54 protein-coding genes (1 of these 54 running past the window's edge) are annotated in these 56,508 nt (G+C 62.3%); 10 read left to right on the top strand and 44 right to left on the bottom strand.

Going from position 1 to position 56,508, the window contains the following annotated elements; all coding sequences use genetic code 11:
- Nucleotides 1-1,792: the 5' portion of a penicillin-binding protein 1C gene (pbpC, locus tag HAD_RS01905; RefSeq protein ID WP_035569074.1), read on the bottom strand. 269 nt of this gene lie to the left of the window's left edge; 1,792 of the gene's 2,061 nt are visible here — the first part of the coding sequence; the start codon lies at nt 1,790-1,792; its stop codon lies beyond the left edge, outside the window.
- Nucleotides 1,793-1,796: 4 nt separating this feature from the next.
- The gene (locus HAD_RS01910; RefSeq protein WP_051595840.1) at nt 1,797-6,773 is read right to left on the bottom strand and encodes an alpha-2-macroglobulin family protein; all 4,977 of its coding nucleotides are present in this window, start codon (nt 6,771-6,773) and stop codon (nt 1,797-1,799) included.
- A 102-nt stretch (nt 6,774-6,875) separates the two neighbouring features.
- Between HAD_RS01910 and HAD_RS01915 the strand changes: the two genes are divergently transcribed.
- A complete protein-coding gene (locus HAD_RS01915; RefSeq protein ID WP_051595841.1) occupies nt 6,876-7,298 on the top strand; it encodes a YbaN family protein in 423 nt (140 codons plus the stop codon).
- Nucleotides 7,299-7,308: 10 nt separating this feature from the next.
- On the opposite strand, the gene HAD_RS01920 is transcribed toward HAD_RS01915, so the two are convergent.
- From HAD_RS01920 to HAD_RS01960, 10 genes are all read right to left on the bottom strand, one after another.
- Complete coding sequence (locus tag HAD_RS01920) at nt 7,309-8,193, bottom strand: ion transporter (RefSeq protein ID WP_051595842.1); 885 nt, start codon at nt 8,191-8,193, stop codon at nt 7,309-7,311.
- A 28-nt stretch (nt 8,194-8,221) separates the two neighbouring features.
- The gene (gene pheT / locus HAD_RS01925; RefSeq protein ID WP_035569077.1) at nt 8,222-10,615 is read right to left on the bottom strand and encodes a phenylalanine--tRNA ligase subunit beta; all 2,394 of its coding nucleotides are present in this window, start codon (nt 10,613-10,615) and stop codon (nt 8,222-8,224) included.
- Nucleotides 10,615-11,691, bottom strand: a complete 1,077-nt coding sequence (gene pheS / locus HAD_RS01930) for a phenylalanine--tRNA ligase subunit alpha (protein ID WP_035569080.1) — start codon at nt 11,689-11,691, stop codon at nt 10,615-10,617. The genes pheT and pheS overlap by 1 nt, the downstream gene beginning before the upstream one ends.
- Before the next feature lie 160 nt (nt 11,692-11,851).
- Nucleotides 11,852-12,013 (bottom strand): hypothetical protein, encoded by a 162-nt coding sequence (locus HAD_RS18495; protein WP_156942125.1) that lies wholly within the window; start codon nt 12,011-12,013, stop codon nt 11,852-11,854.
- A gap of 34 nt (nt 12,014-12,047) precedes the next feature.
- Nucleotides 12,048-12,410 carry a 50S ribosomal protein L20 gene (gene rplT / locus HAD_RS01935; RefSeq protein ID WP_035569083.1) on the bottom strand — a complete coding sequence of 121 codons (363 nt, stop codon included), beginning with the start codon at nt 12,408-12,410 and terminating at the stop codon, nt 12,048-12,050.
- 46 nt (nt 12,411-12,456) lie between these two features.
- The gene (rpmI, locus tag HAD_RS01940) at nt 12,457-12,657 is read right to left on the bottom strand and encodes a 50S ribosomal protein L35 (RefSeq protein ID WP_034762490.1); all 201 of its coding nucleotides are present in this window, start codon (nt 12,655-12,657) and stop codon (nt 12,457-12,459) included.
- Nucleotides 12,658-12,930: 273 nt separating this feature from the next.
- Nucleotides 12,931-13,119, bottom strand: coding sequence for a hypothetical protein (locus HAD_RS18500; protein WP_156942126.1), 189 nt, complete (start codon nt 13,117-13,119; stop codon nt 12,931-12,933).
- Nucleotides 13,120-13,401: 282 nt separating this feature from the next.
- Entirely contained in the window at nt 13,402-13,926 is a 525-nt protein-coding gene (infC, locus tag HAD_RS01950; protein WP_035569089.1) for a translation initiation factor IF-3, read from the bottom strand.
- Nucleotides 13,927-14,038: 112 nt separating this feature from the next.
- Nucleotides 14,039-15,073: a glycosyltransferase family 9 protein gene (locus HAD_RS01955; protein ID WP_051595844.1), complete on the bottom strand. Its 1,035-nt coding sequence runs from the start codon at nt 15,071-15,073 to the stop codon at nt 14,039-14,041.
- An 18-nt stretch (nt 15,074-15,091) separates the two neighbouring features.
- On the bottom strand, nt 15,092-16,267 hold the full coding sequence (locus HAD_RS01960) for a glycosyltransferase family 4 protein (protein WP_241765281.1): 1,176 nt from the start codon (nt 16,265-16,267) through the stop codon (nt 15,092-15,094).
- 55 nt (nt 16,268-16,322) lie between these two features.
- Here HAD_RS01960 and HAD_RS01965 point away from each other — a divergent pair, with 55 nt between their 5' ends.
- Nucleotides 16,323-17,087: an alpha/beta fold hydrolase gene (locus HAD_RS01965; RefSeq protein WP_035569095.1), complete on the top strand. Its 765-nt coding sequence runs from the start codon at nt 16,323-16,325 to the stop codon at nt 17,085-17,087.
- Nucleotides 17,088-17,094: 7 nt separating this feature from the next.
- Here the strand turns inward: HAD_RS01965 and HAD_RS17710 are convergent, their stop codons facing one another.
- Together HAD_RS17710 and HAD_RS01975 are read right to left on the bottom strand one after the other, a co-directional pair.
- Nucleotides 17,095-18,210 carry an aromatic ring-hydroxylating oxygenase subunit alpha gene (locus HAD_RS17710; protein ID WP_051595845.1) on the bottom strand — a complete coding sequence of 372 codons (1,116 nt, stop codon included), beginning with the start codon at nt 18,208-18,210 and terminating at the stop codon, nt 17,095-17,097.
- Nucleotides 18,211-18,258: 48 nt separating this feature from the next.
- Nucleotides 18,259-18,465 (bottom strand): hypothetical protein, encoded by a 207-nt coding sequence (locus HAD_RS01975; RefSeq protein ID WP_035569098.1) that lies wholly within the window; start codon nt 18,463-18,465, stop codon nt 18,259-18,261.
- Nucleotides 18,466-18,538: 73 nt separating this feature from the next.
- Between HAD_RS01975 and HAD_RS01980 the strand changes: the two genes are divergently transcribed.
- Nucleotides 18,539-19,024, top strand: coding sequence for a flavodoxin family protein (locus tag HAD_RS01980; RefSeq protein WP_035571456.1), 486 nt, complete (start codon nt 18,539-18,541; stop codon nt 19,022-19,024).
- A gap of 10 nt (nt 19,025-19,034) precedes the next feature.
- Here the strand turns inward: HAD_RS01980 and HAD_RS01985 are convergent, their stop codons facing one another.
- On the bottom strand, nt 19,035-21,287 hold the full coding sequence (locus HAD_RS01985; RefSeq protein WP_156942127.1) for a TonB-dependent receptor family protein: 2,253 nt from the start codon (nt 21,285-21,287) through the stop codon (nt 19,035-19,037).
- Between the two features lie 213 nt (nt 21,288-21,500).
- Nucleotides 21,501-21,869 carry a nuclear transport factor 2 family protein gene (locus HAD_RS01990; RefSeq protein ID WP_035569104.1) on the bottom strand — a complete coding sequence of 123 codons (369 nt, stop codon included), beginning with the start codon at nt 21,867-21,869 and terminating at the stop codon, nt 21,501-21,503.
- 258 nt (nt 21,870-22,127) lie between these two features.
- Here HAD_RS01990 and HAD_RS17715 point away from each other — a divergent pair, with 258 nt between their 5' ends.
- Together HAD_RS17715 and HAD_RS18840 are read left to right on the top strand one after the other, a co-directional pair.
- On the top strand, nt 22,128-23,633 hold the full coding sequence (locus tag HAD_RS17715; protein ID WP_156942128.1) for a PDDEXK family nuclease: 1,506 nt from the start codon (nt 22,128-22,130) through the stop codon (nt 23,631-23,633).
- 51 nt (nt 23,634-23,684) lie between these two features.
- The gene (locus HAD_RS18840; protein WP_156942129.1) at nt 23,685-23,864 is read left to right on the top strand and encodes a nicotinamide mononucleotide transporter; all 180 of its coding nucleotides are present in this window, start codon (nt 23,685-23,687) and stop codon (nt 23,862-23,864) included.
- On the opposite strand, the gene HAD_RS02000 is transcribed toward HAD_RS18840, so the two are convergent.
- Nucleotides 23,807-24,715: an SDR family oxidoreductase gene (locus tag HAD_RS02000; protein WP_035569107.1), complete on the bottom strand. Its 909-nt coding sequence runs from the start codon at nt 24,713-24,715 to the stop codon at nt 23,807-23,809. The genes HAD_RS18840 and HAD_RS02000 overlap by 58 nt on opposite strands.
- Nucleotides 24,716-24,776: 61 nt before the next feature.
- Here HAD_RS02000 and HAD_RS02005 point away from each other — a divergent pair, with 61 nt between their 5' ends.
- The gene (locus HAD_RS02005; protein ID WP_051595847.1) at nt 24,777-25,460 is read left to right on the top strand and encodes a tetratricopeptide repeat protein; all 684 of its coding nucleotides are present in this window, start codon (nt 24,777-24,779) and stop codon (nt 25,458-25,460) included.
- A 3-nt stretch (nt 25,461-25,463) separates the two neighbouring features.
- Here the strand turns inward: HAD_RS02005 and arsC are convergent, their stop codons facing one another.
- From arsC to HAD_RS02030, 5 genes are all read right to left on the bottom strand, one after another.
- Nucleotides 25,464-25,883 carry an arsenate reductase (glutaredoxin) gene (arsC, locus tag HAD_RS02010; RefSeq protein WP_035569110.1) on the bottom strand — a complete coding sequence of 140 codons (420 nt, stop codon included), beginning with the start codon at nt 25,881-25,883 and terminating at the stop codon, nt 25,464-25,466.
- Nucleotides 25,880-26,923 (bottom strand): ACR3 family arsenite efflux transporter, encoded by a 1,044-nt coding sequence (gene arsB, locus HAD_RS02015; protein WP_035569113.1) that lies wholly within the window; start codon nt 26,921-26,923, stop codon nt 25,880-25,882. The genes arsC and arsB overlap by 4 nt, the downstream gene beginning before the upstream one ends.
- A gap of 4 nt (nt 26,924-26,927) precedes the next feature.
- Entirely contained in the window at nt 26,928-27,416 is a 489-nt protein-coding gene (locus tag HAD_RS02020; RefSeq protein ID WP_035569116.1) for an ArsI/CadI family heavy metal resistance metalloenzyme, read from the bottom strand.
- A gap of 22 nt (nt 27,417-27,438) precedes the next feature.
- Nucleotides 27,439-27,774 (bottom strand): ArsR/SmtB family transcription factor, encoded by a 336-nt coding sequence (locus HAD_RS02025; protein WP_035569118.1) that lies wholly within the window; start codon nt 27,772-27,774, stop codon nt 27,439-27,441.
- A gap of 67 nt (nt 27,775-27,841) precedes the next feature.
- Nucleotides 27,842-29,203 carry a leucyl aminopeptidase family protein gene (locus tag HAD_RS02030; RefSeq protein WP_035569121.1) on the bottom strand — a complete coding sequence of 454 codons (1,362 nt, stop codon included), beginning with the start codon at nt 29,201-29,203 and terminating at the stop codon, nt 27,842-27,844.
- Between the two features lie 118 nt (nt 29,204-29,321).
- Here HAD_RS02030 and HAD_RS17720 point away from each other — a divergent pair, with 118 nt between their 5' ends.
- On the top strand, nt 29,322-30,215 hold the full coding sequence (locus HAD_RS17720; protein WP_162177460.1) for a tetratricopeptide repeat protein: 894 nt from the start codon (nt 29,322-29,324) through the stop codon (nt 30,213-30,215).
- 29 nt (nt 30,216-30,244) lie between these two features.
- Here HAD_RS17720 and HAD_RS02040 read toward each other — a convergent pair whose 3' ends face one another.
- The 9 genes from HAD_RS02040 to HAD_RS18300 all read right to left on the bottom strand — a co-directional run bounded on the left by HAD_RS02040 (nt 30,245) and on the right by HAD_RS18300 (nt 39,372).
- Nucleotides 30,245-31,315, bottom strand: coding sequence for a type II secretion system F family protein (locus HAD_RS02040; protein WP_422119982.1), 1,071 nt, complete (start codon nt 31,313-31,315; stop codon nt 30,245-30,247).
- Nucleotides 31,316-31,333: 18 nt separating this feature from the next.
- Nucleotides 31,334-32,368, bottom strand: a complete 1,035-nt coding sequence (locus tag HAD_RS02045; RefSeq protein WP_035569124.1) for a type II secretion system F family protein — start codon at nt 32,366-32,368, stop codon at nt 31,334-31,336.
- 2 nt (nt 32,369-32,370) lie between these two features.
- Nucleotides 32,371-33,870 carry a TadA family conjugal transfer-associated ATPase gene (locus HAD_RS02050; protein ID WP_035569127.1) on the bottom strand — a complete coding sequence of 500 codons (1,500 nt, stop codon included), beginning with the start codon at nt 33,868-33,870 and terminating at the stop codon, nt 32,371-32,373.
- Between the two features lie 24 nt (nt 33,871-33,894).
- Nucleotides 33,895-35,298, bottom strand: a complete 1,404-nt coding sequence (locus HAD_RS02055) for a CpaE/TadZ family protein (protein WP_035569130.1) — start codon at nt 35,296-35,298, stop codon at nt 33,895-33,897.
- A gap of 26 nt (nt 35,299-35,324) precedes the next feature.
- Entirely contained in the window at nt 35,325-36,038 is a 714-nt protein-coding gene (locus tag HAD_RS02060; protein WP_051595850.1) for a CpaD family pilus assembly protein, read from the bottom strand.
- An 11-nt stretch (nt 36,039-36,049) separates the two neighbouring features.
- Nucleotides 36,050-37,606, bottom strand: coding sequence for a type II and III secretion system protein family protein (locus tag HAD_RS02065; protein ID WP_035569132.1), 1,557 nt, complete (start codon nt 37,604-37,606; stop codon nt 36,050-36,052).
- A 2-nt stretch (nt 37,607-37,608) separates the two neighbouring features.
- Entirely contained in the window at nt 37,609-38,448 is an 840-nt protein-coding gene (gene cpaB / locus HAD_RS02070) for a Flp pilus assembly protein CpaB (RefSeq protein WP_084331737.1), read from the bottom strand.
- A 99-nt stretch (nt 38,449-38,547) separates the two neighbouring features.
- Entirely contained in the window at nt 38,548-39,063 is a 516-nt protein-coding gene (locus tag HAD_RS02075; protein WP_035569134.1) for an A24 family peptidase, read from the bottom strand.
- A 147-nt stretch (nt 39,064-39,210) separates the two neighbouring features.
- The gene (locus HAD_RS18300; protein WP_084331738.1) at nt 39,211-39,372 is read right to left on the bottom strand and encodes a Flp family type IVb pilin; all 162 of its coding nucleotides are present in this window, start codon (nt 39,370-39,372) and stop codon (nt 39,211-39,213) included.
- Between the two features lie 293 nt (nt 39,373-39,665).
- On the opposite strand from HAD_RS18300, the gene HAD_RS02080 reads away from it, so the two are divergent.
- The 3 genes from HAD_RS02080 (at nt 39,666) to HAD_RS02090 (ending at nt 41,424) form a co-directional block, all read left to right on the top strand.
- Nucleotides 39,666-40,109 (top strand): pilus assembly protein N-terminal domain-containing protein, encoded by a 444-nt coding sequence (locus HAD_RS02080; protein ID WP_035569137.1) that lies wholly within the window; start codon nt 39,666-39,668, stop codon nt 40,107-40,109.
- A gap of 139 nt (nt 40,110-40,248) precedes the next feature.
- Nucleotides 40,249-40,809 (top strand): TadE/TadG family type IV pilus assembly protein, encoded by a 561-nt coding sequence (locus tag HAD_RS02085; protein ID WP_051595852.1) that lies wholly within the window; start codon nt 40,249-40,251, stop codon nt 40,807-40,809.
- 3 nt (nt 40,810-40,812) lie between these two features.
- Nucleotides 40,813-41,424, top strand: coding sequence for a TadE/TadG family type IV pilus assembly protein (locus HAD_RS02090; protein ID WP_051595853.1), 612 nt, complete (start codon nt 40,813-40,815; stop codon nt 41,422-41,424).
- A gap of 71 nt (nt 41,425-41,495) precedes the next feature.
- On the opposite strand, the gene HAD_RS02095 is transcribed toward HAD_RS02090, so the two are convergent.
- From HAD_RS02095 to HAD_RS18810, 13 genes are all read right to left on the bottom strand, one after another.
- The gene (locus tag HAD_RS02095) at nt 41,496-42,989 is read right to left on the bottom strand and encodes an MFS transporter (RefSeq protein ID WP_035569139.1); all 1,494 of its coding nucleotides are present in this window, start codon (nt 42,987-42,989) and stop codon (nt 41,496-41,498) included.
- Nucleotides 42,990-43,097: 108 nt separating this feature from the next.
- Complete coding sequence (gene murC / locus HAD_RS02100; protein WP_035569141.1) at nt 43,098-44,528, bottom strand: UDP-N-acetylmuramate--L-alanine ligase; 1,431 nt, start codon at nt 44,526-44,528, stop codon at nt 43,098-43,100.
- 65 nt (nt 44,529-44,593) lie between these two features.
- Nucleotides 44,594-45,706, bottom strand: a complete 1,113-nt coding sequence (murG, locus tag HAD_RS02105; RefSeq protein WP_035569143.1) for an undecaprenyldiphospho-muramoylpentapeptide beta-N-acetylglucosaminyltransferase — start codon at nt 45,704-45,706, stop codon at nt 44,594-44,596.
- The gene (locus HAD_RS02110) at nt 45,699-46,853 is read right to left on the bottom strand and encodes an FtsW/RodA/SpoVE family cell cycle protein (protein ID WP_035569144.1); all 1,155 of its coding nucleotides are present in this window, start codon (nt 46,851-46,853) and stop codon (nt 45,699-45,701) included. Before HAD_RS02110 ends, murG begins: the two co-directional genes overlap by 8 nt.
- A complete protein-coding gene (gene murD, locus HAD_RS02115; RefSeq protein WP_035569147.1) occupies nt 46,850-48,265 on the bottom strand; it encodes a UDP-N-acetylmuramoyl-L-alanine--D-glutamate ligase in 1,416 nt (471 codons plus the stop codon). Before murD ends, HAD_RS02110 begins: the two co-directional genes overlap by 4 nt.
- A gap of 10 nt (nt 48,266-48,275) precedes the next feature.
- Nucleotides 48,276-49,469: a phospho-N-acetylmuramoyl-pentapeptide-transferase gene (mraY, locus tag HAD_RS02120; RefSeq protein WP_035569149.1), complete on the bottom strand. Its 1,194-nt coding sequence runs from the start codon at nt 49,467-49,469 to the stop codon at nt 48,276-48,278.
- Nucleotides 49,469-50,905: a UDP-N-acetylmuramoyl-tripeptide--D-alanyl-D-alanine ligase gene (locus HAD_RS02125; protein WP_035569151.1), complete on the bottom strand. Its 1,437-nt coding sequence runs from the start codon at nt 50,903-50,905 to the stop codon at nt 49,469-49,471. The genes mraY and HAD_RS02125 overlap by 1 nt, the downstream gene beginning before the upstream one ends.
- Entirely contained in the window at nt 50,902-52,344 is a 1,443-nt protein-coding gene (locus HAD_RS02130) for a UDP-N-acetylmuramoyl-L-alanyl-D-glutamate--2,6-diaminopimelate ligase (protein WP_051595854.1), read from the bottom strand. Before HAD_RS02130 ends, HAD_RS02125 begins: the two co-directional genes overlap by 4 nt.
- Complete coding sequence (locus HAD_RS02135; protein ID WP_051595855.1) at nt 52,341-53,963, bottom strand: peptidoglycan D,D-transpeptidase FtsI family protein; 1,623 nt, start codon at nt 53,961-53,963, stop codon at nt 52,341-52,343. Before HAD_RS02135 ends, HAD_RS02130 begins: the two co-directional genes overlap by 4 nt.
- Nucleotides 53,960-54,295 (bottom strand): cell division protein FtsL, encoded by a 336-nt coding sequence (gene ftsL, locus HAD_RS02140; protein ID WP_051595856.1) that lies wholly within the window; start codon nt 54,293-54,295, stop codon nt 53,960-53,962. The genes HAD_RS02135 and ftsL overlap by 4 nt, the downstream gene beginning before the upstream one ends.
- Nucleotides 54,292-55,317: a 16S rRNA (cytosine(1402)-N(4))-methyltransferase RsmH gene (rsmH, locus tag HAD_RS02145; RefSeq protein ID WP_035571478.1), complete on the bottom strand. Its 1,026-nt coding sequence runs from the start codon at nt 55,315-55,317 to the stop codon at nt 54,292-54,294. The genes ftsL and rsmH overlap by 4 nt, the downstream gene beginning before the upstream one ends.
- Nucleotides 55,317-55,832, bottom strand: a complete 516-nt coding sequence (locus tag HAD_RS02150; protein WP_162177461.1) for a division/cell wall cluster transcriptional repressor MraZ — start codon at nt 55,830-55,832, stop codon at nt 55,317-55,319. The genes rsmH and HAD_RS02150 overlap by 1 nt, the downstream gene beginning before the upstream one ends.
- A gap of 279 nt (nt 55,833-56,111) precedes the next feature.
- The gene (locus HAD_RS18810; protein ID WP_277813270.1) at nt 56,112-56,234 is read right to left on the bottom strand and encodes a hypothetical protein; all 123 of its coding nucleotides are present in this window, start codon (nt 56,232-56,234) and stop codon (nt 56,112-56,114) included.
- Nucleotides 56,235-56,508: the final 274 nt, after the last annotated feature.

Raw genomic sequence — 56,508 nt, forward strand, 5'->3', positions numbered from 1 at the left:
CTTCCAGCGCCTTCATCGCGCCGTGGGATTTCAGGAGACGTTTCTCGCTGGTCAGCCGCATCGTCGCCTCGCCCTCGTCCTGAAGGTGCTGGGAGACACGGTCGGCCACTTCGAACAGGATCGGCAAGGCGGTGTCGTGCCCCGTCTTGCCCGCCCGCGGCGCCCCGTCGGCCCGCCCGACCCAGACGACAATCACGTGCTGGCCCGAGACGCCCGCCGCCCAGGCATCGCGGAAGCCATAGGAGGTGCCGGTCTTGAAGGCGATTTGCGGGGCATGCGCCGTGAGCGATCCCGGCATCCGGCCTTCGGGCGTGGGCGCCTTGCGCAGGATGTCGAGCACTTCGCCCGCGCTTTCCCCGCTGACAAGGCGTTTGCCTGCGGCCTCATAGCTGCCGGCTTCCTCGTCGGCGCGCCAGACCAGCGGCTTGGCAACGCCCTCATCGCCCAGCGCGGCGTACAGCACGGCCAGTTCGCGCGCTGTCAGCCCCGCCCCGCCAAGCGCGATGGCGAGCCCGGCCTCATGCTCTGCCCCGCCATAGATACGCGGGCGCGCGCCAGCCGACGCCAGCTGCGCCGCGAAGCGTTCCGGGCCGACCCGGTCCAGCATGGCCACGGCGGGAATGTTCAGCGAATGCTGCAAGGCATCCGACACGCGGACATCGCCGCGGAACATGCGGTCGAAGTTTTCCGGCTGGTAGGAGGCAAAACGCGTCGGCAGGTCTGCCACGCGGGTGTCCGGCGCGGCCGTGCCATCGTCGAACGCCATGGCGTAGATGAAAGGCTTCAGCGTGGACCCCGGTGACCGCGCCTGCGCCGTCAGGTCCAGCCAGCCGCCCGGCCGGTCACGCGAGGCAGAGCCCGCAATCGCCCGCACCGCCCGCGTCGGGACATGCACGACCAGAACCGAGACCTGCACATCCTCGCCTTCGGCTTCGGCGCGGGTCAGCGCGATACGCTCCACCTCTGCCTGCAGCCCGGCATCGAGCGTTGAGCGCACATCCTCGCGCGGGCCTTCTGCCAGTGCCTTGGCGGTGCCGTGCCAGGCCCGGTCCGGAAAGTCCCGCCGGCGTCCGGGTACGGACAGCGTGGCGACATCGTCGACATCACCGGCGGTGAAGACGTCATAGCGATGAAGTTTCTCGGCGACCCAGTTGCGGGCCCGCTCGGCTGTTTCCGGATGCCGGTCAGGGCGGCGGACCTCCGGCGATTGCGGCAGGGCGATCAGCAGCGCGATCTCGTCCTTCGACAGCTTGTCCGCCTCGTGTCCGAAATAGCTCCAGCTCGCCGCGCGAACGCCTTCGAGGTTCCCGCCATAGGGCGTCAGGGACAGGTAAAGCGACAGGATCTCGTCCTTGGTCAGCCGCCGCTCCAGCTGCCAGGCACGGGCAATCTCGATCAGTTTGGAGCCGATATTACGGTCACGCGGTTCCAGCATGCGCGCGGTCTGCATCGTCAGCGTCGAACCGCCGGACACGATGCGCCCGGCAAACAGCGAGTCGATAGCCGCCCGGCTGAGCCCCATCCAGTCCGTCCCGCGATGCTGATAGAAACGCTTGTCTTCCACGCGGATCAGCGCATCGACGAAGTCCGGATCGATCCGGTCCAGGTCTCCGGCAAAGCGCCAGCGGCCATCCGGCGTCGCAAAGGCCCGCAGCGGCTTGCCGTCCCGGTCTGTAACGAGGGCGGACAATCCCCCCGCCCTTTCAAGCGGCGGAGGGAAAAGCCTGTCCGCAATCACCACGGCGAGGAACAGCGCAAAGATGCCGAGGAAGATCCGGCGCGCTGTCAGCATGGCCTTATTTGCCTCCTTCGGCCCCGCTCTGAGCCGGAGCGATGATCACGCGGCCGGCTTTCGAGCGGGCGAACACGGCCGGGCGGTACATGTCCTCGGCGACGACGCCCGGAATGGCGAAGTCACCCGGTGTCACCGCGCGAACCACATAGGCCATGGTCACCGAATTCGAGTAGACATCGACAGCGGCCACGTAGCGGTCATCCTGCGCCTGGGCGGTCTGGACATTTGCCAGGTCGCCCAGATAGGCGAACGCGCCGGACTGGCCATATTCCTGGCGGCCATCGGCCGGGCGCAGCACCGTCTCGATCTCGAAACCGGCAGGCAGCAGGTCCGCGACGATCACCGGGTTCAGGCGGCGTTCCTCCGGTGAAACGGTCAGCTTCACGACCAGTTGGTCACCCTGGCTGACACGGGCAAGATCCACCCGGCCGCCCGTCAGCGTGTAGAACCGCTTGTCGACCTTCATCTTCGACGTTGCCGCAGGCGGGGCGCTTGCCGGTGCGCCGGAGACCAGCACAGTCCGGAACATCGGCGCGTCGCCGCCCAGCGTAAAGGTCACGCCTTCGCGGGCCTGGTCTTCGGTCAGGGCATATTGGCGGTCATTGTCATTGCCGCGGCCAAGGCCTTCGACATCCAGACGGAAGCCCTTGTCCCCGGCGCCGAGATCGTTGACCGCCTGCAGGAGGAAAGATTTCTCCTGCGTGGTCAGGCGGCCCGGGTCCGGCGTCTCTTTGCCGAGCTTGTCAGAGAGACGTGTCATTGTCTCTGTCTCTCCGGCCTCTGCGGCAAGGGCGAGGACACCGGCGAGATCGCGCAGCGGCGTCTGGTAGTAGTCGCCCGTATTGTCGTAGCCGATCGACGCTTCGGCAGCCCTGAAGGCCGAATTGGCGCGGGCCTTGTCGCCCAGCTGCGCCAGCGCCGCGCCGATATGGGCCCGGGCCAGCGGGCTGCGGATCGACTTCAGCTCCCGGTCGTGCAGGTAACGCAGGCGGGAGATGTCCGCCTTGCCGGCCTTGGCCAGCACATAAAGCGCATAGGCCGAGGACCGTTTCATCATCTGGTCGACCGTGTCGTTGGAATACCGGCTCTCATAGACATCGGTGTTGTAGCCATAGACCCGCCAGGCATCGCCCGTCGCAATCTGGCGCAGGGCGCCATAGGCCCGGTCCATCGCCTCGTCCGGCACGGCATAACCGGCTTCCTTGGCACGATAGATGAAGTCCGTCGCATAAGCGCCGAGCCAGGGGGAAGCATAGCCATCCCCTTCACGCCAGAGACCGAAGGCCCCGTCCGCCCCCTGACGGTTCAGCAGCGTGTTGACCGCCACCTGCACCTTCGTCTTCGGATCGTCATTGGCATCCTTTGCCCCCATGGCGACCAGTTGTTCCGAATAGAGCAGCGGCAGCGCGCGGCTCGTCGTCTGTTCGGTACAGCCATAGGGATAGCGGTCCAGCGAGGCATAAAGCGACGCGGCATCCACCGGGATGGACGAGAAACCCACCGAGACGAAGCCCGAACCCTGTACGAGGCCGGACAACAGGTCCGGATCGACAGAGAAGGCATCGCCCGGCTGCATCAGTTTCGAGGACACACGGGTCACCGGCAGATAAGGCGACCGCGTCTGGATCTGATACGTCCGGTCCACGGCATACTTGCCGGGGCCTTCGACATCGAGCCGGACGGTCGAGATGCCTTCATCCTCGGCCTCGACGCGGACCGGCAGGTCTGTCCGCTCGCCGGTTTTCAGCATGCGGGTCAGCTTGCCATCGGAAATCGAGACGCCCTTTGTGGCACCGACCAGGGCTGAGAATTCGCCATCGGCCAGCTCCACATTGTCAATGCTGGCCGTGAGGACCGCCTCATCGCCCGGTGCCAGGAAACGCGGCATGATCAGGTCTGCCGGAGCTTCGTCGCGCACGGTCATGGTGGAGACCGCCGAGCCGAGCCCTGTCTTCGACCAGGCCACCGCCATCAGGCGCAGCTCGCCATTGAACTCAGGCATATCGAAGCGGATTTTCGCCTTGCCGGAGCGGCCGACATCCACGAGCCCCGAGAACAGCGCCACGGATTTGACCGGAACAACCGACAGGCCTTCCCCGCCCAGCTGGTCACCGCCTGTGCGCACTTCCGCCGGCAGGCCCATATTCGGGTCCAGCAGGCGGCCATAATCGTCGTAGAGTTCCACGCCGAGGGCCTTCTTGCCGTAATAATACGACACCGGATCCGGGCTCTTGAACTTGGTGAGACGCAGGATGCCTTCATCCACAGCGGCCAATGTCAGGTAGACCGGCTCGCGCGGGCCCTCCCCGATATTGACCTCGACCACCTGCTCGCCGCGCGGGCGGGCGGTCTTCGGGGCATCAATCGACATCTCGAAGGTGCGCTCGTCCATGTTGAGCGGCACATAGGTTACGCCAACCGCGCGGCGCGGCTTTGCCCGCAGCACCGGATCGCGCTCGGTGAACACAGAGACCATCACATAGGCGCCGTCGCCCCATTCATCATTCACCGGCAACGTCACCTGCGTGCCGCCTTCGGTGACAGCGATGTTCTGCACGGAGAGCACCTTGTCGGTGGCCACCACCACCTGCGCCTGGCCGTCATAGGGCGGGACAATGGTGATTTCAGCCGTCTGGCCGGACGCCGGGGCCTTGGCCGGGCCGGTCACTTTCACGCGGTCCGGAGCCTCGACACCGTCCTCGGAGACATAGCCGCCCCAGCCGACATAGAAATTGTCGCTGGCCGAGGTGCCGGACGCGGCGCCCGTGCCCTCAATGACCAGTTCATGGCTGCCCCAGTCGAGCCCGGACACAGTGATCTCACCCGTGCCGCCTTCCGGCGTGGTCAGCACGCCTTCATTCACCTTGGTCACGGTGCGCGACCGGCGCCAGCGCCAGCGGTCTCCATCATTATACCAGTCATAGTGCCAGTCGATTGCCAGCACTTTCCATGTCAGGTCCTCTGCCACGGCATTGCCATCGGCATCCATGGCGACGACCTGATAGGTCGCATCCCCGCCCCGCTCGACCGAATAGTCGAAGCCGGGCTTCAGGCCGAGATATAGACTCTCGGGCCGGTAAGGCACGCGCACGCTTTCCGAAACGGCCCGGCCGCCCGGCTCCAGCACGGAGACAACAGTGTTCAGGCGCAGCGGCACGCCGGCATTGCTGCCCGCATTGCCGGGCTGCAGGCGGATCAGGGCATCGCCTGCGCCGTCCGTCGTCACATCGTCGAATTCGAGAATGCGTTCCTGGAAGGTCGAATCATGGCGGCCGAAGGTGAAGCCTTCAAAGGCCGGGAACGGATTGGGCTGGCGTTCGACACGCGCCTCCGCCTTCACGGTCAGGCCTGCGCCCGGGGCGCCATAGAGGAAGCGCGACGACACTTCGATGTCGCGTGTGCCACCCAGCTTGATGGGGGTCTCTTCATCGGCGGCAAGGTCCACAGCGATCCGCTGGGGCACAAAGTCCTCCACCGAGAAGCGGACCGCACCGGAATTGCCGGACAGTCCGTCCATCTGGACCTCGACCCGCCACTCGCCGCGCGAGGCGCCTTTGGGCAGCTCGAAATCGTGCAGCACGGACGCAGAATCCTGGCCTTCAAAACGGATCTTCTCAGAAATCAGGCCATTCGGACGGTAGAGCAGCAGATTGCCGGCCCGGTCCGTCACGGCTTCGCCGGTCGAATCCCGCAGCATGGCCGTCAGCCTCACCGTTTCACCCGGCCGGTAAATCCCGCGATCCGTATACAGATAGGCATCGACAAGCCCCGGCATGCGGCGCCCGCCGATTGCCTCTTCCGACAGGTCGACCGGCGCGCGGGTCAGGTCCAGCGCTGCCAGTTCGCCCTTGGCGGTCAGCGCCATGATCAGCTTCGGCGCCATGTTGCCCTGCCCGTTCGTCAGCTCTGCCGGGAACACGACACGGCCCTGCTGGTCTGAACGGCCTTCTGCGAGGATGTCATTGTTGCGGGCGACCAGCTGCACGGTCGTATCGGAGATCGGGCGGCCGTCCTTCAGGGAGCGCAGCGTGACGTCGAGCCCGTTGCCGCCCTCATACGCCGTGATGGCGAGGTCGGTCAGCATGATCCAGCGGCTGGTCGATGCCGGCGGGCCAACGGCCTCGCCGATATCGTCCGCGTCCTTCACGGTCACGAAATAGGCGCCCGGCTCCAGTGTGCCGATCGTGGCTTCCAGCGGGAAAACGGTGATCACCGGCGCGTTCTGTTCACGCGCGACATCCACCGTGCCCTTGAACAATTCTTCCTTCACATCGTCCGGGTCGTTCTCGCCCCAGGTCCAGGAATGGCTTCCCTGTGCGGACGTCGTGCCCTGGCTGATCCGCTTGAAGGCCAGCGCGCGGTCATTGATGCGCGAGACCGTCACTTCGATCTTGTCGACATTCACAGTCTCGATCGGCAGGCCGTCGGCATTCTCGCGCGGCAGGATCACGCCGGTGCCCTTGAAGCCCACATAAGGCGGGCGGTCAGCGAAATCGATCGGCACTTCTTCCTGGTTTTTCAGGGTCCGGCCATCGGCCGACGGCAGGCCCGAGAGCAGCGTCGCCGTCCGCTCCGTCCCGAAGGACAGGCCGCCAACACACAGCTCGCGCCCCTCAACGCTCAGCGACGGATTGAAAGCCGGGCGGAATTCGACATAGGGGGAATAGTCCGCTTCCGGGTCCAGCGCAGCGGAGAAGACGAAACAGGCCAGCGGCGCGTCCTGGCTGGTGTCGATACGGTAGCGGAAATAGGAGAAGTCCTGATCGCGGGCATCCATTGCGGCCTGGCGCCGTTTTTCGCGCTGGCGAGCGGCCACGCTGTCGGCGGGCGAGAGCTGCACGACCGCGCCTTCTTCACTGCCACCCGATCCGGAGCGGTCTGTCTTGCCGCCTCCTCCACATGCCGCGAGAACACTCACGAGCAACGCCATCAGCATTGCCTTGCCGTATCCCCCCTGGCCCGGGATGAAGTGCGTCATGAAGCCTCTCCTACGTGTATTGTGAACACTCTTACACATCTTCGCGGGGGCGCGAACAGGGCGCGAATTGGACAATTCCGACATTATTCAGGGTTTTCGCCGGTGCGGCACCGCCAAACCCAGCTTGCCAGCCGCGGCACCACGCGCCATCGTCGCGTCATGTGGAGCTGGCGCATCCTCGGATTGATTTCGTTCGTGTTTGGCGCGATCGGCCTGTTTCTGCCTATCTGGCCCACCACAGTGTTCTGGATTGTCGCCGCGCTGGCCTTCGCCCGCTCGAACCCGGCCTGGGCGGAATGGATCTATGCCCGCCCGAAGATCGGCCCACCGATCCGCATCTTTGTCGAGACCGGCGCGCTCAGCCATGCCGGCAAGGCCGCCGCCCTCGGCGGCATGGGCCTGTCGGCGGCCGTGATCGGCCTGGCATTCTGGAAACGGCCCGTACCGCTGGGCATCGGCCTGTCGATCCTCGCATTCGGGGCCTTGTTCGTGGCGACGCGCCCGCGCGCCCGCATCGACGACTGACCGTCCGGTCCTAGTCCCCCAGCCCGCCATCTGTGCCCGGCAGGGGCACTTTCCCGTCCGGGGTCCGCTCGGCCTGTGAGGAATAGGCGTGGCTGGCGGCCTGTTCCTTCGCCTCCTGGCGCGCGCGCAGCTCATCGGAGAAGGCGCTGGCGAATACCCCGGCCGGAAGGGCCACAACCCCGATCCCGGCAATCGCGATGACCGACGCAAACATCCGGCCCAGCGGCGTGACCGGATAGACATCGCCATAGCCAACCGTCGTCAGCGTCGCGATCGCCCACCAGATGGCACGCGGGATGGAGGCGAAGCTTTCCTGCTGCTCACCGCCGACGCCTTCGATGAAGTAAAGCGCGACCGCGGAGACATAGACCAGCACCAGCGCCATCGCGAGCGCCATCAGGAGCTGCATGCCCGCCCGCTTCACCGCCGCGCCGAAAATGTCGAACGCAGGCACGAAACGGGCAATCTTGATCAGCCGGAACAGCCTGAGGACCCGCAGCGCGATCAGCGGAATGCCGAACCCGGCCAGCATCACGATCAGTTCCGGCAGGAAGGCCAGCAGGTCCGCGATGGAATAGAATCGCGTCATGTATTTCAGCCGCCCGCCGACGCCCCGGTATTCCGGATCCAGCCCGGCGACAAAGACGCGCAGCACGTACTCCACCGCAAAGGCCGCAACGACAAAGACATTGAAAACCCTGAACACCGCCCGCCATCCGGGCTGCGAATTCAGGGCAGGCTCGGTCTCGAGGGCCAGGAACAGGAAACTCAGCAGGACCAGCGCAACGATGAAGAGATTGGTGACCGAAATGCCCCGCAAACGGGCTTCCGGCACCAGTTCCCGATACAGGCCGTAGCGCAGTCCCTTCTGCACCAGCAGCTGCTGCTCCACCATGTCCGGCCTCGTTACGTTCCCCTGTGGCTTACCCTCTTAGCACACCGCCACAGCCTTTGGCGACGGCCGCGACGACCTTGTCCATCAGGGCCTGGATGTCTTCATCCTTCAGCTTTTCCTTCGGCTGGATCGTCATCTCGAAGGCGACCGACTTCTTGTCGTCCGGCACCCCCTTGCCCTGATAAACGTCGAACACTTCGACCAGGTTGATCAGCTGCTTGTCGGCGCCCTTGGCGAAGCGGACGATGTCGGCCGCCGGGACGGTTTCGTCCACGAGGAAGGCAAGGTCCCGCCGGATCGGGGTCAGGTCCGACCGTTCGAGGACGGATTTCGTCTTGGTGGCCTTCGCCTTCATCACCGGCAGGGCGTTGAGGTTCAGCTCGAACCCGAAGGCCGGGCCTTCCACGTCCAGCTGTTTCAGCACGCCGGGATGCAGCGCGCCGAAATGCGCCACGGTGACTTTCGGGCCGAGCTTCAGCGCAGCCGCCTGCCCCGGATGCCAGTGCCCCTGCGACGGCGCCGCCACCTGGAACCGGTCCCCCGGCTGGCCGAGCGCTTCGAGCACGGCGAACAGGTCTGCCTTCGCGGCGTAGGAATCATAGGGCTTCGGCGCCCCTTGCCAGTGGCGTTCGCTGACCGGGCGGACAAGCGCGGCAACCACCGTGCGCTGGTCGTCCGGCCCGTCGCCCAGATAGATCGGGCCGGCCTCGAAGAAGCGCGCGCCAGGCTCGCCCCGGTTCGCAGCGCGTTGTGCGGCGCTGGCGAGGTTCGCCAGGATCGACGGACGCATCTGGTCCAGATCGCTGGCCACGGGATTGGCAACGGTCAGGCTGTCCGGTGTCTTGCCGAACAGGGCCGCATTGGCCTTCGACATGAAGCTCCACGTCACCGCTTCGAGGAAGCCGCGCGCCGCCAGCACGCGCCGCGCCGTGCGCACGCGCGCCTGCATCGGGGTCGTGATGGCGCGGATGCCACCCTCAGGCGCCGGCAGCGATTCCGTCGGCAGCTGGTCGTAACCGACCATGCGGGCAATCTCTTCCACGATGTCGGCGGAATGTTCCATATCGAAGCGGAAGCTCGGCGGCATCAGATACCAGGCCTCGCCTGCGTCTTCGATGGCGAACTCCAGATCCTTCAGGATACGGCGCATGTCGGCGCTTTTCACCTTCAGGCCGGTCAGGCGGTCCACGTCTGCCGGATAGAATGTCACCTTGTCGGCGCGGGCCGGGATCATGCCTGCCACATTGGGCTTCGACACGGTGCCGCCGCCGAACTCCGTGATCAGCGCCAGAGCGAGGTTCAGCCCGTCGACGCAGGATTGCGGATCGACGCCGCGCTCGAACCGGTAGCGCGCATCGGAATGGATGCCGGTCGCCCGCCCCGTCCGTGCGGTGCGCAGCGGGTCGAACCAGGCGCTCTCGATGAACACGTCCGTCGTCTCTTCCGAGACCGCCGTGGACTCGCCGCCCATCACGCCGCCAAGGCCGATGGCGCCGCTGTCGTCAGCGATCACGCACATCTCTTCGCCGATGTCATAGGTCTTGCCGTCGATGGCGACGAGCTTCTCGCCTTTCTTGCCAAGCCGCGCCGTGACCGTGCCTTGCAGCTTTGCCGCATCATAGGCGTGCAGCGGGCGGGCCCGGTCGAGCGAAACGTAATTGGTCACGTCCACCAGCAGAGAGCGCGGCTGGATGCCGACGGCTTTCAGACGCTGCTGCATCCAGTCCGGTGACGGACCATTTTTCACGCCCTTGACCAGCGCCCCGGCAAACATCGGGCAGGCTTCAGGTGCGTCCAGCCTGATCTCCACCGGGCAGTCGAAGCTGCCGGAGATTTTCTTCACGTCATGCGGGATGAAGCGCCCTGCCCCGGCTGCGGCGAGGTCGCGCGCGATGCCCTGCACACCCAGCCAGTCCGGCCGGTTCGGCGTCACTTCGAAATCGATCACCGGATCGGCAAGGCCAAGCGCCTCGGCCGCAGGCGTGCCGAGCGGGATCGCCGCGTCGAGGTCGGCGATGCCGTCATGGTCTTCGCCGGCTTCGATCTCCTTGGTGGAGCACATCATGCCATGGCTTTCCACGCCGCGGATCTTGCGGGGCTTCTTGTCCAGCGCGAAGTCGAGCCCCGGAATCCAGGTGCCCAGCGGGGCATAGATGGCCGTCATGCCCGCGCGGGCGTTCGGTGCACCGCAGACGATCTGCTTCATGCCGTCCACGGTTTCCACCTTGCACACGCGCAGCTTGTCCGCATCCGGATGAGGCTCGGCTTCCAGCACCTTGCAGACGGTGAAGGCCTTCAGCGTCTCGCGCGGATCGTGCACGTCCTCGACCTCAAGGCCGGCCTTCAGCATGCAGGCAAGAATATCCTCCAGCGTCGCCTTGGAGGCGATATGGTCGCTCAGCCAGGAAAGGGTGAATTTCATCAGCTCAGCCCTCCGCTGACAGATGGTGTAGACCACGGCGCGAAGCCGTAGTGGCGGGTCCATTGCGGATCGGCCTCGAAATACGGGCGCAGGTCGGGCATGCCATATTTCAGCATGGCCAGACGGTCGATCCCCATGCCGAAGGCGAAGCCCTGATATTCATCCGGATCGATGCCGCAATTGCGCAGCACGTTCGGATGCACCATGCCGCTGCCAAGGATCTCCATCCAGCTGTCACCGGCGCCGATCTCGATCGTCTCGCCCTTGCGGGTATATTTCACGTCCATCTCGGCCGATGGCTCCGTGAACGGAAAGAAGTGCGGGCGGAAGCGGGCTTCCACACTATCCACCTCGAAGAAGGCCCGTACGAAGTCGATCAGGCAGCCTTTGAGATGCCCCATATGGGTGCCCTTCTCGATGACGAGGCCTTCGACCTGGTGGAACATCGGCGTATGCGTCGCGTCCCAGTCGTTCCGGTAAACCCGGCCCGGCACGAGAATGCGGATCGGCGGTTTCTGCTTCATCATGGTGCGGACCTGCACAGGCGAGGTATGCGTGCGCAGCACTTTCGGCGTGTCGCCTTCCTGCGCCTTCATGAAGAAGGTGTCGTGCGTCTCGCGCGCCGGGTGGCCTTCCGGGAAGTTCAGCGCGGTGAAATTGTGCCAGTCGTCTTCCACGTCCGGGCCTTCGGCCACGGTGAAGCCCATGTCGCCGAAGATGGCCGCGACTTCCTCGAACACCTGCATCACCGGATGCAGCGCGCCGGCCTTCGGGCCGGGGGCCGGCGGCAGGGTCAGGTCCAGCGTTTCGGTGACGAGCTGTTTCTCCAGCGCCTCGGCTTCCAGTTCGGTCTTGCGGGCGGTGACGGCATCGTTCACGCGGTTCTTCAGCGCGTTCAGCTTCGGGCCGTTTTCCTTGCGCTCTTCCGGGCTCATCTTGCCGAGCGAGCCCATCAGGCCGGAGACCCTGCCCTTCTTGCCCAGCTCTGCAACGCGCACCGCGTCCAGGGCGTCCAGGTCAGCTGCCGCGGCAATCGCCTCCAGCGCTTCTTTTTCGATCGTCGTGATATCGGACAAGGTCTTGCCCCTCATATGGTTCCGCGGGCTTTGTAGGCGCTTCGCGGGATCATGCAAATCTGGAAATAGAAAAGCCCGGCGCGATGGCCGGGCTTTCTCTTATTCGGTTCGGCGGCAGCCTTTTCAGGCGGTCACCGGCGGCGCGGGGCCAACAGAAAGCTTACTTGCCGGCAGCTTTCTTGCGGGCGAGACGCGCACGCTTGGTGTTGCCAAACACGCGGACTTTCGACCGCTTGCCGAGATTGGCCGTCCAGGTCGCGTTGCGGCGCTTGACGCGCGGCTTCTTGGCCGGGTGCAGGATGGAATTCGGGGACTTCGACATGAGGTCGTTCCTGTAGCTTCAGTCTTTGGAGAACTTAGGCGAGTGCCGATTTGGCCTGAGCAACCAGGGCGCCGAAAGCGTCCGGGTCCTTGATGGCGATGTCGGACATCACCTTGCGGTCGACTTCGATACCGGCCTTGGTCAGGCCGTTGATGAACTGCGAGTAGTTCATGTTTTCGTCGTGCAGGCGGACAGCGGCGTTGATGCGCTGGATCCAGAGCGAGCGGAACTTCCGCTTCTTCACTTTACGGCCGACATAGGCGTACTGGCCGGCTTCCCAGACGGACTGGTGCGCGATGCGGAACGTATTCTTGCGGCGGTTACGGAAACCCTTGGCCTGCTTCAGGACTTTCTTGTGGCGGGCATGGGCAGGAACTTTAGCGCGGGAGCGGGGCATCTGAGCCTCCTTCTTTCAAGATCTTGTTTAAGTCAGCGACGGCGGCTTAGAGGCCGTACGGCAGGAACTTTTTCACACGGGCTTCATCAGCCTTGGCACCGACGGACGTGCCGCGGTTCTGGCGGATGTATTTCGCGTTGTGGCTGATCAGGCGGTGGCGCTTGCCGGCGACGCCGTGCTTCAGCTTGCCCGAGGCGGTGATCTTGAAGCGCTTTGCAGCGGCCTTCTTGGTCTTCATCTTCGGCATTTCATTCTCCTTGTTTCGTGGAGCTCGCACCCTTGCGGGCGGCCCGGTTTTCATGAGTGGAGGGCATGCCGTTCGCCAGCACCACTCGGAAGTGGCGGCTTATGGCGGATTGGGACAAGGGAATCAAGGGGTGAAAGCGGCTGGAAATGCACTGGGATTTTTCCCGGAAATCCCCCACAGGAACGGGAAAAGCCGGCAGGGTCCGCCCAGCCGGCTCTTGAGGGTGTATAGACGGTGTCTAGAAGGTGTTGATGAGGGTGTGCAGCGCCCCGTTCAGCGCGGCGTCAGGACCATCGTCATCTGGCGGCCTTCGAGCTTCAGCTCCGGCTCGACTTTCGCCAGATCGAACCGATCTGGACTGCTGTGACTGGCCCGCACTTTCCGGAACTGGGAAGGTAGCCAATCAGCGTTAGGACGGGCGCATTCGAATGGCACAAGTTCTGGCAGATTCCCGAGCCACATCACCGGCTTTCTCGGCGCTGCTAAGGCCATCACCAATGAGAGGCACAAAGTCCCAATATGTGTAGTGTGGCTTCGATTCTGTTACTGTGCAGCGACAGAATTCCCGTTTGTTGACGGAATCCGGCAGAGGAAGGTCCTGTGCCATACAGATGTTATCCATCTTTCGGTAAGCCAGTTGTTGGGATACTGCTGCCCATCCCAAAGCGATGATGGCGAGCAGGGCCATGGTTTTGAGGTACCCAAAGCCCCGCTCAATCTCGTTTTCACTCTCCGGATCCGCCTTCACCGCGGCGTCAGGACCATCGTCATCTGGCGGCCTTCGAGCTTCGGCTCCAGCTCCACCTTCGCCATTTCGTCGAAGTCTTCCTTCACCCGGTTCAGCAATTCCATACCCAGATGCTGGTGCGCCATTTCCCGGCCGCGGAAGCGCAGGGTAACTTTCACCTTGTCGCCCGCTTCGAAAAAGCGCGTCATCGCCTTCGCTTTGACTTCATAGTCGTGCGTGTCGATGTTCGGACGCATCTTGATTTCTTTGAGCTCGGAATTCTTCTGCTTTTTCTTCGCAGCGGCTTTCTTCTTCCGCTCTTCGAAACGCAGCTTGCCATAGTCTAGAATCTTGACGACGGGCACTTCCTGGTTCGGCGAAACTTCGACGAGATCCATGCTGGCTTCACGCGCAGCATCCAGAGCTGCTGCCAGCGGCATCACTCCCTGTTTCTCACCGTGTTCGTCGATCAACAGGACCTTGGCGGCCTTGATGTCGTCATTGGTGCGCGGTCCCTTTTCCTTCTGGGGCGCTTCATTCATTGGTCTGCGAGCTATGGCCGATCTCCTTTGTGGCTGTTCTCGGATGCCTGAATATGCCTGTGGTTGCTGGTATATTCAAGAAAAAGCGCACTCGGCAAAATTTGCGGTGCGGTCAAGTGGGAAGCACACCCAGCGCCAGAATTGACCGCCAGACCGTGTCGATCTCCAATTCTGCCAGCGTCGGTGCCGAATTGATGATCGGCGAACGGGCCCCGCGCGGGGCCGCATGGTCCGGATTGCTTTCACTGGTGGCGAACAGCGCAACGCCCGGCGCGCCTGCGATTGCAGCCATGTGCATCGGGCCGGTATCGTTGCCGACGACAAAGGCGGCTTTCTCCGCCAGGGTGACGATCTGGAACAGGTCTGTCCGTGTGACGAGGCTTTTGGCCCGCTTCTCCAGCTTCATGATGTCCTGCGCGATCTTGCCCTCGGCCTTGCCGCCGATGATGGCGGGCGTCACCCCCGCATCGGCGACCCGTTTGGCCAGTTCGGCAAACCGTTCCACCGGCCAGCGCTTGGCTTCCCGGTGTTCGGACGCGCCCGGGATCAGCAGCATGTACGGTTGTTCCAGCCCGAAATAGGCCGGCTGCAGCCGCGGGGCATCGCGCAGTTTCGGCCGCACCCAGCTGAGGTCCGGCTTCGGGAAATTCTGGCGGTTCCAGCGCCCTTCCGGCGCCACGCCCGCAACCGCCAGCTGTTCGGCCAGCCGGTCGATCGAGTGCATGGTCGCCCGGTCCGGATTGTCATGGAAGAAGGCCGCCTTCTCATGGTGGCCGGACCAGAGCGGCGCCTTCCCGGCCCGGTTCAGCACGGTGAAATAATTCTTCGTGCGCCCGGAGGTCTGGAAGTCATAGATGATGTCGTATTTCGTCTTGCGGATCCGGTTCAGCAGCGCTGTCGTCGCCTTCATCGTGGCGGGGCGGCCATCGGTTTCGACCCGGTCGAAATACGGGCAATGCTTTGCGAAATCCTCGAAAGGCGGCGTGGTCAGCAGCGTGATCCGGGCGGAGGGGTGAAACTCCCGCACGGCCTTCATCGCGCCAAGGGCCAGCACAAAGTCCCCGAGCGCGCTCAGCTTGATGACCAGAACTTCCTTGGCGCCAGCCCCCGGATTGACCGGGCTGGCGAGCTTTGCGGTTTTTACCATGCCTACCTCGTCGGTCCCCTAACCGATCAGGCGCTTATAGACGCCGAGGGTGGCCATCTGAAGCCCCCGCTTGGAGAAATGGCTGCGCACATGCGCCTGGCCGGCCTGGCCCATGCCCGCGCGGGCGGTTTTCCCAACGGCCAGCAGCGCCCGGATTGCGCCCGCCAGCGCCGCCGCATCGCCCGGCTGGAAGCGGGCGCCGGTCTCCCCGTCGAGCACGGTTTCGCGGCCGCCGCCATGATCGGAGACGATCACCGGCCGCGCCATGGCGGAGGCTTCCGCCGCCACCCGCCCGAAGGCTTCCGGCCGGGTCGAGGGGGCCATCACAATGTCGCTGGCAAGGTAAGCGGCCGGCATGTCTGTCTCGTGGCCCACGACCAGCACCTGCCCATCCAGCTGTAACTTGCGGATCGTGTCATAGATCCGGCCCTCATAGGCATCGCGGCCCTGCGCATCCCCGGCCAGGACAAGGACCAGCCCGTCCCGCTCTTCCGGCGCCAGCAGGCCCAGCGCCTCAATCGCCAGCAACTGGCCTTTCCACTCGGTCAGGCGGCCCGGCAGGAACAGGGTCAGGCGCGTGTCGTCCTTCAGGCCCCAGCGCGCGCGGACCTCGTCGATCCGCGTCTGCGCGACGGCGGCCGGGTCGAACGCTTCGAGGTCCACACCGCGCGGAATGGTCACGATCCGCTCCGGTGGGATATCGTGAACCCGCCGCACGTGTTCGGCGATCCACTGGGAATTGGCGATCACCAGATCGCCCTTGGCCATGACGGAATTGTACTTCCGCTTCAGGCCTTCCTCGCCGGAATAAGCGCCGTGATAGGTGGTCACGAACGGCACGCCGGCGGCTTTCGCGGCTGCATAGGCGCTCCAGGCCGGCGCGCGGGACCGGGCATGAACAAGGTTCACCCCCTCGGCCCGGATGATCCGTTTCAGCTTGCCTTCATTGGCTTTCAGCACCAGCGGGTTCTTGGATTTGGCATCCATGCGGAACAGCTGGCCGCCCAGTTTTTCGAACTCGCCCTCCAGGCGACCGCCACGGCTGGCCAGCAGCGCCCGGCCGCCCGCCTGCACGATGGCTTCGGTCACTTCCAGAACAGTACGTTCCACGCCGCCTGCAGACAGTTCGGGGGCGACCTGCAGGATCGTCTTGCCGGTCAGGTCGAGGCCGGTCATGTCGGGGAGAGGTTCCAAGTCGCGTGCCACCCATTCGCTTGACAGGCGAGAGAGATGGCGGAACGGACAGGTTATGACAACCGAACATTTCATCTCCCCTCACGGCAGACAGCTGGCCTATCGCCGCTGCGCCCCCGCCCGCAGCAACCTGACCTATGTGTGGCTGTGCGGTTTCAAGTCCGACATCACCGGCTCCAAGGTCATGTACCTGGAGCAATGGGCGAAAGACGAAGGCCATGGCTTCCTCGCTTTCGACTATTCCGGCCACGGCGAATCAGGCGGCGCGTTCGAGGACGGCACGATCTCCCAATGGCGCGAGGATGCGCTGGACGCGATCGATGCGTTGACGGACGGGCCGCTGGTCCTGGTCGGCTCCAGCATGGGCGGATGGATGGCGCTGCTCTCCGGCCTCGCCCGGCGCGAACGGCTGGCCGGCATGGTGCTGATCGCACCCGCCCCTGACTTTACCCAAAAGCTGATGTGGCCCGAATTCACGCCCCGCCAGCAGGAAGAGATCATGGAGACCGGTTTCACCCTCCGCCCGTCGGACTATGGCGACCCCTACCCGATCACGAAGGCGCTGATCGAGGATGGCCGCGACTGGCAGCTGCTGGACGCGCCCATCGAACTCGATTGCCCCGTGCGCATCCTGCAGGGCGCCGAGGATCCGGATGTGCCATGGCGTCATGCCTTCCGGCTGGTCGAGGCAATGATTTCGGCCGATCTCGTCTTCACCCTGATCAAGGATGGCGATCACCGCCTCTCCCGCGACCAGGACATCGCCCGCCTGCTGGCGACCTGCGGGGAAATTGCCGGAATACCAAAAATGCCAGGATGAAGGGTGCTTAGGCGCCCATCTTGCCGAGCCACCACTGGTTCATCTGCCAGATCGACTTTTCCAGCGGCGACAGCGGCCCGGCGCGCGACAGCGGCGCGTTGAGGCCGGCCCAGACAAGGTCGTTGGCGGCGATGTCTTCCTCGTGCACGCCGCGGATGGAGGCTTCAGCCCCGTCCACGATGGCGGCATAGTCATCCAAGCCCTGCATCCAGTCCGGGAAGCAGAGATGGATCTTCAGGTCCAGCTGGCCCGCCGCCAGCGGCGTCATCTGGTACCAGGCCATGAACGGTCCCTGCATCGCCAGCATCAGGCCCGGAAAGGCGATGGCGGCGATCAGGTCGCGCAGCTGCCAGTCTTCGAGGCCCGGCACGGGCGGCTGCGGCGCCTCCCGGTCGGCGGCCGGCATGTGCAGGACGGACCAGGGCTGGTCTGTGTCCGGCACCTGCGAGTCGCGGGCATGGTAGCCCGGCTCCAGCGTTTTCGAATGGGCGGCGATATGGTGGTAGGCTTCCATGAAATTCTCGGCCAGCACCTTCCAGTTCCAGCCATGGGCATAGTCCAGCGTGCGCGCCACGACGAAACCGCCAAGATTGTAGTTCGCCAGATAGTCGGCGAGGCCACTGACCTGCGGGGCAAAGGCCGGCGCGTCCGCGTCCAGCGTCGCCATGACAAAGCCTTCCCAGATCTCCGAGCGGATCTCACGCAGGCCGAGCATGGCCGGATCGAAGCCCTCCGAGCCCTCCATCAGCGGCGCGCGCACCAAGGCGCCTGCCGTGTCATAGGACCAGGCATGGTAGGGACAGGTGAACAGCTTGCGGCAGCCCTGCCCTTCCGCCACCAGCGCGGCCCGGTGGCGGCACACGCGGGACAGCACGCGCACCGCGCCATCCTCCCCGCGCACCACCATCACCGGCTCGCCGCCGAGGTCTGCCGAGAGGTAATCCCCCGCCTCCGGCACTTGGTCGAGCCGTGCCAGCGGCAGCCAGCTGCGCGCCAGAACGCGGGCTTTCTCGACATGCCATAGTCCCTCGTCTGTATAGGCGGCGGGTGGCAAGGTGAGTGCTTCGGCCAGCGGCCTGCGGCTCGCAGCGACGTCGGCGGGAGATAGAAATTCCTGAGTCATGCCCCACCTTCAGAAAAGGTGACGCATGCGTCAAGTTTTTTTCCGGGGTTAATGCGGGCCTGCATCGGCAGGCGTGTCATGCTCCAGCCGAACGAGGCGGGCCAGCATGCCGCGCGCGGCGATGGCGGGAGCGGTGGAGCGCACTTCATCGGTCATGGCCTGCATGCGGTAGCGCGTCGTCAGCAGGTGGCCGTCCGTTTCATAGCTGCCCTTGTAAGTCTTGCCTTCGATCTCGATTTCAATCGGGGTCGGCATGGTGTTCCTCCAATTTTATATGGAAAGGATTCTTGTGTCCTTTCCTGGAGCGAAGTCTAACATGGGCGGCGAGATGTCCAAATTATTGATCGTTTATCATTCCCGCACGGGTGGCACGCGCCAGATGGCCGAAGCCGCCTTCGCCGCCGCAAAAGAAGAGGCCGATGCCGTTCTGATGCGCGCGGACGAGGCCATGCCGGAGGACCTGCTGGCCGCCGACGGATACCTCTTCGCCGGGCCGGAAAACCTCGCCGCGCTGTCCGGCGCGATGAAGGAATTCTTCGACCGCTGCTATTATCCCGTCCTCGGACAAATCGAGGGCCGCCCCTATGCGCTGATGATCTGCGCAGGCAGCGACGGAGACAGCGCGGCCCGCCAGGCCGCACGTATTGCAAAGGGCTGGCGCCTGCGCGAGGTGCAGCCGCCCCTGATCGTCAACACCCGCGCGCAGACCCCGGAAGAGATTCTCGCAGAGAAGACCATCCCGGACGCGGAGCTGGATAAGTGCCGCGAACTCGGCGCCGCGCTGGGGGCCGGTCTGAAGATGGGCGTCTTCTGAGGCCCGCGCCTCAGAACGAAACCTCCACCCCCATCAGGAATTCGAACGGCTTGCCGGGCCGGAGGCCTGCCGGATCGATCGACGCGACATAGACCTCGTCGAACAGGTTCTCGGCCTTGGCCCGCACGCGGATGCGGTCGGTCAGGTCCACCCAGACAGCCATGTCGGCCACCCAGCGCGCCTCGATCCGTTCGCGTTCCGGAATGCTGCCCTGCCCGGCGCGCGCGCGCGCATCGGAGACATAGTTGCCGGAGAGGCTCGCGCCCCAGCGGCCGGTTTCCAGACCGGCGCTCAGCGTCAGCTGCTGGTCGGCGATGTAAGGCAGTTCGTCCCCGGCAGCGACATTGCCCCAGGGCTCATAGTCGCTCTCGAAGCTCGTCTGGAATTCGGCATCAGTCAGCGTGTAGACGAGGCTCAGCGGAATGGAGAGATCCGTCTCCAGAGCGGAGCCCGCGTCCCAGCTGGCGGTGACTTCGAGGCCCTGCACATCGACGTCGCCGCCATTGAACTGGTCGCCCACTGCACAGCCGCCGCCGGACGAGGCCGTGCACGTGCCGAGCAGGTTCGAATAGTCGTTGAAATAGGCAATCGCTTCCAGCTCGAAGCCGCCGCGCGAATAACGCCCGCCGGCTTCCCAGTTGACGCTTTCCTCGACATCGGCGTCCGTCGTGCCGGGGCTGGCGATCGCGAAGCCGCGATGCACGCCGGCCAGCAGCGTCGTCGTCTCGCTAAGCTCGTAAAGCGCGCTGAGGCCGGGCACGACCACCGTATCGGACAACTCCCTTACCCGGCTCGGCCCGGCCGCTCGGGCCGGGTCGCTGGTGGCATAGTCTTCCCGTGTCAGCTTGTAATCCTCGAACCGCGCGCCGCCGGTGACCGAGAGCCGGCCAATCGTGAACTTGTCCTGCACGAACAGTGCGAGCGCCTCTCCGGAAGAGATGCGGTTCGCCTGGCTGCCGGCTGCCCCGGCGGCCGTGAGAACCAGCTGCCCGCCGTCGAGGCGATAGGCGTCTTCCTCCTGGAACCGGTCTTCCTCATCCTGGTGGATACGCGCCCCGATGGTCAGGTCGTGGTCAATGCCGCCAAATGCGGTCTTCCAGTTGAGGACGGACTGGACGCCTTCGCTGTAATAGGCGCGCCGGTTGGCGCGGTAGACGATGGAATTGTCGAGGCTGGCGGTGCCCACGGCGAGATCATATTCGGCGGCATAGGTCACCGGATCGGCCAGCACGCTGGAGATGGACACATCCCCGCTCGCCCCGGTGCCGCCTGAATTGATGCCCTGCAGCTTGTACCAGTTGCGGGCGAAATCGTGATGATAGGCAATCGTCGTCAGGCTGAGGTCCGGCGACAGGTCGATCCGGTGGGTCAGCTGGAACAGCTCGTTCTCGCCATTGAACTGGTCATCCGTACTCGCATCATAGCGCCGGTAAGGGTCTGCCCGGAAATCGTCCAGCGTCAGGCCGAGATAGGTCTCGTTCGAGGTCTCTTCCCGCGTCTGGTATTTCAGCTCCACGCTCTGCGGCATGGCCCCGCCGGCCTTGTAGGCGCCGAGCTTCACGACAAGATCGTCGGCGTCGAAGCCGGTCGGGCCGCCATTGTCCAGCCGCTTGAAACCGTCCGTCTCGTCGGTGAACACTTCGACGAGCCCGCCCAGCTGCCAGCCCGCCGCGGCATCCGCCTTGCCGCCCAGCCAGAGGTGCGCACGCTGGCGGTCATTGGTGCCGAACATCACCTGGCCATAGCCCTGCTGGTCATCCGGCACGGGCGTGGAGAACATGTTGATCGCCCCGCCCGTGGTGCGCGGGCCGTAGAGGATGGCCGCCGGCCCCTTGGTCACTTCGATGGCGCTCATCCGGGCGATGGTCGGGAAGTAATAGGCGGACGGCGAGGCATAAGGCGCCGGCGAGATCGGCACGCCATCCTCCATCAGCGCCACGCGCGAGGAGCGATCGGACCCTGAGCCCCGCAGGCCGATATTCGGGCGCAGGCCATAGCCATCCTCTTCCTGGATGTTGACGCCCGGCACGGCGCGCAGGATGCGCAGCACGTCGCTCTGCGCCTGCACCGACAGGTCTGCGTCGGTCAGGAAGGACACCGAGCCCGCCACGTCCTGCGCCGCTTCGGACGATCCTGTGACCACAACAGTCGACAACAGGCGATAGCGGTCGTCCCCTTCTGCTGCGTCAGGTGATTCCGCCCCGGCCGAAAGCGCCAGCGCCGCCGCCGACGCCATCAGGAAACTGCTCTTGTTACGGCTCACGCTGCCCTCGCTCCGTTTATTTTCTATACAGGTCGCGGCTGTTTATTGGAGCAAGATTGAGAATGCAAGTGCGACCTATTTGCAAAAATTCCGCAAAGTGCACGACTTCCTCCAGCAACCTGCCACGGCCGGACCGTCAGGCTGAACAGACGGCATTCAGCGCTGTACCGGATATGGCTGCGCGACCTGAACGGGGAAGCCGGGAGGGGGCGATCACCCGCCCAGCGGCTTCATGTAGGTGGCGAGGTCGAAATAGTCGCGCCAGGCGGCGATCTTGCCATCTTTCATTTCGAAAACCCCACAACAAGGCAGGTCGATCTGCTTGCCATGCGCGACGGTCCGGTCGAGGCGTTCGGCGATCACCCTGTCCCCGGCAGACATCAGTGTGAGGACATCCCAGGTCGTCTCGCTCCATCCATTGATGAACGTGCCGATAAACTTGCGCAGCGCCGCGTGCCCCTGCACCGGCTCCGTCGGCATGTTGTGATAGATGCCGTCCTCGGCAAAGAAGCCCACCAGCTCCTCCACATCCAGCCGCGACCAGGCCGCGATAAACTCCCGGATCACCTGTTCATTGCTCATGGCGTGCCTCCCTGTTTTTTATGGCTGTAAAATCGCCCAATGATTGATCGTACATCATACCCGCCCCGGTGGCACGCACCAGCTGGCCGAGGCCGCCTTTGCCGCACGTCAATAGGCTGGCGCCTGCGCGACATGCCGCCTCCCCCTGATCGCTAACACCCGAGCTCAGAGCCCGGAAGAAGATGAGAGTGCATTGAAATTAACCAGAAATGGAATACCAATAACTCGTTTAATCATCGCCAAATCATTGGATCAGCTATGGCGCAGTCTAAGCCGCATACAACCAGAACTCTCGGACCGATTCATTTTGAAGATCTGGAGCCACATCGTTTTGAAGATCTCATACGCCAGCTAATATATGACTTCAAAACATGGCATTCCATAGAAGCGACTGGCCGTTCAGGATCCGATGATGGCTTCGACGCCAGAGCGTTTGAAACAAGCCAACGCCCTACTTTGGATGTAAACGACGAGGCCGAAACTGAACCAACTAACGAAGTCGCCGGCAACCAGTGGATGATCCAATGTAAAAGAGAAAGCCGCATAGGACCTGCAGCGTTAAAAAAAATCGTTGCCGACGTGGACCTACTAAACCCTCCGTATGGATACATACTCGCAGCGCCAACGAACTTTTCAAAAAAGTCTTATGATGCTTTTCGCGAACTCCTTCGAGAAAAAGGAGTAATGGAATTTCATCTTTGGGGAAAAGCAGAACTGGAAGACATGCTATTCCAACCAAAGAATGACCGAATTTTATTCGCTTTCTTCGGCATTTCACTCGCGGTTAGAAAGCGCTCGCGCACCTCGGAAGTTCGCTCCATCGTTTCGGTCAAGAACCGCCTCTACAAAGTGTTAGATTCTGGCCCACAAGGGTCATTCTCGCGCGGCCTGCTGTTACGAGACATCAATGACAAGAATTACCCCGACGAAAGCGCCTATTTGGACTTTGAACACATCCCAAGATGGGTCCACCGCACCGCGAAGCACTTCGAGCCCACCGGATTGGTGATCCACTACAGGACATACCTTGCTTTTGTAGATCCGGGAAAAAAGGAATGGGACTACACGACGCTCGTCGACCTAGCGCATCCTCCCGAAGACTTCGCTTCTCGAGAAGCTTGGAAAATTCAGTCAAACAAAGCATCGGACTGCATGTTTGGCCAACCCCGGTTTCGACAAGGTAGGCTCCAATGTTACGGGTTACTCCAATTCTCAAATATTCTCCTGATCGACCCAGAAGGTGACTCATTGTTTCCAATACCACACATATATTCCGACTTCGGACCTAATGGTCCGTACTCCGAATCGTTTGCTCGATTGTATGTGCACAACCATGAGATCGATTGGGGCAACGAATGGACACGAATAAAGTTCTTTCCGGAAAAAATGCCGGAAGAAGAACGCAAATCAGAACGCCCGAAGAAAAAATTACTTAAGGCAAATCGCTCGGCATTTCAGGACGATAGAGGCAGGAGAAAACACTTCAATGTGTTGTATTTTGAACTGGACACTTCACCTAATCTGAAAGCTGGGTCGGTTCATGAGCTGGAGAAGTGGTCTGAAGGAGATGATCGAACATTCATTCGTATCACTCACGCTGGAATCCATAAGTTTGGACTGTACACAAAATTGCTACGGGACGAGTGGGCAGAGCTAGAAAATGCAGAGCAGCAGTTAAATAGAATGCCGGAAGCTGATGAAAAAATTTTCGTCGTTGAGTTTGAATTTGCCTATCCTCATCAGTGGGACAGTAGTGAAGATTGACACCTATGGTTCCATTCTCGATCTCAGCATCAACCGACCATTCCCTTGCACATGACCTGGACTGAGATCGCGGGCTTTGTCACGGGCGCGCTTTGCGTGTGGCTGGTGGTGAAGCGGAATATCGGGAATTTTCCGGTCGGAATCGCAAATTTGTATTTTATTCTTTGTACTGCTCATCTAGGTGCTGGACCCGCCTCCCCCGCCAAAATCGCGGCCAGCCCTTCGCGGTAGGTGGGGTATTGGGGGCGCCAGTTCAGCGCCGCCTTGGTGCGGGCGTTGGAGATGCGTTTGCACTCGGCATAGAAGCTGCGGGCCATGGGGCTGAGGTCTGCGTCCTCGAACGGCAAATCCGGCGGCGGGTCCATGCCGAGCAGGTCCGCGGCGTGGGCAATCACATCCTGCGGCGGGGCGGGTTCGTCGTCGCAGAGATGGAACACGCCCCCTGCCCGCGCGGCGGCTTCCGGGCGCTGGTGCAGGGCCAGCAGGCCGCTCGCGATATCGTCCACATGCACGCGGGAGAAGACCTGCCCCGGCTTCACGATGCGCCGGGCCGTGCCCTCCCTCAGCCGGTCGAAGGCAGAGCGGCCGGGGCCATAGATGCCCGGCAGGCGCACGATGCTCACGCGGCCGCCGGTCGCCGCGCGCCACTGGTCTTCGGCGAGGGCCCGGGCTTTGGCGCGGCGGCTCTGCGGGTGGGTCGCGCTCCACTCGAATGCCCAGCCGCCGGCCAGGTCTCCATAGACGCCGGTGGTCGACAAATAGGTCACGCGGAGATCATGGCTTAGTCCGGTATGATCATGGTCCGGTCCGGTATCGTCATGGCCGGGTCCGGTATGCACATGGCGTAATACGGGGCAGCCATGCGCATCGGGCGGGATCGTCACCAGAAGGCATGCCTTATCGGGCAGCTGGAGCGGGCTGTCGCCATCCCAGACGCGGGCGTCGATGCCGCTGGCCCGCAGCGCCTCCGCCTTGGCCTCGCTGCGCACCGTGCCGGCCACCGGCCCCGGCCAGATCCGCGCCAGATGTGTGGCACTATAGCCAAGCCCGGCGACAAAAAGCAGAGATGGCTGAACTGTCATTTGCCTCGCCCGAGCCCATTGTATCTATGGGGTTTGTTACAGGTTCCGGAGTGTCCGATCCATGCCCCTTCTCACCGCTGCCGCCGTTTCGCTCGTCCTGCTGCAATCGGCCGGAGAGCGTATCGCAGCTGAGGAACAGGCCCGGCTGGAGGCCTGCCTCGCCAAGATCGAGACCGATCCGGACGACGCCTATGAAGACGGCCTCGCCTGGCTTTATCAGGGCAACCGCCCCGGCGCGCGCCAGTGCACGGCCATGGCGCTGATCGCCCTCGGGCATCAGGCGGAAGGCGCGGAACGGCTGAAAAACCTCGCAAATTCAACGGATGGCGGCACGCTGGCGCAGCGCGCGGCCTATCTCTCGCAGGCCGGAAATGCGTGGATCGAGGCCGATGACCCGGACTCCGCCCTGCAGGCGTTCGACGGCGCCCTGAAGATCGCGCCCGATGCGCCGGAACTGCTGCTGGACCGGGCGTCGGCCCACATGCTGCTGGAGAATTTCGACAAAGCCATCGAAGATCTCGACGCCGTCCTGCTGCGCGTGCCGGACCATGCCGAAGCCTACCAGATGCGTGGCGCCGCCTGGCTCGCCAGGGGCGATCCGGACAAGGCCATGCTGGACGTGAACGCGGCCCTGGAGGCCAATCCGGAAGACATCAACACGCTGGTCCTGCGCGGCCAGGTGCGCGAAGCGTTGCGCCTGCAGGCCGACGCCGGCGGGCCGATTGAACGGATCGAAACCGACTAGGCGTCAGCCCACGCGCTGGCCGTTTTCATCGATCAGCAATTCCCCGTCTTCCTTGCGGAACGGGCCCGGTGGCAGCGTTTCCAGCAGGTCCAGCACCGCCTCGCTCGGCCGGCACAGGCGCACGCCTTTCGGGCCGCAGACGATGGGCCGGTTCACGAGAACCGGGTGTTCCAGCATTGCCTCAAGGATCACCTCATCGCTGACACCGGGCTCCAGCAGGCCAAGCTCTTTGGCCGGTGATTTCGTTTCGCGGAGGGCGCTACGTGGCGTCAGGCCGGCGGCGGCGAACAGGCCCAGCAGCTGCGGGCGGGTCCAGCCTTCCTTGAGATATTCGATCACGACAGGCACCTCGCCGCCCGCCTCAATAGTGGCCAGCACGTTCCGGGACGTGCCACAGTCCGGATTGTGATGGATGACAATCATGGTGCGGCCGCCTCCTCTTCTGCGGGCCCGAAAGCGGATCGCGTCCGGTTGGCGAACGCGACGAGCGACAGCATCACTGGCACTTCGACCAGAACGCCGACCACCGTCGCCAATGCGGCGCCGGAATTCAGGCCAAACAGGCTGATCGCGACGGCCACCGCCAGTTCAAAGAAATTGGAGGTCCCGATCAGGGCGCAAGGCGCGGCGATCCGGTGGGGCACTTTCCACATCCAGGCCGCCGCATAGGCCAGCGCGAAGATACCGTAGGACTGGATCAGGATCGGCACGGCGATCAACGCGATGACCGCCGGTTGCGCCAGGATGGTCCCGCTCTGGAAGCCGAACAACAGGACGACGGTGGCCAGCAATCCGATCACGGAGAGCGGCTTGATCCGGTGCGTGAAGCCCGTCACGGCCGCTTCCCCGCCCTGATGGGACAGGGCATTGCGCGCAAGAACACCGGCGATCAGCGGAATGACAACATAGAGCCCCACCGACAGCAGCAGCGTTTCCCACGGGACGCTGATCTCGGTCACCCCCAGCAGGAAGGCGACAATCGGCGCGAAGGCGAACACCATGATCGCGTCGTTCACACTGACCTGCACGAGCGTGTAGTTCGGATCCCCGCGTGTCAGCTGCGACCAGACGAAAACCATGGCCGTGCAAGGTGCCGCGCCCAGCAGGATCAGGCCTGCAAGATAGCCCTCTGCGTCTGCCGCCGGGATCAGGCCGGCAAAGACATGGCGGAAGAACAGGACGCCCAGCATGGCCATGGTGAAGGGCTTGATCAGCCAGTTCACAACCAGCGTGATGATCAGGCCTTTCGGCCGTTCGCCAACCCGGCGCATGGCCGAGAAGTCGATCCCGATCATCATGGGCCAGACCATCGCCCAGATCAGGACCGCGACGGCGAAATTCACATTCGCATATTCAAGGGCCGCCAGCGCGGAGAATGCACCAGGGACAAACGCCCCCAGTCCGATCCCGGCCAGAATGCAAAGCCCGACCCAGACCGACAGGTATTTCTCAAACGCCCCCATCAGATCAGCCGCAACAGCCGGAGTTTTGCGGTTCTGCGGCCGCTGGCGTGCAACACGCGCCTTTCACGGCCATACCGGTCGGCGTCGAGGCCAGCCGTCCGTCATTCAGTTCCGGACCGCCGCCATAGACGGCGCTGTCACCGGTCGTGTGAAACACTTCCCACGGCACGCCGGCCGGATCGGAAACCCAGCTCTTTTCGGATTGGGCGTAGCAGCAGACCGTCTCCCCTTCTTCGAGGACGGGCGCATCTGCCTGCTTCAGGCGGTCGTAAACTTCGGCGAGCTCACCGGAATCCTCCGCCTGAATGCCAAGATGCTCGACACCCGGCGCCGCGCCGCGGGCACTGATGGCGAGGTTCACTCGTGGATCGTCCAGCATCCACTTTGCGTAGTCATCCTTCAGCACGCTCGGCGGTGCGTCGAACAGAGTGGAGTAGAAGTCGATCGAGCGCTGGAGGTTATCCACGGCGATGTGAACATGCAGGCGTTTCATGGGGCGTCCTTTCCAGTGAACTTCAGCAGCAGGCCGATTGCGCGGCCGCCATGATGGGGCTGCAAACCTCTTCACGGCCCTGACAGCAGTCTTCCATCAGGAACACGATCAGTCCACTGATGGCGTCGTAGTTTGCCGTATAGATGATGGAGCGCCCCTGCCGGTTGCCTTCAACGAGGCCCGCATTCGACAGAATGTTGAGCTGGGATGACAGCGTGTTCGGCGGCACACCAAGCGCCGCCGCGATATCCCCGGCGGGCAGGCCGTCATGCCCAGCTTTCACCAGAAGACGGAACACAGCCAGCCGGTTTTCCTGAGCGAGCGCGGACAATTGCGAGAGGGCGTTTTTTGATTCCATATTTCCACGATAATGGAATTATAGAATTCGTCAACACCCTCCCGATCGGGCGCCGACTTCTTGATTTTTAGCGGTAGCGCGTTTGCAGCATCGCCCAGACGGCGCGCAGGCCACAGGCAGCCGCGCCTTCCGGACGGCCATATTTGCCTTTGCGCCAGGCCCAGACATCGAAATGCGCCCAGCTCTTCGCATCGACGAATTGTTTCAGGAACAATGCAGCGGTGATGGAACCACCGAAGCCACCGCCGGAATTCACAAGGTCCGCAATCGGGCTCTTCAGGTCCGCCAGGTACGGATCCCACATTGGCATACGCCAGACCGGATCCCCGGACTCTGCCGAGCCGGCAAGGACGTCCGCCACCAGTTGATCGTCATCGGAATAGACCGGCGCAAGATCCGCCCCGAGCGCGACGCGGGCCGCGCCCGTGAGCGTTGCAAAGTCGAGCAACAGATCCGGATCGCATTCCGACGCGCGCGTCAGCGCATCGGCCAGGATCAGCCGGCCCTCCGCATCGGTATTATCGATCTCCACCGTCAGCCCCTTGCGGGACGACAGGATATCGCCCGGCCGGAAAGCATCGCCGCTAATGGCGTTTTCCACTGTCGGGACGTACAGCTTCAGGTGCACCGGCAGGTTCGTGGCCATGACCAGACGTGCGAGCGCGATGACGTGAGCAGAGCCCCCCATATCCTTCTTCATGATCCGCATGCCGCTGCCCGGCTTGATGTCCAGACCGCCGGAATCGAAGGTCACGCCCTTGCCGACGAGGGCCAGCTGCGGCTTTGACGTATCGCCCCATTCCAGTTCCAGGAAACGCGGTGCGGCGGCTGCGGCCCGGCCCACGGCATGGACCATGGGGTAATTCTGTTCCAGCAGGTCATCGCCCACGATGGCCGTCAGTTTTGCCCCGAATTCTTCGGCGAGATTTGCAACGACGTCCTGAATGCCTGCCGGGGTCATGTCACCGGCCGGTGTATTCACGAGGTCCCGCAGAAGCGCGATTGAGTCAGCTTCCGCCGAAAGCGCCTCACCCGCGTCCCCTTCCGGGATCGCCAGTTGCGGCGGGCTGGACTTGTCCTTCAGATACCGGTCGAACCGGTAGGCCCCGTCTGCCCAGCCAGCCGCGATGGATGCGACGGACAGGCCGCCATCGGCCGCGACCTTGTACACGCCTTCAGGCAGCTTCCCGGACAGGGCCGCGACGGCCAGCGCGTCCTCGCCATCGCCGATTCCCCCCAGCACATGCGCCACTCCGCCATCCGTGCCCGGCACCAGCGCCATCTGCCCTGCCCCGCCAGTGAAGCCCTGCGCTTTCGCAATGGCGCGGGCGGAAGGGAACGGATCGTTCTCGAGCGATTTGAAGGCGTCAGACGTATACAGCCAGACGCTGACGGCGGCATCGGCACCGGTGGTGAAACTCTTGTGCATGAAAATGGCCTCGTACGGGCAAGTGTTAATGGAGTCTGCGCTGGCGTTAACCCATCCTTGACGCCCACAGGTCCAGACTCACGCGGGAATGACCCTGATTCAAACCCGGAGCGGTCCCATGTCCAGAGCCAAAACCTCGCTGGCTGCACTTGCTGTCGCCCTGGCCGGTATAACGGCCTGCGCTTCAACGCCCGATCCGGATGCCCAGGCCGCCGCGGAGCTGCAGGCCGCCATGGTGGAAGCGATGAAGCCCGCAACGCCGGAAGAAATCGAGGCCGCCAATAATTCAGACCCGCTGACCAAGGCTAATTTCTGGTCGAAGGAATACGCCAAGGATGCCGAAAATCTGGACAATGCGCTGACCTTCGCCAATGCCCTGCGTGGCATCGGCTCCACGGAAAGAGCCATTGAAGTGCTGTCCGAGGTGCTGGTCATTTATCCGGGCGAACCGCGCATCCTGATGCCGCTTGGCCGGGCACTCGCCGTAAATGGTAATCAATTGGGCGCAGCGCGTGCGTTCGAACAGGTGGCCGTGGCCGATCCCGGACGTGCCGAAGCCTGGGCAGCGCTCGGCACCGCCCTGGACCAGCTTGAAAACCATCAAGGCGCGCAGGCCGCCTATGACAAGGCCTTGGCGATCGAGCCGGAGCGCGCCTCAACGCTCGCCAATTACGGCCTCTCCCTCGCATTGACGGGTGACCTGACCGGCGCTGAAGGAAAACTCCGCCAGGCTGCCTCCACGGCCCCTGGCGATATTCGCATCCGCGAAAATCTGGCGCTGGTGCTGGGCCTTCAGGGCCGGTTTGACGAGATGCAGAAAACCAGTGCCGGCTATGCGCCGGACGCGGTGGTCGAACAGAATGTCGAACTCTTGAAGGACATGATCCAGTCCGCCCCCGCCCCGGAAGCGTCACGGGAAAAGACCGCGATACAGGCCGCTGCTTCCGAACCGGAAAAAGCCGCGCCCCCGGCTGAATCAACAGGTCTGCGCCTGCGCCGCAGCGGCGGCTGAAGTATCAGACCTTGAAACCGGCTGCCTGATCAGCCCAGGACGCGAACCTCTACGCGCGGATCATTGCCCATCATGTCACTGGCGTCAGCCCGGCGTTCATTGCCACGGCGCTCCTGCGTGAGCGCGGGTGCGTCGTCATTCTTGCCCTGCATTTTCTGGTACTTGATGTAAGCCGGACCGAGAACGACCAGGAACAGGACCGGCAGGAAGAAGACGATCATCGGCACCGTCAGCTTTGCGGGCAGCGCGGCCGCCTTCTTCTCCGCTTCGGACATGCGCATATCGCGATTTTCCTTGGCCATCACCCGAAGCGCATCGCCCAGTGGCGTCCCGTAGCGTTCAGCCTGGCCCAGCGCCATACAGACGGCTTTGACGCCTTCGTGCCCGGTCCGATTGGCAAGGTTTTCATACGCCATGCGGCGTTCCGGGAGATAGGACAGTTCCGCAACGGTGAGGGCAAATTCCTCGGCCAGTTCGGGAGACGCAGATCCGATTTCCTGACTGACCTTGTGAAACCCGAGCTCGATCGACATGCCGGCTTCGACACAAATCAGCAGCATGTCGAGGGCATCAGGAAAGGCCCGCATGAGAGAATGCTGCCGCTTTTGCGCCAGATTGGAGACGTACATGTTCGGCGCGTAGAAGCCAGCCGCGGCCCCAAACAGGATGGAACCGTACTTCATCATGGGCTGCATGCCATGATCGTTGACAAAAAACACATACACGAACACGAGCAGCATCCCCACGAAGGGCAGCGTCATCCGGGCAAAGTAGAATGCGGATACCGGTCCGGGACCCCGCATGCCGGCCTTGTTCAGCGTGTCCTGAAGGTTCGGGTCTTCCAGGGCTTTGGCAAGATTGAGGCGCGAGGAAATATTCCCGATTGTGGAGTCGTCCTTGCGGCGCAAACCCTTCTTGTGTTCGAGCGCTGCGCGGTTTTGCTTGCGCAATTTCTCCCGCTGCATCGAAACCGATTTTAGACGCGTTTCAAGCTTGTTGCCCTGCAGGTAGGGCATGAACATGGTGACCATCGTGCCAAACACGGCAACCGCGACCAGCAGGGATGCCAGCGCTTCAGGCTTCGCCAGGGAAAGGAGAATCTCGTACACTGCGTCCGCCTAGATATCGAAGTTGATCATCTTCTTCATTGTCATGATGCCCGTGAACATCAGGGTCGAGCCTGCTGCCAGGATGACGTGCCCGGTCTCGTTCCGGAACAGCTCCATGATGTATTCAGGCGTCGTCAGAAAGACGAGCAGGCCGACGGCGAAAGGCAGAGAACCAATGATCATCCCTGACGCTTTGGCTTCCGAAGACATCGCCTTGATCTTTTCTCGCATCATTTTGCGTGAACGGATCACGGTGGACAGGTTACCCAGCGCCTCCGACAGGTTACCGCCTGCCTTGGCCTGGATCAGCAGCACAATCATGAAAAAGTTCACTTCCTGCAGCGGAACGCGCCGGTACAACAGGTTGAGCGATCGCTCAGTCCCCGCCCCCATCGCCAGATTGTCTGCAAGCGTAGCAAACTCTGTCCGAAGAGGCTCCGAGCTCTCCTTCGAAATAATCCGGATACACTCATTCAACGGCAGGCCGGACTTCACACCGCGCACAATGATATCCAGCGCATCTGCGAACTGGTTGAGCATCTTCTTGTGGCGGCTCTTGATCATGACGTTAAGGATGAATCGCGGCAAGCCGAATGCGCCACCAAAGAATGCCCCGGCCACAAGCACGGGTCGACTGTGCAAGGAGATGCCTGAAATGGTCAGCCCCTCGAAGCCTGACAGGAACAGCAGCGCGGCACATACGAGGCCCAGCAGTACGGAAAACATCCAGAACGCAGACAGAGGGATGTCGAGACCGGCCTGAACCAGCTTGGCCTTGATCGTCTGGGCCCGGCTCGTCTTCCGGCGCGCTTCGCCTTGCTTACGCAGCGAATCGAGCATTTCCTGAGTCTTGGCGCGGCGTTTGGCCGAGTCGTCCAAGACCTTTGCCGCCCGCCCCTTCCCGGCCACGGTTGCGCCCGCACCGATTGCCCGGGCGCGCTTGCGCGCAGCATCCTTGTCACCGCTGGAAAACGCGAACCCGATTCCGGCGATCGCCAGAAATGCCAGCGTTGCAATTGCGATGGTCAGCAGGTTCTGGTCCATGGTCAGCCTCCCAGCTCATCAAGCGCTGCGGCAAGCTCGCGCTCGAGATTGTAGTAGGAGGCCCGGTCCCAGAAGCGTGGCCGGCCAATACCTGTACCGCGGTGCTTGCCCAGGACGCGGCCGTTTTCATCTTCGCCGTCGATTTCGTATTTCAACACGTCCTGCAGCACGATCGTATCGCCTTCGAGACCGAGAACTTCGGTCACATTCATGATGCGGCGGGACCCATCCCGCAGACGGGAAGCCTGAACCACAACATCGATCGATCCAACGATCATCTCACGGATCGTTTTCGCAGGAAGCGAGAAGCCGCCCATTGTAATCATCGATTCCACACGGCTGAGGGCTTCGCGCGGGCTGTTGGCGTGGAGCGTTCCCATTGAGCCGTCGTGACCTGTGTTCATGGCCTGCAGGAGGTCGAATGCCTCCGGACCACGCACCTCGCCCACGATAATCCGTTCCGGACGCATACGCAGACAGTTCTTCACGAGATCACGCATGGTGATCTCGCCACTCCCCTCAATATTCGGAGGACGGGTCTCAAGCCGGACGACATGCGGCTGCTGAAGCTGGAGTTCGGCCGAGTCTTCGCAGGTAATAACGCGTTCGCCCGGCTCAATGAATCCGGTGAGACAGTTGAGCAATGTCGTCTTGCCCGAACCGGTACCGCCTGAAATCAGAACGTTGCAGCGCGAGTGACCGATGATCCGGAGCAGTTCTGCACCTGGCTCGCTGATCGAGCCAAAATTCACCAGGTCCTGAAGGCGTAGCTTGTCCTTCTTGAACTTACGAATGGTCAGGGTCGGCCCGTCGATCGCCAGTGGCGGTGCAATGACGTTCACACGGGAGCCATCCAGAAGACGCGCGTCACAGATGGGCGAGGAATCATCAACCCGGCGGCCGACCTGGCTCACGATCCGCTGACAGATGTTCATCAGCTGAGCGTTGTCACGAAAACGAATGTTCGTGCGTTCGATCTTGCCGTTGACCTCGATATAGGTCGTATCGGCACCATTGACCATGATATCGGCAATGTCGTCGCGCGCCAGAAGTGGCTCCAGCGGACCGTACCCCAGAACATCGTTACAGATGTCGTCAAGCAGCTGTTCCTGCTCTGACAGCGACATGACAACATTCTTGATGGAAATGATTTCGACGACGATGTCGCGGATTTCCTCGCGCGCACTTTCGGAGTCGAGCTGGGCCAGCTGCGACAGGTCAATCGTGTCGATCAGCGCGTTGAAGATTGTCGTCTTCGTTGCGTAGTATTGCTCAGACTGCTGTGAAACCTGGCGGACTTTCTCCTGCTTCGGCTCCGACGGTGCAGGCGCCGGCGGTGGTGGTGCCTTGGGTGCACCTTTCACGGCCACAGGTTTTGGCACAGGCGCCTTTGCTGCCACTTTGGGGCGCGGAGTTGCTGGCGCAGGCGCAGCCTTCGGCGCCGGCGCAGAGGCCGGTGCCGCTGGCGGTGTCGCAGAAGGTGAACGTTTCCCGAATGCCATCCGATTATCCCGCTTTGCCAGACCTTACTTGCCCAGCAGTTTCTTGATGAAGGATTTCTGCTGATCCGCGACCGCGCGCCCGGTCAGCAACGAAGCCATATGATCGATTGCCTGAGCTGAACGCGATGCCCCATCCGTCTCGGAAATCATTTGTCCATTGTTCGCCGCCGTCCCGAACAGTTCGGGCTCAAACGGCAGGATCACTTCCGGTTCGACACCGATGGCCGCGCCAAAGTCCTTCACCGGAATTTCCGGCCGCTTGGGAACGCCGGACATGTTGATGACCAGCCGGGGCGGATTGTCATTCGGACGCGCCGCTTTCAACTGGTCGATATAGTTCTTGCCGTTGCGCAGGGACGCCAGATCCGGCTGGCAGACGATGATCACCTCATCAGACGCAACCAGAGTGCGCTGAACCCAGCGGCTCCAGACATGTGGCAGGTCCAGCACCAGGAAGGGAACGTTCCGGCGGACGACCTCGATCACGGACAGATAGGAATCGTCCGGGATATCCATGATCTGGCTGATCGAAGCCGGCGCCGTGAACAGCGAAAGCCGGTCGCTCGCCTTGGCGAGAAGGCGTTCGATCACAGCGTCATCAGCCCGCTCCGGCTGAAGCAAAGCGTCGGCCACCGTTTGCGAAGGCTCCTGGTTGAAATCGAGGGCCGTGGTGCCGAATGACAGATCAAGATCGACAAGCGTCGTGTTGACCTTGGTGTTTTCTGCCATCGCCCAGGCCAGATTGTGCGCAAACGTGGAAGCCCCTACCCCGCCCTTTGCGCCGACCACCGAAATCTGCTTGCCGACAAAAGGCGCATCCGGGTCGGCGAACAGGCCGGAGATCGTCCGGAGGATCTGCAGAGGCTGGAATGGTGGCACCACATATTCACTGACACCACGCGCAACAAGCTGACGATAAAGTGAAATATCGTTGATCGCGCCGATCACCATAACCTTGACCGTCTCGTCGCAGTGCTCCGCCAGCTGATCTATCTCGGACAGCAATTGGGCCGATCGGGCGGAGGATTCGATGATGAGAAGATTGGGTGTCGGATTCGCACTCATATACTCAATGGCGCTGGCGATACCGCCACCATGTGCTTCGATCGTGGCACGGCCCATACGCCGGTCACGCTCGCACACTTCCATGAGCAAGCGCGTCTCATCCCGTTCATAGAAAACCTGAATGGAAATGGCCGGCAGCACAGAATCGCCGCCCAGCCCGTCTTCCGGCGCAGAGAAGACAGGTTGATCAAACTCAACCTCGCGCGCTGGCGTCTCCAGATCCACCATCACGGGTGCATCTTCTACATCATCGGCGATCGGGTCTTCCTTCGGAAGAACCAGGTCAGCCATTGGGTCATCGGCGAAGACGTCTTCGAAATCAGATTCGAAATCGGACTCGTGGAGCGGCTTTTCACTGGACATGGCTTTTCTATTCCTTGTCTTTCGCTCTAGTTCGAAACGGCTTGGGAAACGGTCCCGGATTCGCTACTGCTGCGGGACGATCCTGTAGGCTCGCCCTTGCGGAATTTCTCAAGAATGACACCGCGGCGAAGCGGATCGGCTTTATCCAGCGGCCGGGTACCAAGAAGGTCGCCCGGATCGGCAATCATCGCAGCAAGGTTCGAGCGGACCGCACAGCCAAGCGTGGACCGTTCATTGTTGGTACTGATGTCCGCAAAGTTGATCGACGCCTGTGACGGACAGTCCGGCGCGATGGCTTCATAGGCCTGGAAAGCCAGGATCATCGGTTCGGAGACGAGCGAGTCTTCGCCGTGATGCGTTCCCTCGATCTCCTCGTACTGGACCCCGTTCTCGTAAGCGATTGCCCGGGCTTCCGCGACGGCTGCCACGGCCAGCTGAGGGTTGGCCGATGATGCCGGCAGGGACATGACCAGTGGGCCATGGCCGTGGTCACGATAAGCAGAGACGAAGTTGGAAATCGCAGCCTTGTCAGCGAGACTGACTTCAGACGCTTGTGGGTGGATGGCGATTTCCAGGAATTCGGTCTTCTTTTCCACGCCGATCGCATTCCGGTCCAGCGCCGTTCCCTCGAGGTAGGAAGCAGGCACGTTCGATGGCGCCATGCTCGAACAGGCACTCAGCGCGGTCAGGCAAATGCCGGCAGCAATCAGTGTAGCGGTGGGTTTCAGGATTCTGGTCACCTTCTGGTCCCCTATTCCTCAATAAAGCCCACAGGGGCACGATAATCCGATGCCGAAACGGGCTCTCCGTCGCGGCCATATTGTTCATTCAGCTTGCCAAAGAAGATTGTCTTCGCATCCGATGCGTTCGCATATCCGTCCGCTGGCGTACGAAGCTGGTCCTTGTTGGTCGGGTCCACCAGATAAGGCGTCACGATCACAACCAGCTCCGTCTCTTCCTGAATGAAGTCGCGGGACTGGAACAAGGCGCCAAGGATCGGCAGTTTCTTCAGTCCCGGAATCTGGTCGAGGCTCTGACGGGATTTCGACTGGATAAGACCGGCCATCATCATCGACCCGCCCGACGGCAATTCGATTACGGATTCAGCCCGGCGAACCGACAGTGCCGGCAGTGTCACACCTTCAAACGTGGTGGTATTGCCCTGGTTGTCGACAACCGTGCTGCTCTCGCCCTGAAAAGCCCCTTCGGAGCTGAGCTCTGAAACTTCGGTCGACACTTTCAACGAGATCCGGCCTTCGGACAGCACCACAGGGGTGAAGCCAAGACCGACGCCGTAAGGCTTGAATTCAACCGTGATCCGCCCGTTCTGATCCTGGCCGACCGGTACCGGGAACTCGCCGCCCGCAAGGAACTTGGCGCTCTCGCCCGACATCGCAACAATGTTCGGCTCGGCCAATGTCTTCACAATACCGATCCGCTCAAGCGCGTTCAGTTCCACGCCCACACTCGATTGAAGGTCTGATCCGACATAGTTGCTGTACGTAGCACTTCCAGACAACCCGCCCAGAGACCGCCCCTGAAGCGGAAAGCCGACGCTGGATCCGACCTTCCCCGACACATCGAAAGGCAGGCCAGGCAGCAGAGCGGTCGTTTCCGCGTTGACCGGCGGGTTACCGGTATAGAGCTGCCGCTCCACCAGGTTCCCGAGGTCCCCAAAGCTTGGCGAGCCTGTGAGATTGATCCCGAGTTGTTTGATTGCATTGCGCTGCATTTCGACGATGCGAACTTCAAGAAGAACCTGATCCTTGGCCGCGATGTCGATCATGTTCACGATCTTGGTGTTGTCGTCTGCACCCAGATACGCTTCCACCAGGCGCTGAACCGCGTCGGCCTCGGAAAGGCTGTCCGTCGATCCCGTGATCACCACATTGCCGTTCAAGCCTTCGATCTTGACCCGGGCGCCCGGTACGTGACGGGCGATGAGGGCTTCGATAGTGGCCATGTCCATCTCGACATTGATTTCGAGATTGAGAAGCTGGTTACCGTGACGGTCGAAGACAAAAGCGTTTGTCTGGCCATATTTTATGCCGCGGAAGATGATGCGTTGCGACGTCTGCACCACAGCGTCAGCAATCTCCGGATTGGTGATCACGACATCGGCTGCGGGCGCCCCCAGATCGATGATCGTCGATTTGTTCAGTCCCAGCACGACCCGCTCGCTGAAGGCCGATTCGCCCGGCTGGGTAATCTGTGTTCCAAATCCATTCGGCCCGGCAAAAGCCGCCGGCCCGATCATGACGGTCAGCGCGATTGCAGCTGCCGTTCTGGCTGTCAGAAGGGCCTTCATGCTCAGCTACCCCCAAGGCCGGCAGCTGCCTGGCCGTTGCGATAAATTGTAATGCCATTTCCGGGCGATCCGCCGCGCAGGAGATCCGTTCGCGCACCGCGCGACCCCGTGTCACCTGCATCCGACCAGGGCCGGAGCGACAATGACAGCGTGCCGAGCCGCTGCGCATGCGCAATCAGCTCCGCCTCATCCGGTTTCACTTCCAGGGTGGCCGTATTGCCGATCTGCGAAGCGGATTCGGATTCCCCCTGGTAAAAGACCTGGTCAATCGCCAGCACCCGGACATTCTTTAGAATGGTCTCGGTGACAGGGCGGTCCAGAACCGCCTCCGCCATGGCCACCTGCGATTGGTAGGTCAGGATGACATCCACCCTGTCGTCCGGAAGGATGAAACCGCCCGATGCTGATTCGGTCGAGATTTCGACAGAAATCGCCCGCATACCGGGAGACAACAGCGCCGCCATGAAACCTGTCTCACCCTTCATCACGAGCTTTTGCGGAAGAATGGGCTCTTCGGCGTAGATCGGAATGCGTACGACGGTGCCCGAGAGTTCGTTGATCGCATCCGCATTGGCTTCTTCGGTCCTGTACCCATCGACAACATTTCTCTTGGGCCACGGCGCCCATTCAAAATCATCCGGGGACAAAAGATCTCCGACCATCAAGTCACGTTTGGCGACCAGGACGTGCGTTTCCGAGACTTCCTGCGTCTGCACCACCGTCTGTTGCTCGGTGACCGTCCGCGTCACGGTCTCCGGCTGGGTCATCCCCCGGACGAGAAACGCTGCAGCTATCGCCGCAGCGGCAGCGCCAATCAGGATAATAAGACGCATCGGTGACATGGAGTGTAACTCCCCTAAATTACGATACACAGGGACTCTGGCCGGTCAGCTCGTATCCCCATCCAGAACGCAGATTCCCACAGCTCGCCTAAAGCAACGTTAACCGATTAGTCCGGCTGTTCTTAACGTTTGAGAAAGGATTGGAGACGCGGGGCTTGCCATGAAGGCACCGGCGGCGATGGCAACCCCATACGGAACACCGGCATTCTCTTCGAACGGGGCCCGGATCGGTCCCGGCAGGACAACCGCTGGCACCGTGTTTCGCACAAGCACAATAACTATTGCACAGAGGCCGCCGACGAGTGCCATCGTAAAGATGAATTCCAGGGACGCCGATGGCCCAACCCAGAGCATGACGGCAGGGATCATTTTTGCGTCCCCTCCCCCAAAAATGCGGAAAGCAAAAAGACCGAAAGCAATGACAAATGTCGCCAGGCCGACCAGCACATGTCCGAAAATGATTTCCATGGGGAGACCGGAAAAAGCCGCGGCGGGTACGAACAGACCGGCAAGCGTCAGATTCAACCAGTTGGGAATCGTCAGGCTGTTGACGTCGTGAAGTGCCGCGAAAAGGCAAAGCGCGAGGAATACCCCGCCCAGGATGACCAAAATCATGTCCGCACTCCCCAACTGAAAGACTGCGGCGGACCCTGCCTGCTAATTCCTAAGGAATACTGATCGGCCAGCTGAAGATATCCGAACAAAGAAAAAGGCCGCCGGGTTACCCCGGCGGCCTCTTCTTGGTCGAATAACGCCTAGCTATTAGGCGCCAGACATTTTGTCAGACACTGTCGTGAACGTCGCGTTGGCGTTCGTACCGAGGGCGGAAACACCACCGATAATGGCGACAGCGATCAGAGCGGCGATAAGGCCGTATTCGATAGCGGTCGCACCCGATTCATCTTTCAGAAAACGTGCAAACATTGGAAACTCCCATCATGCATTTGTTCGCGCCCCGGTCTTGTTTGTCTGCCGGAACAGATCAAACCCTACGCGATTATTGTTCACATCGAGTTGAGAGAAACAGAAATTCTATGAAGGGGTTACAGGGATTTGTTTACTACCTAAATCCGGGGACGGACAGGTTCGGCGCCCTGCGGCCGATCGCAGATTCCTTATATACATGGCTGGTCTGAAAAAGCGAGCTCTTTGGCGGTTAGCACTCGTGAAACTTTCTTCAGACAAATTGCACGAAATCATTCCTGGAGTGACCGGACATGAAAACTTTCGCCCGGACCTGTGCATTTGGCCTGGCTGCCACCGTGATGGTCCTCCCGGCCATTGCCGGACCATTGACTGTCGAAGCCAACAAGACCGTTCCGCTTAAAATGAAGGGAACGGCAGCAAGCGTCGTCCTCGGAAACCGGAATATCGCAGATGTTGCCGTTCATGACGAACACCTGATCTTTATCACCGGCAAATCATTCGGCACCACCAATCTCATGGTGTTCGACCGGTCCGGCAATCAGATCCTGAATACGGAAGTCGTCGTGACGGTAAATTCGTCAAATCTTGTCACGGTCAACCGTAGCGGGTCGAATTACACCTATGACTGCGCCCCTGCGTGCCGCCCGGTTATGAGCCCGGGTGACAATCCAGACTATTTCGACGGATTGATACAACAGCAAATGGGCATGCAGAGCCTCACAAACGCCGACTGACCCTTCCCGTTCCTCAGTTATAAGAAAGACAGTTAGCCCCCGGTACACAGTTCGTTGAAATTTTAGAGAACTTCGAAACGGGCGGCAAACCCAAGTCTGGTAATCAAGAGACTGAGCGACTCTGAGAGAGGGGTTTGGGATGCGTTCGTTGAATGCGGGAATTCTGACATCCAGACTGCAGCGCAGGTTTTCGGAATGGGCGACTGAACGTCGCGGTACGACCGCGGTGGAGTTTGCATTGATCGCCGCGCCTTTCTTCTTCATCATTTTCGGCCTGCTGGAGATCTGCCTGATCTTCATCATGTCGACGGTCCTGGAAAATGCGGTATCCGACTCTGCGCGGGAGATACGGACCGGCCAGGCGCAAGAGGCCGGCTTTTCCATGGTCGAGTACAGGAAATCTGTCTGCGACAGCCTGTTCGGCCTGATGGGATGCGATTCAAACCTGCACGTTGATGTGAAACGGCTGGACAGCTTCAGCGCGGCCAACCTGACATCTCCGCTCGATTCGGATGGCAATTTCGATGACGGCGACTTTGACTTCCAGCCGGGTTCAGCCAACGACATCGTCGCTGTCCGGGTCTATTACGAGTGGAGTCTGGTGACGCCGATCTTGTCTGCCCCCTTGGCCAACATGGCCAATGGAAAGCACTTGATTCAGGCCGCCACAGTCTTCCGCAACGAACCATTCGGAGACTGAGCCATGACAGTTCGCAAGATTCTGTCCCGTCTGAATCCCCGCCTGAAATGGCGCGGTATCCGTGGACTTCGTTATAACGAGCAAGGCATCTCGGCCGTTGAGTTCGCCTTGATTGCCCCTTTGCTGATCACGCTTTACCTCGGCGCGATCGAACTCAGCCTCCTGATGGAAGCCGACCGCCGGGTGACCCAGACGAGCGCGAGCCTCGGTGACCTGACCGCCCGCCTGTCGACCGTGACGGATTCCGATATGGCGGAAATGTTCGCCGCGGCCAAAGTGCTGATGGAACCCTATGATGCCAACGCTGCAGAAATGCGTCTTTCGAGCATCGTGGACAAAGGTGACGGCAATCCGAAAGTTGCCTGGTCGGATGCGCACAACATGTCGCCCTACACCAAGGGTCAGACCGTCACGCTTCCCGCAGGCATCATGCCCTCCCCCGGCTCAATCATCATGGCCGAAGTCAGCTATGAGTATGAGAGCAGTTTCGGTTACATCATTTCGACCTCGAAGACGATCAGCGACAAATTCTACCTGCGCCCCCGGCGCGTGTCGGAGATTGCGCGCGTGACATCGTCCACCTCAGGTACCAACCCCTTCGGCCCCACAAGCTGATCCAACTCCTCTCCCAGGAGCATTTACCGGAAGGCCGGTCTCTCAGGAGGCCGGCCTTCTTTTTTCCGGGATCAGTCTTCGAAACCACGCTTCGGTGCATGGACCTTCCAGAGGATGATCAACCCGGCCAGGAACATGAAACCGATCCCGCCCATGCCAATTCTCTGATTTCCCGTCAGCCAGGTAAGCAGGCTGACAATGCCGGGGCCCATCCAGACGGTCACCGTGCCGGCAATGGCGTAGAGACCGAAGAACTCACCGATCCGCTCAGACGGGGCAATATGCACCAGCATGTACCGGCTCGACGAAATCGAGGCGACCACCGCAATCGCGACCGGGATCACGAACAGGAAGTAGGTGATGTCGGAAAGCGTACTGAAGAAGGGGCTGTCCCATATCGGGGTGTTGGCAGGCAGCAGACCGAAGAATAGCGCGTCAGGCGTAATCGAAAGCTGTGCCAGCAGCAGGATCACCAGCGCCGAGATCTCCCAGACCAGCGCCAGTTTTGGCCCCAGCAGCCGGTCCAGGTAGCCGCCCACAAAACCGCCGACCGCCCCGAACAACACTCCTGTGATGCCAAAGAACAGAATCTCGACCCCGCTCCACCCCAGGAAGGTCCCGGCATAGACGGCCCCGAGTGTCAGGAGCGCAGACATCGCATCGGCATAAATCGTGCGCGCGACGAGAAAGCGCATGGTTTGCGGATGATCCTTGAAGAGCCCCTTCAGGTAGCCCAGCAACACCTTCGCGCGCTGAAACGGGTTCTGCGCCTTGCCCGAATGGCGGTCTTCTCCGCGGAAGACATCGGCCGCAGCCTGTTTCCAGGTCATGCTCCGGCCGCCCTTGATGCCATCCGGCATGAAGAGGAAGAACGGAATCAGCAGCACGGCCATCCAGACGGCAACAAATGGCCCGGCGAAGCGCTCGGGCGCGAACGTCTCCCGGTCCAGCTGGATCACCTGCTTGGCCGGCGCAAAAGGCAGCCCCGTTCCGGGGAGCAGCAGGCCGAACAGGAAGAAAATAAGTATTCCGACACTCAGAATGTTGCCCATCGAAAGGCCGAGACCGGAAATATAGGGCAAGGCACTTGGCCGGCCGGCATTCGGCAGCATCGCATTGTGCAGCACTTCGGAATAGCCATAGCAGCAATAAGCGATCGCCAGGACCGCCATGGTTGGCCACATGGTCAATGGTCCGTCCGGGCGGGCCCACCACAAGCTGAATGAACAAATGAACATGAGCGTCATGAAGAAGGCAATCGGCGGCTTCCGCCGGCCGGCCTTGTCGGCGATGACCCCCAGAAACGGCGCCGTCAGCGCAGTCGCAATGCCTGCAAGTGTCACCGTCAGGCCGGACAGGCTGAGGCCATGCTCCCCGCCTCCGGCCAATTCTTTCGCGAAATAAGGGGCAAAAACATAAATGACGATCAGGTTATAATAGGGATTGCGTGCCCCCTCGAAGATCGCCCACGCCAATCCCTTGATCCCCAACGGTCCGCCGTCAGCGCGCTCCGTTTCGGATTCGGGGACGGCAGGCGCTGGTCCGACAACCTGCGTATCGCTCATACTGCTCTCACTCCCATAGCCATACCCGCCTCTTGCCGGGCGCATTCGCCCAGCCTGCGACATTGAAGGACAAAGGGGAAGAGTCCGGTAGCGGCACCTGCCGCGAGGTCAGCCTGCGGTCTCGAGCTTCGAAACCAGGTCTCCGGCATAGCGGGTGATGTCCCCCGCACCGAGGCAAACGACCATAGCGCCGGGCTCCGCATGGGCCCGGATCACGTCCGGCAAGCTCTCAAGAGACTCCAGCATGGACACGGACCGGTGCCCGTGACGCCGGATGGAGGCCACAAGCGATTCCGCGTCAAATCCCTCAATAGGGCTTTCGCCCGCCTCATAGACCGGCGCGACCAGAACCTCGTCGGCCTGATCGAAACAGCGGGAGAATTCCTCGAACAGGTCCCGCAGGCGGGTGTAGCGGTGCGGCTGGCATACGGCGATAATTTGCCCTTGTCCCTGCATGGCCCGGGCGGCCTTCAGCACGGCGGTGATTTCCACCGGGTGATGGCCATAGTCGTCAATAATCCGGACCGGCGCCTTGCCGGCCTCCGGGGTCCACTCCCCGACAGCAGTGAAGCGCCGCTTCACCCCGCCAAAACTGATCAGTGCGTTCCGAATCTGCTCGTCGGTCGCGCCAAGTTCCAGCGCGACGGCGATGGCCGCCAGCGCATTCTGGACATTGTGCTCCCCCGCCATGGGCAATGTCAGACCCTCGATCATGCGCGGCATGGCCGATCCCGGGCGGCGCAGGGCCACATCGAAATGGGCCCCGGCAAGATCCGTCTGGAGGTTGGCCGCGCGGATGTCGGCCTGGCGGTTGAAGCCATAGGTGATACGCCGGCGGTCGGTCACCCGCGCGGCCAGGGCCTGCACTTCCGGGTGGTCCGTGCACAGAACGGCAAAACCATAGAAGGGAAGGTTCTCGACGAAGATATCGAAGGCTTCCCGCAGTTTTTCCATGGAGCCGTAATGGTCCATATGTTCCGGGTCGATATTGGTGACGATCGCGCAGGTCGGATGCAGCTTGGCGAACGTTCCGTCGCTTTCATCGCTCTCGACGACCATCCAGTCGCTTTCGCCCGCCTTGTAGTTCGACCCATAGGCATGAATGATGCCGCCATTGATGACGGTCGGGTCGATGCCGGCCCCATCCAGCAGCGCCGCGACCATGGAGGTGGTCGTCGTCTTGCCATGCGTCCCCGCCACGCAGACCGTGTATTTCAGGCGCGTAATCTCGGCCAGCATGTTGGCTCGGCGTACAACAGGAATACCTGCCGCCCGGGCCATGGCCACTTCCGGATTGTCGCCCTTGATGGCGGAGGAGATGATCACCGTGCCGGCGCCTTTGACGTTCTCCGCCTTGTGCCCGATGAACACTTTCGCCCCGCGCTGGCGCAGGCGCTCAATATTGTCGGAGTCCTTGATGTCGGACCCCTGCACGTCATAGCCCATGGTAATCATCACATCCGCGATGCCGGACATGCCGATACCGCCTATGCCGACAATATGGGCCGGGCCGAGATCAAAAGGTGTGGGGGAAGCCATTTCAAAAGGTCTCCGGATTTTTGTTCTGTGTCATGCTGCGCCAAGTCGGGTTTTCGGTCGAGGCCTCAGTGCAGGGCCACCGCTTCGGCGAGGTCGGCGAGGTCTCCTGCCGCGTTCACCTTGGCAGAGTGCTTCGCCGCGTCTGCGCGTTGCTTCAGCTCATCCGCATCGGCGATGCGGGCCGCGATCAGTTCGCCCAGCAGCGCCGGATAGAGGTTCGATTCAAGGATCATGTCTGCGGCGCCGGCATCCGTCAGCGCCTCGGCATTGGCCGCCTGGTGATCGTCCATCGCGATGGCCAGCGGAATGAGGATCGACGGGCGGCCCACGGCGGCGAGCTCGCTGACCGTCCCTGCCCCGCTACGCGCGATCACGAGATGGGCCGCAGCCAGTTTCTCCGGCATATCGGAGAAGAACGGCGCGAGCTCGGCCTCGACCATGACCTTGTCATAGATCTCCTTCACCTTCTCCAACTGCTCCGTGCGCACCTGCTGGATCACTTTGAGGCGGGACCTCAGCGGTGCCGGGATGTGATTGGCAATCGCCAGCGGAACGCTCTCGCCGATGATCTGGGAGCCCTGGCTGCCACCGGTGACGAGAATAGTCAGCTTGTCATCCGTGGACGGATACGGTTGGTCCCTGACGGCAAGGATGGGCGCGCGGACCGGATTACCAACCGCCTTGTGCGGCTTGCCTGCCGGCAACCTGTCCAGCCTGTCGAAGCCACTGGCAATCACGCTGGCGTTCCGCGCCATGTTGCGGTTCACGCGGCCCAGGACGGCATTCTGTTCATGGATCAGGATCGGCACTTTGCGCGCTTTCGCTGCCGCAAGCGCCGGAAAAGCCGGGTATCCGCCAAAGCCCGCGACCAGCGCAGGCTTCTTCTCTTTCATGATCCGCTTGGCCATGCCGATGCCTGCCTGGATTTTCAGGAAGGCGCCCGGAAGGGTCCACGGCTTGCGGAAATTCGGGGAGGCGGCAAACACCTCTTCCTTCCATTCCGCCGGAAAATCGCTGGCATAATGAAGGCCGCGGCTGTCGGAAATCAGGCCCACGCGCCAGCCGCGCCTGCGCATTTCATCGGCAAAGGCGCGGGCCGGGAACATGTGCCCGCCGGTACCGCCTGCTGCGATGATGACCAGTTTTCCGTCCAGTTTTCCGTTCGTCTCTTCAGCCATACCGGCCCCTTGTGCGCGTACCTTGTCCGCGCACAAGTGCCAGCGCAAGGCCCAGAGTCAATGCCGTGCCGAGCATGGACGAGCCACCATAGGAGACAAATGGCAGGGTCATCCCTTTCGGCGGGATCAGGGCCAGATTTACCGCCAGGTTTATGGCAGCCTGAAGACCAAAAAGCGTGAAAAGTCCGGCACTTGCCGCGCGGGCATACCCGTCCTCGACCCGGGCCGAGGCCCGAAAGCCACGCAGGACCATGAGCGCAAAAGCCGCAAGAAGGACGATCGCCGCGACGAGGCCGAACTCTTCCACCATGACCGCGAAGATAAAGTCAGTATGCGCATCAGGCAGGTGAGCCTTGACCAGCCCCTCCCCCGGACCGACGCCGAACAGGCCGCCGCGGCCGATCGCTTCGGCTGCCCGGTCGATCTGCGAATGGTCCCCATGGCGCACCTCGGCAAAGCCGCGCAGCCGGTCGCGGACGTGCGGCAGCAGCGTGTAGAGCAGGCCGCCCAAAGCGACACCGCCCCCGGCAAAGGCCGCGCCCCAGCGCCAGGGCAGGCCGCTGACAAAGAAGGTCACGATGAAGGCGGCGGTCAGCAGGAAGGACTGGCCCACATCCGGCTGCAACAGGAAAAGGCCGACCGTGACAGCGAAAAAGATAAACGCCACCACTTCCCAGATCCGGTTCGGATAGAGTTCGCGTTGCGCCAGCAGCCAGCCGGACATGACAATCAACACCGGTTTTGCAACTTCCGACGGCTGCAGCGAAAATCCAGCGATCCGGATCCAGCGATGCGCGCCCTTTGCCTCATGTCCACCGCCGACAAGGATGTAGACCATCAGGCCGATACAGCCGAACAGCAGGACGGCCGCAAAGCGCCGGGCCCAGGCCCGGTCCAGCATGCTGGTGCCGAGCAGCAGGATGACCCCGGCCGCCGCAAACATCGATTGCCGCATTGGAAAGAAATAGGGATTGTCGTAGCCAATGCGCGCAGCTGCACTCGGGCCAGCCGCGAGCGACATCAGAAGGCCGATCGCCATCAGGAAGAACGCCCCCGCCAGGAGGCCCCAATCGACTGTCCGCCGCCACTCCATGAACCAGGACGTATCCGACCGGGCTAGAAATGGCGCTGTGGCTGTGTAGCTCAAGCCAGTTCCCTCAGCTCTGTGGGCATCATCGCCTCCACGATCGACCGGAACGTATCGCCCCGGTGCTCAAAATCGCGGAACTGGTCGAAGCTCGCACAGGCTGGTGAAAGAAGAATGACCGGATTGTCGATTCCAGAGTTTTTGGCATCGCGGAAAGCAGCCTGAACTGCATTTTCCAGCGTTCCGCACCCCTGGGTCGCCACCCGGCCTTTCAGCGCGTTGGCGAAAGGCTCTTCCGCCTCGCCGTACAGATAGGCCTTGCTGATACGCGGGAAGTACGGCGTCAGCGGTCCGATGCCATCGGATTTCGGCACACCGCCGGCAATCCAGTAAATGTTGTCGTAAGACTTCAACGCCTGCTCTGCGGCCTGCGCGTTCGTGGCCTTGGAGTCGTTGATGAAGCGCACACCTTCAATCTCACCCACGCGCTCCATGCGGTGCGCGAGACCGGTGAAGGATTTCAGGCCTTCCATAATGGTCTGCGGGTCGAGGCCAAGCGCGCGGCACGTGGCATAGGCCGCCACGGCGTTCTGGTGGTTGTGCTTGCCGGGCAGCGCGGCACAGTCCGCGAGGTTTCCGACAAAGACGGCATTGCCGCTGGTGGAATCGTAAAGCCGTCCGTCTACGGCGCTGACACCACGGCCCAGCGCATAGCTGGATGACGCCTGAACCACACGGGCCGGACCGCGCGCTGCCAGGCCAATCGCGATGGACTGGGTGATCACATCATCGAACCCGACCACGGCGGTGTCCCGCTCGGTCTGGTTCTGGAAGATCCGCATCTTCGCAGCCTGATACCCCTCCATCCCGCCATGGCGGTCGAGATGGTCCGGACTGATATTCAGCAGGACGGCGATATCGCAGTGCAGGCTCTTCACCAGGTCCAGTTGGTAGGAGCTGAGTTCCAGCACATAGGTCGCATTGGCGTGCAGGGCGGCCAGGTCCAGCACGCCCGTCCCGATATTGCCGCCGATCCGGGCATCCCGCCCGGCCTGCTTCAGGATGTGCCCGACAAGCGAGGTCGTCGTCGACTTGCCGTTCGTCCCGGTGATGCCGACGATCTTCGGCCGTCCGCGTTCCGGCAGGGCCTGCACGGCGCGGGCGAAGAGTTCCATATCGCCGACGATCGGCACGCCGGTCATCTCGGCCATGCGCACGATGCGGTGCGGCTGCGGGAATTTGTAGGGGATGCCCGGCGACAGGACGAGCGCGGCGAAGGTTTGCCAGTCGCGCTTGTTGATGTCGGAGAGGGTCATGCCCGCAGCTTCCGCCTGGCGGCGGGTATCTTCATCATCATCCCACGCATGAACGCGCGCGCCGCCGGCCTTCAGGGCCTTGGCAGCGGAAAGGCCGGTGCGGCCAAGGCCGAACACCGCAACATCCCTTCCTGCGTATTCCGTGATCGGGATCATGCGCGCTCGCTCACCTCAGCTTCAGGGTTGCAAGGCCCGCGAGGGCGAACAGGACGGACAGGATCCAGAAGCGGACGACGACACGGGTCTCCGGCCAGTTCTTCTTCTGGAAATGGTGGTGCAGCGGCGCCATCAGGAAGATGCGCTTGCCTTCGCCGGTCAGGCGGCGGGTCAGCTTGAACCAGCTGACCTGCATGATCACCGACGCCGCCTCGATCACGAACAGGCCGCCGATCACGACCAGCGCAAATTCGTGCTTGGTCGCCACGGCGACAACGCCCAGCATCCCGCCGAGGCCGAGCGAGCCGGTGTCGCCCATGAAGACCTTGGCCGGATAGGCATTGTACCAGAGGAAGCCCATACCGGCGCCCATCATGGCGCCGAGCAGGACAGCAAGTTCCCCTGCCCCCGGTGCGAACTGGATACCGAGATATTCGGCGAAAACGAAGTTACCGGTGAGATACGCGATCATCGCATAGGAGGCTGCCGCGAACATCATCGGCACGATGGCGAGGCCATCCAGCCCATCGGTGAAGTTCACCGCATTGGCGCTGCCAACGATGACGATCATGCCGAACAGGATGAAGAACATGCCAAGCGGCAGGAAGTAGTTGTTCACGAAGGGCACGGCGACGCCGCCGGAGAAGTCCGGATCGGCTGGCGTGACGCTTGTCTGCGGGGCAAGAGCAGCAATCTGCTCGGCCAGACCATTCAGAGAGCCCCATTCGGCATGGCCTTCCGGCGTATGCGCGCCATGCAGCCCCATGATAAACGCACAGGCCAACGCGGCGATGCCAAAACCAGCCAGCAGGCGCGCCTTGGCCGACACACCCGCATCGGTCTGCTTGGTCACTTTGGCATAGTCATCCAGGAAGCCGAGGATCGCATACGACACGGTCACGAACAGGGTGACCCAGATGTAAGGATTGTGCAGGTTCGCCCAGAGCAGCACGCCTGCGAGCAGGCCCAGCCAGATCAGGAATCCGCCCATGGTTGGTGTACCGCGCTTTTCCAGCTGCTGCTCCAGAGACAGGTCGCGGATCGGCTGGCCCTTGCCCTGACGGGCACGCAGGAAATTTATGATCGAGTCGCCAAAAATCACCGTCACCAGGAACGCCGTCACGACGGCCGCGCCTGTGCGGAAGGTAATATAGTTGAGAACGTTCAGGATACCGCTGTCAGCGGCCAGCCATTCGTACAGCATCAACCAACCCCTGCAGCACCTTCTGTGCCGCTTGCCATCTTGCCCAAGTCCGCCGTTTCGCTCCATTGGCGCAAACGGTCTGCTAGTCGTCCCATCCCGGATGCATTCGAGCCTTTGATCAAGACCACGTCGCCATCGCGGAGTGTATTTTCCAGTGCATTAAAAAGTTCGTCGGCCTTTGGCGCCCACACCTTCTGCAGGTCGGTGGGCAGCGCCTCGGCCAGGTGAGTCATATTGTCCCCGGCCAGGAAGACGCCTTCGGTCCCGGTCTCCACGACCGCCCCGGCAAGGCCTGCATGTTCCGCATCCGACCTTTCGCCGATTTCCAGCATCTCACCGAGCGCAACAAGCCGGCGGCCTGCACCGCGTTGTTTCAATGAGGAAAGCGCCGCCCGCATCGAGCCCGGATTGGCATTGTAGGCGTCGTCGATCAGCGTGAAAGTGCCGCCACTGGGCAGGGGAAGGCGCTCGGCCGTGCCACGCCCCGGCGGCGGTGCATAGCCTGACAGGGCCTCGGCGCAATCCGAGACGGACGCGCCGGTTTGCGTCGCCGCCAGCAGGGCCGCGGCCACATTCATGGCCCAGTGCTCGCCCACGGCGTCCAGCGTCACCAGAACCGGCTTGCCGACCACATCGACCTGAACGCGGCTCGACACGCCGTCGGTTTCGTACCCGACGATGCGGGCCGTTGCATCCTTTGCGTGGCCGAAGGTTTCGAGATTGCCGGTCGGGCAGAGGTCCCGCGCCCGGTCTGCCAGGTATTCGAAGAAGATATCGTCTGAGGGCAGGATGAACGTGCCGCCTGCCTCAAGACCCTCAAAAATATCGGCTTTCTCGCGTGCCACGGCTTCGAGGCTGCCGAGACCTTCCAGATGCGCGCCGGCGATACAGGTAATGAGCCCAGTCTGCGGACGGACCATGCGGCTGCGCGGGGCGATCTCGCCGGGCGTGGACATGCCGATCTCGAAGACGGCGCGTTCCGTCTCTTCCGGCATACGGGCCAGCGTCAGCGGCACGCCCCAGTGATTGTTGAAACTTTTCTGGCTCCAGTGCGCCGGACCGAGCGCGCGGTAGATGCGCGCCAGCATTTCCTTGACGCTGGTCTTGCCCGCAGAGCCGGTGATCGCGGTACGGTGCGCGCCGCAACGTGCGCGGGCCGCAACGCCCAGCTGTTCCAGCGCGGCCAGCGTGTCATCGGCAACGACCTGCGGCCCGTCGCCCTTCTTGCGGGACACGAGCGCGCCAGCGGCGCCTGCCTCGAAGGCCGCCTCGACGAAGTCATGGCCGTCGCGCTGGTCCTTCAGCGCAACGAACAGGTCACCCGGCGCCAGCGACCGCGTGTCGATCGACACCGTGCCCGTCACCTTAAACGGCGCAGTCGCCACACCGCCGGTGGCAAGGGTAATGTCGTCGGAGGTCCAGAGTGGTTTTGTCATGCACCCTCCGCTCCCAGCGCGTCGCGCGCCGTATCCTGGTCGGAGAAGGGATGAATTTCCTTGCCGATGATCTGGCCGGTCTCGTGACCCTTGCCGGCGATCACCAGCGTGTCGCCCTTTTTCAGTTCCGCAATGACCGTGCGGATGGCTTCGCCCCGGTCACCGATCTCGCGGGCGTCCGGACAGCCGGCCAGCACCTGTTTGCGGATTTCCGCGGCGTCTTCCGTGCGCGGATTGTCATCGGTAACGATCACGTCGTCGGCCTGGCGCGCAGCGATCTCGCCCATCAGCGGCCGCTTGCGGGCATCGCGGTCACCGCCGCAGCCGAAGATCACTTTCAGGTCGCCGGCCGTGTGGGGGCGGACAGCGCGCAGCAGGACGTCCAGCCCGTCAGGCGTGTGGGCATAGTCGACGAACACGGCAGCGCCGGACCCGGTCTTGCCGACAAACTCCATCCGGCCCTTCACGGGCTCCAGATGCGCCAGGCCATCGGCGACCTGGTCGATGTTCAGGCCCAGCGACAGGCAGATCGCAGCCGCCGCCAGCGCGTTCAGCGCCTGGAACTCGCCGATCAGCGGCAATTCCAGCGGCTTCTGTTCCACGTCGCGCCAATACAGGTGCAGCACCTGGCCTGTTGCCCGCGGCATGATCTCGTCGATCCAGAGGTCTTCGCCGCGCCAGCCGAAGGAGACGATCGGCATCTGCTTGCCGAGGGCGGCAGCTTCGAAATCATTGCACTGCTCGGAGTCCGCATTGACGATGGCCGGCACACCCGGACGCCCCAGCTCGCGGAAAAGGCGCAGCTTGGCAGACAGGTATTCTTCCATCGTCGAATGGTAATCCAGATGGTCCTGCGTGAAATTCAGGAAGGCGACAGCTGACAGGTCCACGCCATCCAGACGGTGCTGTTCGAGGCCATGGCTGGAGGCTTCCATCGCGCAATGGGTCACGCCCTGCCGGGCCAGCTCGGCCAGCGTCTCGTGGATGGTCACGGGATCCGGCGTCGTGTGGCCGACATCAATATGACCCTCAGGGCCGACGGCACCGAGTGTGCCCATCGAGGCAGACTTCATTCCGGCCCGCGCCCAGATCTGGCGGCAAAAATCGACCGTCGAGGATTTTCCGTTCGTGCCCGTCACCGCGACCACGGTCTCCGGCTGGGAATGGTAGAAACGCTTTGCCGCCAGCGCGAGCGCCCGGCGCGGCTCTTCATCGACAATATGCGCAACGGTCACATTGTCGGTGCCTTCACCGGACAGGATCGCCACGGCGCCCTTCCCGATCGCGTCGGGAATGAATTTGCTCCCATCGGTAACCGAGCCCTTCAGGGCCGCGAACAAATAGCCCGGTTTCACGCGGCGGCTGTCAGCCGTCATCCCGGTGATGACGGTGTCGCCATCCGGCGCGTCGGGGAACAGGTCTTTGAGCTTACAGGTCACAGCGAAGTCCTCTCATCTCCGGAGCGGTACGCATCTCCTGCAGGACGGAAATCTTCAAAGCGTGGGGCGATGCCGAGCAGCGGCGCGACACGTTCTATGATGCGACCTGCGGTCGGCGCCGCATTCTGGGAAGCCACAGAGCCTCCCGGCCCGGCTTTGGGATCATCCAGTGTCACAATCATGGCATACTGCGGGCTGTCATAGGGAAATATCGCCGCAAAGCTGGAGATATTGCGCCCGTCATCATAGCCGCCCGGCACCGGCTTCTCTGCCGTGCCGGTCTTCCCGGCCACGCGATAGCCGCCGACTTCGGCATTCTTGCCCGTTCCGGTCAGCACCGCTTCACGCATCATCGCATTCACGAGGTCTGCCGTGATGGCCGACATCACCCGGACACGCTTTGGCTTGCGGGTCTCGTCCACGATCAGGGTCGGCTGCACCCGCTCCCCGCCATTGGCGAAGGCGGCAAAGGCCGACAGGAACGCCATCGGCGTGACAGCGATGCCGTGGCCATACGCCATCGTGGCAGCCGTCAGGTCATCCATGCGCTCAGGCAGGATGGGCGCCGCGCTGCCGGACAGTTCCACCGGCGACCGGTCCAGCAGGCCGGCGGTCTTCAGGAATTCCTGCTGGCGGCGCGGGCCCAGTTTCTCGTTGATATGCACCGTGCCGATATTCGAGCTCTCGGCGATGATCGTCGTGACATCCACCCGCGTGCCGATGGGGTGAATGTCGGAAATCGTGTAGCCGCGCATCTCAATGGGACGGCGGACATCGAACATGTCGGTCGGCCGGATCGCCCCGGCCTCCAGCGCGGCGGCCACCGTCAGCGGCTTGAAGACGGAACCCAGCTCGTACAGGGCGCCGGTCGCCCGGTTCATGCGCGACGGGTCGTCCATGGCGATGTCGGAAGACCGGTTGGGATTGAAGGGCGGCCAGCTGGCCATGGCGCGGACTTCGCCGGTGCGCGCCTCCAGCAGGATCACGGCAGCGCCTTCGAACCCGTCCGCGGCAGCGGAGGTTGCCAGTTCGGCTTCCACGGCCGCCTGCACGCCATTGTCGATGGTCAGGCGCAGCGGTTCCCCACCAGCGGTGAGGCGTTCATTCTGGCTGAACTCGACCCCGCCGGCACCGACGCCGTCCACATTCACGAAGCCCAGTACCTGCCCGGCCAGCGTCCCGCGCGGATAGGCGCGGCTGATCTCTTCCTTGAACCACAGGCCTTCGAGGCCGAGGTCGAACACGGTCTGGCGCTGGCGGGGGGTCAGGCCGCGCTTGACCCACACGAACTCGCGCGATTGGTCCGACAGGCGCTCTGTCAGGCTGGCGGTGTCAATTTCAGGCAGAACGCCGGCCAGACGGGTCGCCACTTCGCGCGGGTCCCAGATCAGCTGCGGATTGGCCACCAGCGAATAGACCGTCACGGACGTTGCCAGCTGTTCGCCATTCCGGTCGACGATATCGGCGCGCGCAACCTGTTCGCCGGCCCGGGCCACCAGGTGGCCTGACTCCCGGTCAGGCGACAGCGCCAGGTAGCCGGCCTTGCCGGCCAGCACCACAAACAACGCGCTGAGGCCGAGGCCGACCAGCCGTGTCCGGTGGCGCGACGCTTCCGTCATTCAGGCGCCTCCGCAGAGGTATCGCCTGCGTCGGCGGCAGGATCGACGGGCAGGCCGATCAGGGCATCCAGGTCGCGCTCATTGGCCATCTGTTCCGGGCGCGGCGGCGCCATGCCCAATTCGTTGCGGGCGTATTCCTCGATCCACTCCCGGCGGCTCATATGGGAGAGTTCGGTCTCCAGAAGCGCCTTTTCGTGGTGGGCTTCCTCAATCTGCGCCTCGACCGCCATCAGTTCGGCAGCCGTATCCTTGGCGCCGTATTTCGCCCGGTAGAGGCTGAAAACCAGCAGGCCGACAATGACGAGACCCAGAATGAATACACGGCGGCTCATGACACGTCCTCCAGTTGCGAAAGCGGGGGCAGGTTCATGCCGTCATCCGCTTCTTCGTCGATTGCAGGCGCTTCGGTCCGGATGGCCGCCCGCAATTTTGCGGATCGTGCACGCGGATTGCCTTCCACTTCCTTATCCTGAGGCAGGATCGGCTTGTTTGGGCGCAGTTCGAATGTCGGTTGCGGGCCTTTGGCCATCAGGGGCATGTGGCGGGACCCTCCGGCATTCTTGCCGGCGCGTTCCCGCAGCCACTGTTTCACCATCCGGTCTTCCAGCGAATGGAAGGTGACGATCACGAGCCGTCCGCCAGGCTTCAGCAGGCGTTCGGCCGCCGCAAGCGCCCGGGCCAGTTCGCCCAACTCGTCGTTCACATACATGCGGATCGCCTGGAAGGTCAGCGTGGCGGGGTGAATCCGGCTGCCCTTGCGTCCGCCCACAGCAGTCTCGACCGTCTGGGCGAGATCCAGCGTGGTGTCGAAGAAACGTTCCTTGCGGCGCTGGACGATCTGGCGGGCGATGCGGCGCGCCTGCTTCTCCTCGCCGAGGCGGAAGATGACATTGGCGAGATCGCCTTCGTCCATATAGTTCACGACATCCGCGGCGGTGGGCCCGGCCGCGCCCATGCGCATGTCCAGCGGGCCGTCCTTGTTGAAGGAAAAGCCGCGATGCCCCTCATCGATCTGGAAGCTGGACACGCCGATATCGAGGACGACCGCATCGACCGAGTCGCATCCGGTTGCCTCGACCAGCGCATCCATTTCGCCGAACCGGCCCAGCAGCGGGGTGATGCGGTCGGTCTGGGCGGCAAGGGCCTCGGCCCGCATGATGGCGTCGAGGTCGCGATCGATGGCGAAGACGGCGCATTTCGCGGCGGTCAGGATGGCCCGGGTGTAGCCGCCCCCGCCGAATGTGCCGTCGACGATCCGGTCGCCATCCTGCACGTCCAGGGCCGCCAGGACCTCGTCCAGCATGACGGGCTTGTGCCCGGAATCGGCGGTGTCAGGCCGGGGTCTGGTGGTCATCATCCATCCCCTCCCTCAACGAGTTTGAGATCCGGATAGAGCCCCATTTCATGCTGGCGCAGCACCTCATTATAGGCTTCGCCCAGCGCTTCCAGAGTCTCCGGCTTCGCAGCCGTTTCGGACATGGCAGTGGTAAACGCGGCGTGCTTTTCGGGGTTCCAGATCTGGAAGCTGTCGATGTTGCCGGCGAACTTGACCCGGCCATCGAGACCGGCCGCCGCGATCAGCTCGTCCGTCAGCTTGATGCGGCCCGTATCGTCCATCTTCAGGTCAGCAGACCCGGCAATGATCGACGACACCAGCGCCTTGCGGACCGGGGATTGCGGGGGCAGGCGGGTCAGCGTGGCGCGGTACATGGCCATCAGGGCTTCGCCGCCGCCTTCCAGGCAGCCGGATCCGTCGAGGGCAGGCCACAGGAAAATCCGGTTTCCACCGCCCAACGCTGCGCGAAAGGGTGCCGGGATAGAGACCCGCCCTTTTGCATCAATTGCGCTTTCGTAGGTGGATACGAACACCCGCCAGCCCGTTCTTCGTTTGCCTAAACCCCGCATGGGTAAACCATGTCTTAATTTGGAGTATCATGGGCAAGCATGGGCCTCAATGGGCCGGGTACGTGAATCGAAATATCCACAACAGCCCCGCACAAGAACACTCCACGCCCGAACAGTGAACAAACCGGAACAAAGGGGTGGGATGACATGGCCCCTGAACGAATTTCCTTTTTGAATCAGTTCGATGTCGAAATTGCGTCCGTTATCCACAGGCACATCAAAAGTTACTGAGTTTTTAAGATTTCAGGCCTGCGATTTGCGCAGCAGTCCGGAATTGGTCTCCGGAATCCTGCTTTTACTTTCCAGCCCCCGCAGTTTGACTTTGCCTGCAGCAAGAAAAGGCCAGTCGCCCTGGTCACGGCGCATGCAGATCCTGCATGGGCGGCCCAGGGTCCGTCATGGTCATGTTGAAGTCCGGAGAGGGAGAAAAATAGGCCCGACAAGCCATCTGGCTTGGGAGGGGGACGGTGCCGAGCGTCCTGATGGGTGGCGGACGCTGTGTTCCGGCTTGCCGAGCCATTTTCGCCGTTCGAAACGAGGGTCTTGGGTGGGGAGTTGAGATGTCCCGCCCCGAACGGTTCACTAGGACTATGTCCGGAGGCGCAAAACCGTTCCAAACTTTTCTCGCCTTGGATGAAGT

The sequence above is a fragment of the Hyphomonas adhaerens MHS-3 genome, assembly GCF_000685235.1.
Lineage (GTDB): Bacteria > Pseudomonadota > Alphaproteobacteria > Caulobacterales > Hyphomonadaceae > Hyphomonas > Hyphomonas adhaerens.

Coding starts and splice junctions, on each gene's coding strand:
- HAD_RS01910 (WP_051595840.1), bottom strand. CDS start 6,773: ATGACGCACTTCATCCCGGGCCAGGGGGGATACGGCAAGGCAATGCTG.
- HAD_RS01920 (WP_051595842.1), bottom strand. CDS start 8,193: ATGGTGGAGCAGCAGCTGCTGGTGCAGAAGGGACTGCGCTACGGCCTG.
- pheT (WP_035569077.1), bottom strand. CDS start 10,615: ATGAAATTCACCCTTTCCTGGCTGAGCGACCATATCGCCTCCAAGGCG.
- HAD_RS18495 (WP_156942125.1), bottom strand. CDS start 12,013: ATGTCGAAGTCCCCGAATTCCATCCTGCACCCGGCCAAGAAGCCGCGC.
- rplT (WP_035569083.1), bottom strand. CDS start 12,410: ATGCCCCGCTCCCGCGCTAAAGTTCCTGCCCATGCCCGCCACAAGAAA.
- rpmI (WP_034762490.1), bottom strand. CDS start 12,657: ATGCCGAAGATGAAGACCAAGAAGGCCGCTGCAAAGCGCTTCAAGATC.
- HAD_RS18500 (WP_156942126.1), bottom strand. CDS start 13,119: ATGTGGCTCGGGAATCTGCCAGAACTTGTGCCATTCGAATGCGCCCGT.
- infC (WP_035569089.1), bottom strand. CDS start 13,926: ATGAATGAAGCGCCCCAGAAGGAAAAGGGACCGCGCACCAATGACGAC.
- HAD_RS01955 (WP_051595844.1), bottom strand. CDS start 15,073: ATGGTAAAAACCGCAAAGCTCGCCAGCCCGGTCAATCCGGGGGCTGGC.
- HAD_RS01965 (WP_035569095.1), top strand. CDS start 16,323: ATGACAACCGAACATTTCATCTCCCCTCACGGCAGACAGCTGGCCTAT.
- HAD_RS17710 (WP_051595845.1), bottom strand. CDS start 18,210: ATGACTCAGGAATTTCTATCTCCCGCCGACGTCGCTGCGAGCCGCAGG.
- HAD_RS01975 (WP_035569098.1), bottom strand. CDS start 18,465: ATGCCGACCCCGATTGAAATCGAGATCGAAGGCAAGACTTACAAGGGC.
- HAD_RS01980 (WP_035571456.1), top strand. CDS start 18,539: ATGTCCAAATTATTGATCGTTTATCATTCCCGCACGGGTGGCACGCGC.
- HAD_RS01990 (WP_035569104.1), bottom strand. CDS start 21,869: ATGAGCAATGAACAGGTGATCCGGGAGTTTATCGCGGCCTGGTCGCGG.
- HAD_RS17715 (WP_156942128.1), top strand. CDS start 22,128: ATGGCGCAGTCTAAGCCGCATACAACCAGAACTCTCGGACCGATTCAT.
- HAD_RS18840 (WP_156942129.1), top strand. CDS start 23,685: ATGACCTGGACTGAGATCGCGGGCTTTGTCACGGGCGCGCTTTGCGTG.
- HAD_RS02000 (WP_035569107.1), bottom strand. CDS start 24,715: ATGACAGTTCAGCCATCTCTGCTTTTTGTCGCCGGGCTTGGCTATAGT.
- HAD_RS02005 (WP_051595847.1), top strand. CDS start 24,777: ATGCCCCTTCTCACCGCTGCCGCCGTTTCGCTCGTCCTGCTGCAATCG.
- arsC (WP_035569110.1), bottom strand. CDS start 25,883: ATGATTGTCATCCATCACAATCCGGACTGTGGCACGTCCCGGAACGTG.
- arsB (WP_035569113.1), bottom strand. CDS start 26,923: ATGGGGGCGTTTGAGAAATACCTGTCGGTCTGGGTCGGGCTTTGCATT.
- HAD_RS02020 (WP_035569116.1), bottom strand. CDS start 27,416: ATGAAACGCCTGCATGTTCACATCGCCGTGGATAACCTCCAGCGCTCG.
- HAD_RS02025 (WP_035569118.1), bottom strand. CDS start 27,774: ATGGAATCAAAAAACGCCCTCTCGCAATTGTCCGCGCTCGCTCAGGAA.
- HAD_RS02030 (WP_035569121.1), bottom strand. CDS start 29,203: ATGCACAAGAGTTTCACCACCGGTGCCGATGCCGCCGTCAGCGTCTGG.
- HAD_RS17720 (WP_162177460.1), top strand. CDS start 29,322: ATGTCCAGAGCCAAAACCTCGCTGGCTGCACTTGCTGTCGCCCTGGCC.
- HAD_RS02045 (WP_035569124.1), bottom strand. CDS start 32,368: ATGGACCAGAACCTGCTGACCATCGCAATTGCAACGCTGGCATTTCTG.
- HAD_RS02050 (WP_035569127.1), bottom strand. CDS start 33,870: ATGGCATTCGGGAAACGTTCACCTTCTGCGACACCGCCAGCGGCACCG.
- HAD_RS02055 (WP_035569130.1), bottom strand. CDS start 35,298: ATGTCCAGTGAAAAGCCGCTCCACGAGTCCGATTTCGAATCTGATTTC.
- HAD_RS02065 (WP_035569132.1), bottom strand. CDS start 37,606: ATGAAGGCCCTTCTGACAGCCAGAACGGCAGCTGCAATCGCGCTGACC.
- cpaB (WP_084331737.1), bottom strand. CDS start 38,448: ATGTCACCGATGCGTCTTATTATCCTGATTGGCGCTGCCGCTGCGGCG.
- HAD_RS02075 (WP_035569134.1), bottom strand. CDS start 39,063: ATGATTTTGGTCATCCTGGGCGGGGTATTCCTCGCGCTTTGCCTTTTC.
- HAD_RS18300 (WP_084331738.1), bottom strand. CDS start 39,372: ATGTTTGCACGTTTTCTGAAAGATGAATCGGGTGCGACCGCTATCGAA.
- HAD_RS02080 (WP_035569137.1), top strand. CDS start 39,666: ATGAAAACTTTCGCCCGGACCTGTGCATTTGGCCTGGCTGCCACCGTG.
- HAD_RS02085 (WP_051595852.1), top strand. CDS start 40,249: ATGCGTTCGTTGAATGCGGGAATTCTGACATCCAGACTGCAGCGCAGG.
- HAD_RS02090 (WP_051595853.1), top strand. CDS start 40,813: ATGACAGTTCGCAAGATTCTGTCCCGTCTGAATCCCCGCCTGAAATGG.
- HAD_RS02095 (WP_035569139.1), bottom strand. CDS start 42,989: ATGAGCGATACGCAGGTTGTCGGACCAGCGCCTGCCGTCCCCGAATCC.
- murC (WP_035569141.1), bottom strand. CDS start 44,528: ATGGCTTCCCCCACACCTTTTGATCTCGGCCCGGCCCATATTGTCGGC.
- murG (WP_035569143.1), bottom strand. CDS start 45,706: ATGGCTGAAGAGACGAACGGAAAACTGGACGGAAAACTGGTCATCATC.
- murD (WP_035569147.1), bottom strand. CDS start 48,265: ATGATCCCGATCACGGAATACGCAGGAAGGGATGTTGCGGTGTTCGGC.
- mraY (WP_035569149.1), bottom strand. CDS start 49,469: ATGCTGTACGAATGGCTGGCCGCTGACAGCGGTATCCTGAACGTTCTC.
- HAD_RS02125 (WP_035569151.1), bottom strand. CDS start 50,905: ATGACAAAACCACTCTGGACCTCCGACGACATTACCCTTGCCACCGGC.
- HAD_RS02135 (WP_051595855.1), bottom strand. CDS start 53,963: ATGACGGAAGCGTCGCGCCACCGGACACGGCTGGTCGGCCTCGGCCTC.
- ftsL (WP_051595856.1), bottom strand. CDS start 54,295: ATGAGCCGCCGTGTATTCATTCTGGGTCTCGTCATTGTCGGCCTGCTG.
- rsmH (WP_035571478.1), bottom strand. CDS start 55,317: ATGACCACCAGACCCCGGCCTGACACCGCCGATTCCGGGCACAAGCCC.
- HAD_RS18810 (WP_277813270.1), bottom strand. CDS start 56,234: ATGCGCCGTGACCAGGGCGACTGGCCTTTTCTTGCTGCAGGCAAAGTC.